The 54,964-nt window shown below is 60.0% G+C and carries 60 protein-coding genes, 1 tRNA gene and 2 pseudogenes (1 of these 63 cut by a window edge); 38 read left to right on the plus strand and 25 right to left on the minus strand.

Annotation, left to right across the window (positions count from 1 at the left end):
- The 4 genes from DP106_RS08830 to DP106_RS08840 all read right to left on the minus strand — a co-directional run.
- Positions 1-325, minus strand: a 325-nt coding sequence (locus DP106_RS08830; RefSeq protein ID WP_133305121.1) for a type II toxin-antitoxin system VapC family toxin, incomplete at its 3' end; no start/stop codon positions are given.
- Complete coding sequence (locus DP106_RS15840) at positions 322-474, minus strand: hypothetical protein (protein WP_165857858.1); 153 nt, start codon at positions 472-474, stop codon at positions 322-324. The genes DP106_RS15840 and DP106_RS08830, both read right to left, overlap by 4 nt.
- Positions 475-568: 94 nt before the next feature.
- Positions 569-862, minus strand: coding sequence for a chorismate mutase (locus DP106_RS08835; RefSeq protein WP_120084773.1), 294 nt, complete (start codon positions 860-862; stop codon positions 569-571).
- Positions 859-1,752 carry a shikimate kinase gene (locus tag DP106_RS08840; RefSeq protein ID WP_120084774.1) on the minus strand — a complete coding sequence of 298 codons (894 nt, stop codon included), beginning with the start codon at positions 1,750-1,752 and terminating at the stop codon, positions 859-861. The genes DP106_RS08835 and DP106_RS08840 overlap by 4 nt, the downstream gene beginning before the upstream one ends.
- A 96-nt stretch (positions 1,753-1,848) precedes the next feature.
- Here DP106_RS08840 and DP106_RS08845 point away from each other — a divergent pair, with 96 nt between their 5' ends.
- Positions 1,849-3,198, plus strand: coding sequence for an Ig-like domain repeat protein (locus DP106_RS08845; RefSeq protein ID WP_133305122.1), 1,350 nt, complete (start codon positions 1,849-1,851; stop codon positions 3,196-3,198).
- Between the two features lie 39 nt (positions 3,199-3,237).
- Here the strand turns inward: DP106_RS08845 and DP106_RS16550 are convergent, their stop codons facing one another.
- The 4 genes from DP106_RS16550 to DP106_RS08865 form a co-directional block, all read right to left on the minus strand.
- Positions 3,238-3,567, minus strand: coding sequence for a zinc-ribbon domain-containing protein (locus DP106_RS16550; RefSeq protein ID WP_120084777.1), 330 nt, complete (start codon positions 3,565-3,567; stop codon positions 3,238-3,240).
- Between the two features lie 118 nt (positions 3,568-3,685).
- A complete protein-coding gene (locus DP106_RS08855) occupies positions 3,686-4,669 on the minus strand; it encodes a cohesin domain-containing protein (RefSeq protein WP_120084892.1) in 984 nt (327 codons plus the stop codon).
- 61 nt (positions 4,670-4,730) lie between these two features.
- Entirely contained in the window at positions 4,731-5,564 is an 834-nt protein-coding gene (locus tag DP106_RS08860) for a hypothetical protein (RefSeq protein WP_120084778.1), read from the minus strand.
- Positions 5,565-5,586: 22 nt separating this feature from the next.
- On the minus strand, positions 5,587-7,863 hold the full coding sequence (locus DP106_RS08865; RefSeq protein WP_133305123.1) for a hypothetical protein: 2,277 nt from the start codon (positions 7,861-7,863) through the stop codon (positions 5,587-5,589).
- A 111-nt stretch (positions 7,864-7,974) separates the two neighbouring features.
- Between DP106_RS08865 and DP106_RS08870 the strand changes: the two genes are divergently transcribed.
- Genes DP106_RS08870 through DP106_RS08880 form a run of 3 tightly spaced genes read left to right on the plus strand, consistent with a single transcriptional unit; the run spans position 7,975 to position 11,957 of the window.
- Positions 7,975-11,178 carry a carboxypeptidase regulatory-like domain-containing protein gene (locus tag DP106_RS08870; protein ID WP_120084781.1) on the plus strand — a complete coding sequence of 1,068 codons (3,204 nt, stop codon included), beginning with the start codon at positions 7,975-7,977 and terminating at the stop codon, positions 11,176-11,178.
- A gap of 51 nt (positions 11,179-11,229) precedes the next feature.
- A complete protein-coding gene (locus DP106_RS08875; RefSeq protein WP_120084782.1) occupies positions 11,230-11,670 on the plus strand; it encodes a DUF5796 family protein in 441 nt (146 codons plus the stop codon).
- Positions 11,671-11,672: 2 nt separating this feature from the next.
- Positions 11,673-11,957, plus strand: coding sequence for a DUF7508 domain-containing protein (locus DP106_RS08880; protein WP_120084784.1), 285 nt, complete (start codon positions 11,673-11,675; stop codon positions 11,955-11,957).
- 10 nt (positions 11,958-11,967) lie between these two features.
- Here DP106_RS08880 and DP106_RS08885 read toward each other — a convergent pair whose 3' ends face one another.
- Both DP106_RS08885 and DP106_RS08890 read right to left on the minus strand, forming a co-directional pair.
- Positions 11,968-12,903 (minus strand): alpha/beta fold hydrolase, encoded by a 936-nt coding sequence (locus tag DP106_RS08885; protein WP_120084785.1) that lies wholly within the window; start codon positions 12,901-12,903, stop codon positions 11,968-11,970.
- A gap of 137 nt (positions 12,904-13,040) precedes the next feature.
- A tRNA-Leu gene (locus DP106_RS08890) sits at positions 13,041-13,124 on the minus strand.
- An 89-nt stretch (positions 13,125-13,213) separates the two neighbouring features.
- On the opposite strand from DP106_RS08890, the gene DP106_RS08895 reads away from it, so the two are divergent.
- A complete protein-coding gene (locus DP106_RS08895) occupies positions 13,214-13,696 on the plus strand; it encodes a DUF309 domain-containing protein (protein ID WP_120084786.1) in 483 nt (160 codons plus the stop codon).
- A gap of 61 nt (positions 13,697-13,757) precedes the next feature.
- Positions 13,758-14,576 (plus strand): M14 family metallopeptidase, encoded by an 819-nt coding sequence (locus tag DP106_RS08900; RefSeq protein ID WP_120084787.1) that lies wholly within the window; start codon positions 13,758-13,760, stop codon positions 14,574-14,576.
- On the opposite strand, the gene DP106_RS08905 is transcribed toward DP106_RS08900, so the two are convergent.
- From DP106_RS08905 to DP106_RS08915, 3 genes are all read right to left on the minus strand, one after another.
- Positions 14,573-15,019, minus strand: coding sequence for a UPF0179 family protein (locus DP106_RS08905; RefSeq protein ID WP_120084788.1), 447 nt, complete (start codon positions 15,017-15,019; stop codon positions 14,573-14,575). The two genes, DP106_RS08900 and DP106_RS08905, sit on opposite strands and share 4 nt — an antisense overlap.
- Positions 15,020-15,068: 49 nt before the next feature.
- Positions 15,069-15,449 (minus strand): DUF5820 family protein, encoded by a 381-nt coding sequence (locus tag DP106_RS08910; RefSeq protein ID WP_120084789.1) that lies wholly within the window; start codon positions 15,447-15,449, stop codon positions 15,069-15,071.
- Between the two features lie 73 nt (positions 15,450-15,522).
- Positions 15,523-16,227 carry a phosphoribosyltransferase gene (locus DP106_RS08915; protein WP_120084893.1) on the minus strand — a complete coding sequence of 235 codons (705 nt, stop codon included), beginning with the start codon at positions 16,225-16,227 and terminating at the stop codon, positions 15,523-15,525.
- Positions 16,228-16,331: 104 nt separating this feature from the next.
- Here DP106_RS08915 and DP106_RS08920 point away from each other — a divergent pair, with 104 nt between their 5' ends.
- The 10 genes and pseudogenes from DP106_RS08920 (at position 16,332) to DP106_RS08960 (ending at position 24,275) form a co-directional block, all read left to right on the plus strand.
- The gene (locus tag DP106_RS08920) at positions 16,332-16,841 is read left to right on the plus strand and encodes a nucleoside deaminase (RefSeq protein ID WP_120084791.1); all 510 of its coding nucleotides are present in this window, start codon (positions 16,332-16,334) and stop codon (positions 16,839-16,841) included.
- 53 nt (positions 16,842-16,894) lie between these two features.
- Entirely contained in the window at positions 16,895-17,812 is a 918-nt protein-coding gene (locus DP106_RS08925; RefSeq protein ID WP_120084793.1) for a PhzF family phenazine biosynthesis protein, read from the plus strand.
- An 86-nt stretch (positions 17,813-17,898) separates the two neighbouring features.
- Positions 17,899-18,984: a tyrosine decarboxylase MfnA gene (gene mfnA, locus DP106_RS08930; protein WP_120084794.1), complete on the plus strand. Its 1,086-nt coding sequence runs from the start codon at positions 17,899-17,901 to the stop codon at positions 18,982-18,984.
- A gap of 100 nt (positions 18,985-19,084) precedes the next feature.
- On the plus strand, positions 19,085-19,369 hold the full coding sequence (locus DP106_RS08935; protein WP_120084795.1) for a type II toxin-antitoxin system HicB family antitoxin: 285 nt from the start codon (positions 19,085-19,087) through the stop codon (positions 19,367-19,369).
- Positions 19,370-19,372: 3 nt separating this feature from the next.
- Positions 19,373-19,618, plus strand: coding sequence for a type II toxin-antitoxin system HicA family toxin (locus DP106_RS08940; protein ID WP_120084797.1), 246 nt, complete (start codon positions 19,373-19,375; stop codon positions 19,616-19,618).
- A 68-nt stretch (positions 19,619-19,686) separates the two neighbouring features.
- Positions 19,687-19,812: pseudogene (locus tag DP106_RS16235) on the plus strand (hypothetical protein); the annotation flags it as partial.
- A 68-nt stretch (positions 19,813-19,880) separates the two neighbouring features.
- On the plus strand, positions 19,881-20,117 hold the full coding sequence (locus tag DP106_RS16240) for a hypothetical protein (RefSeq protein ID WP_240625386.1): 237 nt from the start codon (positions 19,881-19,883) through the stop codon (positions 20,115-20,117).
- A gap of 69 nt (positions 20,118-20,186) precedes the next feature.
- On the plus strand, positions 20,187-22,319 hold the full coding sequence (gene metG, locus DP106_RS08950; protein ID WP_120084798.1) for a methionine--tRNA ligase: 2,133 nt from the start codon (positions 20,187-20,189) through the stop codon (positions 22,317-22,319).
- 78 nt (positions 22,320-22,397) lie between these two features.
- Positions 22,398-23,852, plus strand: a complete 1,455-nt coding sequence (locus tag DP106_RS08955) for a sulfatase (RefSeq protein ID WP_120084799.1) — start codon at positions 22,398-22,400, stop codon at positions 23,850-23,852.
- A complete protein-coding gene (locus tag DP106_RS08960) occupies positions 23,853-24,275 on the plus strand; it encodes a GtrA family protein (RefSeq protein WP_120084800.1) in 423 nt (140 codons plus the stop codon). It abuts the gene before it with no gap.
- 9 nt (positions 24,276-24,284) lie between these two features.
- On the opposite strand, the gene DP106_RS08965 is transcribed toward DP106_RS08960, so the two are convergent.
- The gene (locus tag DP106_RS08965; RefSeq protein ID WP_120084801.1) at positions 24,285-24,986 is read right to left on the minus strand and encodes a TVP38/TMEM64 family protein; all 702 of its coding nucleotides are present in this window, start codon (positions 24,984-24,986) and stop codon (positions 24,285-24,287) included.
- 162 nt (positions 24,987-25,148) lie between these two features.
- On the opposite strand from DP106_RS08965, the gene DP106_RS08970 reads away from it, so the two are divergent.
- The 7 genes from DP106_RS08970 to DP106_RS09000 all read left to right on the plus strand — a co-directional run bounded on the left by DP106_RS08970 (position 25,149) and on the right by DP106_RS09000 (position 30,284).
- Complete coding sequence (locus tag DP106_RS08970) at positions 25,149-25,523, plus strand: response regulator (protein WP_120084894.1); 375 nt, start codon at positions 25,149-25,151, stop codon at positions 25,521-25,523.
- Positions 25,524-25,609: 86 nt separating this feature from the next.
- Positions 25,610-27,361 (plus strand): pyruvate kinase, encoded by a 1,752-nt coding sequence (pyk, locus tag DP106_RS08975; protein ID WP_120084802.1) that lies wholly within the window; start codon positions 25,610-25,612, stop codon positions 27,359-27,361.
- Positions 27,362-27,433: 72 nt separating this feature from the next.
- On the plus strand, positions 27,434-27,637 hold the full coding sequence (locus tag DP106_RS08980; protein ID WP_120084804.1) for a DUF7312 domain-containing protein: 204 nt from the start codon (positions 27,434-27,436) through the stop codon (positions 27,635-27,637).
- 81 nt (positions 27,638-27,718) lie between these two features.
- Positions 27,719-28,327: an NfeD family protein gene (locus DP106_RS08985; protein ID WP_120084895.1), complete on the plus strand. Its 609-nt coding sequence runs from the start codon at positions 27,719-27,721 to the stop codon at positions 28,325-28,327.
- A 57-nt stretch (positions 28,328-28,384) separates the two neighbouring features.
- Complete coding sequence (locus DP106_RS08990) at positions 28,385-29,542, plus strand: SPFH domain-containing protein (protein ID WP_120084805.1); 1,158 nt, start codon at positions 28,385-28,387, stop codon at positions 29,540-29,542.
- 92 nt (positions 29,543-29,634) lie between these two features.
- On the plus strand, positions 29,635-29,952 hold the full coding sequence (locus DP106_RS08995; RefSeq protein ID WP_120084806.1) for a MarR family transcriptional regulator: 318 nt from the start codon (positions 29,635-29,637) through the stop codon (positions 29,950-29,952).
- A gap of 2 nt (positions 29,953-29,954) precedes the next feature.
- The gene (locus DP106_RS09000) at positions 29,955-30,284 is read left to right on the plus strand and encodes a hypothetical protein (protein ID WP_120084807.1); all 330 of its coding nucleotides are present in this window, start codon (positions 29,955-29,957) and stop codon (positions 30,282-30,284) included.
- 6 nt (positions 30,285-30,290) lie between these two features.
- Here DP106_RS09000 and DP106_RS09005 read toward each other — a convergent pair whose 3' ends face one another.
- A complete protein-coding gene (locus DP106_RS09005) occupies positions 30,291-31,025 on the minus strand; it encodes a helical backbone metal receptor (RefSeq protein WP_120084808.1) in 735 nt (244 codons plus the stop codon).
- 225 nt (positions 31,026-31,250) lie between these two features.
- On the opposite strand from DP106_RS09005, the gene DP106_RS09010 reads away from it, so the two are divergent.
- Positions 31,251-32,246: a transcription initiation factor IIB gene (locus DP106_RS09010; RefSeq protein WP_120084810.1), complete on the plus strand. Its 996-nt coding sequence runs from the start codon at positions 31,251-31,253 to the stop codon at positions 32,244-32,246.
- Between the two features lie 234 nt (positions 32,247-32,480).
- Here DP106_RS09010 and coxB read toward each other — a convergent pair whose 3' ends face one another.
- Positions 32,481-33,203 carry a cytochrome c oxidase subunit II gene (gene coxB / locus DP106_RS09015; protein ID WP_120084811.1) on the minus strand — a complete coding sequence of 241 codons (723 nt, stop codon included), beginning with the start codon at positions 33,201-33,203 and terminating at the stop codon, positions 32,481-32,483.
- 180 nt (positions 33,204-33,383) lie between these two features.
- Here coxB and DP106_RS09020 point away from each other — a divergent pair, with 180 nt between their 5' ends.
- From DP106_RS09020 to DP106_RS09035, 4 genes are all read left to right on the plus strand, one after another.
- Positions 33,384-34,730: a heme o synthase gene (locus DP106_RS09020; RefSeq protein WP_120084812.1), complete on the plus strand. Its 1,347-nt coding sequence runs from the start codon at positions 33,384-33,386 to the stop codon at positions 34,728-34,730.
- Positions 34,731-34,733: 3 nt separating this feature from the next.
- Positions 34,734-35,423 (plus strand): DUF7546 family protein, encoded by a 690-nt coding sequence (locus tag DP106_RS09025; protein ID WP_120084814.1) that lies wholly within the window; start codon positions 34,734-34,736, stop codon positions 35,421-35,423.
- Between the two features lie 110 nt (positions 35,424-35,533).
- Positions 35,534-36,106 carry a response regulator gene (locus DP106_RS09030; RefSeq protein ID WP_165857859.1) on the plus strand — a complete coding sequence of 191 codons (573 nt, stop codon included), beginning with the start codon at positions 35,534-35,536 and terminating at the stop codon, positions 36,104-36,106.
- A gap of 72 nt (positions 36,107-36,178) precedes the next feature.
- Entirely contained in the window at positions 36,179-36,418 is a 240-nt protein-coding gene (locus DP106_RS09035; protein ID WP_120084896.1) for a SelT/SelW/SelH family protein, read from the plus strand.
- A 43-nt stretch (positions 36,419-36,461) separates the two neighbouring features.
- Here the strand turns inward: DP106_RS09035 and DP106_RS15845 are convergent.
- Positions 36,462-36,587, minus strand: a pseudogene (locus tag DP106_RS15845) (aldo/keto reductase); the annotation flags it as partial.
- Positions 36,588-36,860: 273 nt separating this feature from the next.
- Between DP106_RS15845 and DP106_RS09040 the strand changes: the two are divergent.
- Both DP106_RS09040 and DP106_RS09045 read left to right on the plus strand, forming a co-directional pair.
- Entirely contained in the window at positions 36,861-37,844 is a 984-nt protein-coding gene (locus DP106_RS09040) for an ABC transporter ATP-binding protein (protein ID WP_120084816.1), read from the plus strand.
- Complete coding sequence (locus DP106_RS09045) at positions 37,841-38,605, plus strand: ABC transporter permease (RefSeq protein ID WP_120084818.1); 765 nt, start codon at positions 37,841-37,843, stop codon at positions 38,603-38,605. The genes DP106_RS09040 and DP106_RS09045 overlap by 4 nt, the downstream gene beginning before the upstream one ends.
- A gap of 78 nt (positions 38,606-38,683) precedes the next feature.
- Here DP106_RS09045 and DP106_RS09050 read toward each other — a convergent pair whose 3' ends face one another.
- Positions 38,684-40,261, minus strand: a complete 1,578-nt coding sequence (locus tag DP106_RS09050; protein ID WP_133305124.1) for a winged helix-turn-helix domain-containing protein — start codon at positions 40,259-40,261, stop codon at positions 38,684-38,686.
- Between the two features lie 481 nt (positions 40,262-40,742).
- Between DP106_RS09050 and DP106_RS09055 the strand changes: the two genes are divergently transcribed.
- Positions 40,743-41,393: a bifunctional 4-hydroxy-2-oxoglutarate aldolase/2-dehydro-3-deoxy-phosphogluconate aldolase gene (locus DP106_RS09055; protein WP_120084820.1), complete on the plus strand. Its 651-nt coding sequence runs from the start codon at positions 40,743-40,745 to the stop codon at positions 41,391-41,393.
- A gap of 9 nt (positions 41,394-41,402) precedes the next feature.
- Here the strand turns inward: DP106_RS09055 and DP106_RS09060 are convergent, their stop codons facing one another.
- The 4 genes from DP106_RS09060 to DP106_RS09075 form a co-directional block, all read right to left on the minus strand.
- Positions 41,403-43,097 (minus strand): PH domain-containing protein, encoded by a 1,695-nt coding sequence (locus DP106_RS09060; RefSeq protein ID WP_120084822.1) that lies wholly within the window; start codon positions 43,095-43,097, stop codon positions 41,403-41,405.
- Positions 43,094-43,552 carry a PH domain-containing protein gene (locus tag DP106_RS09065; protein WP_120084823.1) on the minus strand — a complete coding sequence of 153 codons (459 nt, stop codon included), beginning with the start codon at positions 43,550-43,552 and terminating at the stop codon, positions 43,094-43,096. The genes DP106_RS09060 and DP106_RS09065 overlap by 4 nt, the downstream gene beginning before the upstream one ends.
- Positions 43,553-43,679: 127 nt before the next feature.
- Positions 43,680-44,243: a hypothetical protein gene (locus DP106_RS16075; protein ID WP_205738913.1), complete on the minus strand. Its 564-nt coding sequence runs from the start codon at positions 44,241-44,243 to the stop codon at positions 43,680-43,682.
- Between the two features lie 55 nt (positions 44,244-44,298).
- Positions 44,299-45,120 carry an inositol monophosphatase family protein gene (locus DP106_RS09075; RefSeq protein ID WP_120084824.1) on the minus strand — a complete coding sequence of 274 codons (822 nt, stop codon included), beginning with the start codon at positions 45,118-45,120 and terminating at the stop codon, positions 44,299-44,301.
- A 363-nt stretch (positions 45,121-45,483) separates the two neighbouring features.
- On the opposite strand from DP106_RS09075, the gene dapA reads away from it, so the two are divergent.
- The 4 genes from dapA (at position 45,484) to DP106_RS09095 (ending at position 48,255) form a co-directional block, all read left to right on the plus strand.
- Positions 45,484-46,413: a 4-hydroxy-tetrahydrodipicolinate synthase gene (gene dapA / locus DP106_RS09080; RefSeq protein ID WP_120084826.1), complete on the plus strand. Its 930-nt coding sequence runs from the start codon at positions 45,484-45,486 to the stop codon at positions 46,411-46,413.
- The gene (gene dapB, locus DP106_RS09085) at positions 46,410-47,180 is read left to right on the plus strand and encodes a 4-hydroxy-tetrahydrodipicolinate reductase (RefSeq protein ID WP_120084827.1); all 771 of its coding nucleotides are present in this window, start codon (positions 46,410-46,412) and stop codon (positions 47,178-47,180) included. Before dapA ends, dapB begins: the two co-directional genes overlap by 4 nt.
- Before the next feature lie 75 nt (positions 47,181-47,255).
- Positions 47,256-47,825 (plus strand): DUF7342 family protein, encoded by a 570-nt coding sequence (locus DP106_RS09090; protein ID WP_120084828.1) that lies wholly within the window; start codon positions 47,256-47,258, stop codon positions 47,823-47,825.
- Entirely contained in the window at positions 47,818-48,255 is a 438-nt protein-coding gene (locus tag DP106_RS09095; RefSeq protein ID WP_120084830.1) for a hypothetical protein, read from the plus strand. The genes DP106_RS09090 and DP106_RS09095 overlap by 8 nt, the downstream gene beginning before the upstream one ends.
- Positions 48,256-48,294: 39 nt before the next feature.
- Here the strand turns inward: DP106_RS09095 and DP106_RS09100 are convergent, their stop codons facing one another.
- On the minus strand, positions 48,295-48,888 hold the full coding sequence (locus DP106_RS09100) for a hypothetical protein (protein WP_120084831.1): 594 nt from the start codon (positions 48,886-48,888) through the stop codon (positions 48,295-48,297).
- Entirely contained in the window at positions 48,885-49,565 is a 681-nt protein-coding gene (locus tag DP106_RS09105) for a DsbA family protein (RefSeq protein WP_120084833.1), read from the minus strand. The genes DP106_RS09100 and DP106_RS09105 overlap by 4 nt, the downstream gene beginning before the upstream one ends.
- A gap of 250 nt (positions 49,566-49,815) precedes the next feature.
- On the opposite strand from DP106_RS09105, the gene DP106_RS09110 reads away from it, so the two are divergent.
- Positions 49,816-50,655, plus strand: a complete 840-nt coding sequence (locus tag DP106_RS09110) for a 2,3,4,5-tetrahydropyridine-2,6-dicarboxylate N-succinyltransferase (RefSeq protein WP_120084835.1) — start codon at positions 49,816-49,818, stop codon at positions 50,653-50,655.
- 55 nt (positions 50,656-50,710) lie between these two features.
- Positions 50,711-52,363 (plus strand): hypothetical protein, encoded by a 1,653-nt coding sequence (locus DP106_RS09115; protein ID WP_120084836.1) that lies wholly within the window; start codon positions 50,711-50,713, stop codon positions 52,361-52,363.
- 325 nt (positions 52,364-52,688) lie between these two features.
- Here DP106_RS09115 and DP106_RS09120 read toward each other — a convergent pair whose 3' ends face one another.
- The gene (locus DP106_RS09120) at positions 52,689-53,945 is read right to left on the minus strand and encodes an RNA-guided endonuclease InsQ/TnpB family protein (protein WP_120084838.1); all 1,257 of its coding nucleotides are present in this window, start codon (positions 53,943-53,945) and stop codon (positions 52,689-52,691) included.
- A gap of 206 nt (positions 53,946-54,151) precedes the next feature.
- On the opposite strand from DP106_RS09120, the gene lysA reads away from it, so the two are divergent.
- On the plus strand, positions 54,152-54,964 hold the 5' portion of the coding sequence (gene lysA / locus DP106_RS09125; RefSeq protein ID WP_120084839.1) for a diaminopimelate decarboxylase. Its footprint extends 423 nt past the window's final position; the window shows 813 of its 1,236 coding nt (coding positions 1-813); its start codon is at positions 54,152-54,154; its stop codon lies beyond the right edge, outside the window.

Raw genomic sequence — 54,964 nt, forward strand, 5'->3', positions numbered from 1 at the left:
GGTTCTGGTGACGACGACTAACTGGTATTCCCCATGCGTGGGAAGCCGCGCCGTTTAGGGCGCGGAGGATGTCACACGCCGAAACCTGGTCGCTGATCTCCGGCGCGTAGATATCGACGCCTCCGTAGATGTCAGCCAGTACCTCTTCGACCCGTTCCTGTTCTACGCGCTTCTTTTTCGTCAACACCGACCGAATTTCCATGAGATTGAGAATCGACGTACAAAAGTCGTGATTCCCATTCAGCAGTTCAGTCGCTACGTCGCCGCGACCCGGTTCGTCAGTGATGCTAGCGATGAAAACGTTCGTATCGACGAATACCTTCATCGACGTTCTCGCGCTTCGCGTATCGCCTCCACGGAGTCGATGTCGACATCAGCCAGCCGTCCCGACAGCAGGTCACCAAGTTTGACTGCCGACTTGTCGTCCCCATCGGCCGGCTTCGACCAATCCGGTGGCGTTGCGTAACTTCCCATATGGCTGGATAGAGGTGGTGATAATAAATCAATTTGGCCGGTTGCGCTCTCTGACCGATTCGATAGCGAGGCGAATCTCCGTGAGGGTGGTGTCCTACCGACTCTCCCGCTGCTCGACTTTGTTCAACTCGATCAGTAGCCGAAAAACCGTCTTCACGAGGTTGGCGTCGAGATCGAACGTGGCGGCGTTGTCACCAGCGCGCTCCATCACCGCGTCCTCCTGACTTTCGTCGGTTGTCGGCAGATCGCGTTCGGCCTTGACATCGGCGATCGTCTCGGCGACGTAGGTGCGGCGGGCGATCAGCTCAACGATCTCTCGATCTATCGATTCGATCTCCTCGCGCAGTTCCTCAAGACTCATCTCGTCTGGTTCGGGGTTCGTGCTCATTGGATGGATGCTCCAGTGGTTCGGGTCGTTGTCTCGATCAGCGTGCCATCACGTTCGGCCCACAACTCGCTGACGGGTGCCAGCGACGTCTCATCGCCGACCGCGACAACGCTCGGGCCGGTGCCGGACAGCGAGACGCCGTGGCAGTGCGGCATGGCCTCGACGGTCGGGTCGGTATCGAAATCCAGCGCGGCCACATACGCCAACCCGTTGACCGTCATCGCCTCACCGAACCGACCATCGAGGGCTAACTCGGCGACGAGGTCGGCCATCTTAGCGACGTTCTCACAGCGGTCGACATCGGCGTCGGCGCTGTAGGCGCGTTCCGGCGGCGTCCAGACCAGCACATCCCACTCGCGGGGTTCGTGAGCCAGCAGTTCGTCGGCGGTATTGTCGGTGACAACGACGCCACCGAGCATGCTCGCCGAGGCATCATCGAACGCGCCGGTGATCGTGACGCCAACGTCACGGGCGGCCTCGACGCCGATCCGGCAGGCACCGAGCTTCGTGATCGCGTCGCCAACAGCTGCCGTATCAGTGTCGTCGTCGGAAACGACGGTAACACCGAGCGCGTCAAGCGTCGCTAACACGGTCGCGTTGGCGGCGGCACTTGAACTCTTCAGTCCGGCGGCCATCGGCACCTCGCTGTCGGTGGTGACGACGCCGCCCTCGCCGTTGCCGAAGCGATCGACGACGCGTTCGACACAGCGTTCGATCAGGCGGGTGTCGGCGTCGGTCGCGTCTGTGATCTCGCCGGTCACCGCGTCGGCGTCGGCTGCAAGCTTGACGGTCGCGGTTGTCTCAACATCGATCGCGAACGCCGAGCCCTGCCCGGTCGCTAAGGCGTTGAGGATGGTACTGGCACCGGGTGCGGTTGCGACGCCGTTCATACCAACAGGGGTGGCGGCGGCGATCAAAGGTGTGGCGGTTCGGCCCTGCTTGGCAGGACAGCGGTTATATACGATCAGACTCGAAATAATAGGCATGTGCAACGTTCGTCGAACCGCTGTTGTCACCGTCTCGGTGCGACACTCTGGTCGGTGAGTTCGATGGCCCGAACGCTGCGGCTGGCGGTGTTGGTGGTCGCTCTCCTCGTCGTGGGGAGTGTCACCGCCGGCACAGCGGCTGCCGCAGCTGGTGATGCGACGACTGCGGTCTACGATGTTGACGATGTTGAGAGCGATATCCCTGATGCCACGCTAACTGACGGCGGCGTCTACTGGCAGGGCCAACAGCTCGGTCTCGGCAATGTTAGCGGCGACCTCGCCACCACGACGAACCGAACCGATGTTGAGACGCTGCACCTGCGGGCGTACGACTCGGATGATAACGAACTCGGACGACTCGTCCGAGAGATTGACCTCGTCAAGGGCAACGAAACCTTACAAACGACCGATCTCAACGGGACGTACCTCCTCTTGCCGGCCGATCAGCGCGATGTCGCGATAACGTTCCAAGACGGGCGTGTCAATGGAACAGTTCCGACCGAATCAGCGCCCGCGTTTGAGGTGCTCGTCCAAACGCTGACCGTCGAGTGGGCACCGAGTCCACCGAGCGCGGTTGGCTCCGATCGAGAACTGCAGGTGCGATCAAATCGCCTTCGCTACAACGTCAACGTGAGTAGTCCGGATCTCAACTACACACAGTTAGAGAGCGCGTTCATGGATGACCGGTTTCTCCGGAATCAAAACGGCCCGTTCGATACCCGCCGGCCGTTCACCCGTGGGGCCGAGAGCTACGAGGTCTATGCTGACGATGACACGGTTGTTCTTCGAGGGTTTGCTGATGGATCGCTTCGCCCCGATCTCGGTGGGTTGCCGCGACTCCCGGAGGCGGTCATGGTTGAGGTGACTGATACCGGTGTTCGAGACACCGCCTCGCTGTCGACCGGGGCTGTCGAAACAGGGCCGTTCAACGTCACCCAGCTACGGCTCCCCGAGCGTGTCGATCCCGGCCAGTCGGTGACGATGTCGGCGACGATCGCCAACGAGTGGCCCGGAGCTGATACCCAAACTGTCACGTTTGACTTCGCTGGCCGACAACAGACAGTCAGAACCCAGTTGGCCGGTGGGGCAGCAACAGAGATCACAGCGACGTTTACCGCTCCTGAAGAACCAGGCGACAAACCCTATGCTGTCGGTGCCGGCGGCGAATCGGCGACTGGGACGCTCACCGTTGTTGCTCCTGAGCCAGAAACAGGTTCGGAGTCCGTCTCTGGTGATGACGGTAGCACATCTGATAGCGGCGGGGGAACCGGATTGATCGGCCCAATCGGCGTAGGCGGGATCATGTCGACATTCTCGTTGTTGACCGTGCTGTTGTTCCGTCGTCGGTGACAGTCGTCGCAGAGGTCAGTTGCCTGTCTTGCCGACTAATTATAACAAATAGATAAGGAGCCCACCAGCTAAAACAAACAAGAGTGCAAACGCAGCGTTTGCCCAAACCTTCGGGGGGCGACCGAATACACGACCGAGCAGTTGGCGGCTTGGCGGGAACAACTGAACCCCGCCGTACACAACCGGAATGCCACCGAGATTATTCGGGAGCACTGAGAGGCCGCCGACGATGATGAGGAAGCCAACCGCGTAGCTCAGCCGACCGATGATTACCTTTCGTTTAGTGTCTGAATCCTGTGGCTCACCACAGTTCGGGCAGAACGTGGCTGTGTCGTCGACTTCGGTGCCACAGTTATTACACGTAGGCATTTGCTACTAGGTGGCGATTGCTCGTTTGACATATCAACGCTTTCATTTCTGAACGAAACGTATCAGTGGCCGATGTACCTGATAACTGTTTGTCTATCTATACTATGGTGTGTTTCTGTCAGGATGATTTTCGGCCGATAATATAACTTGCTGCCAGAACTGCGATCAGTGTTAGTGTGACTCCAAACCCAGGAACCGCACTGTCGGTGTCGCCTTCGGATGTTGTACCATTTCCTGTAGAGCTATCATTAGCTGGTTGTGTAGATGGGGTTGAATCACTTGGTTCAGTGTTTGTTTCGTTCAACTCTGCTTCTGCTCTGGTTTCACTTTCCGCGGTTGAACTGTTCACGTCCTCGGTTCTATTGCTGTCAGCCTCTGTGTTGTCCGTAGCTTCTTCAGCATCTGTGTCCGCTGTAGTTTCGTCACTATCTATGTTCTCGTCTGTCGTCGCTTCACTATCAGACTCATCACTTGTCGTCGCTTCGCTATTTGTGTCTTCTTCGGTTGTCTCCCCACCGTCAGACTCGTCGTCTGTGTTCTCCTCACTATCGGAATCGTTGTCTGTAGGATCGTCAGCCTGGCTTGGAACCTCCGCGTCAACTGTTCCATCGGTAGTTGTTATTGCAAATTCAGTTGACCCCTCAGACGCTTTTGCGGTAGTGAATTCGAGCGGTGTTGTTGCCCCGTCATCAGCATCACCCGCGGCCTCGACAGTAATTGTGGCGACTGTTCCGTTGGCTGTTTCGACGCCTCCGCCATCAAAAATAGCCTCTAAGTATTCTACCTCTCCGGGTGTCGAGATATTGTTTACAAGTGCTCTCCCGCCGAGATACGACCCTTGCTCCTGATCGGTTACTGTGATCACATCCGAGTCGTATCTAAGTGTGTATTCAATACCTTGAGGAGTTGCATCCGACAGCCTCTCATATGTGACTGCAATTGTTTTGGATTCCCCCTGTTCAAGCGATACGTCGGTTGGTGAGACTGCGACCTCTCCATCTGGTGACTGCGCACTGACACTCGGTGCGCCGACGATCAACCCGAGTATTAGTACCTTGACAAACACCACGGTAACTAACTGCTGAAGAGTGTTTCTTTCCATGATCAATGTCGTTGAGTATGGTGTGCTTGTTTTGATAGCATGCAGTAGATAACTAGACTCTTCAGCTTGCCGGTGATAATCTCATGTTAAGTTTAATATTCATATCTGTTGATTCAATATCACTACTTTCCGGATCAATCTTGAAACTAATTGTGTTTTCGGGGGATGGATCGTTTGCTGGATCCTCGTTGGCTAATGGAACCTCTGTATCTGTACCCTGTTCAGTGACTGTCGTTTTTGTAATATCCCTAACTTCTACATCACTGGGTAATGTAATTGTAAACTCATCATCTTTCCCATCAGCACTGACATCGCTTACTGCCAGATCTAGAGTGTGAATCACCTCTGAATCATTGATCTCTGACGGCGACAGTGCTGCATTTGTAATCTCGACTGTCTCTGGTGTTCCCTCCACAGCTTTAATGCTCCCTCCGGTGATTTCTATTTCTTGTGTCCCAGCAGTCACCTCACTGAATGTGAGATCAGTCTTGTCACCCTGATCAACACCATCTGCGAGTTCAACAGTAATGGTTGCAACTGTAAATTCGTCTGATTCGATCTGGTCTTGATTGATCAGATAGCCGAACCTGAATGCGCCTGGATCGATTATATCACTGCCTCCCCGACTGTCAACGTGTTCTCCAAGCTTGGAGTTGGTCACTTTTATTACCTCAGGATCATGCTCAAGCCGAAATTCTAGGCTGCTTGGACTCTCCCCAGATTGGGTATCATAAATAACATCTATTTTTTGCGATTCTCCATCCTCAAGCGAGGTTTCGGTGGGCGTTAGTCTCATCTCTCCGGTCGACTCTCCAGCGACACCAAGAGATCCGATCATCACGCTGATGACGGCTGCGACAACTACTACAGTTGCAATGGTAGCTTTATCGTACATAATGTGTCAATACTGTCTGTGATCAGGGTGGCTCGTACTCTTGGGCAACGATGGTCACATCCACAAGGTCGACAACGCCATCATTATTCACATCATGTTGGGAATCTTCATTAGTATCTATGGTCTCAATTCCACGCTTATCAAGTATTGACTCTACATCACCATCTAGAGTCACATTCCCTCTATCGTTTGGAACGTCATCTAAGGTTACATCTCCTCGCTTATATATCTCTTCGCCATTTCCACCGCGTGGATCGCTTACGGTTTTGTTGTCACCGATCACGCCTCGGCTTGCATCGTTAACCGGCACCACTGTTATATCGTAAACGCTCTTGGTAGCGTAGCTACCGTTATCGATGAAGGTGTCATCTTGTGGAACATGTGCGAGCGTTCCATCACATGTTGAGAGGCCCTCACAGTCTATGAACTGCGACTCATCACTTGATTCGTCGGGAACTTCTCCATTGCGCGTATTATTTAATACAATTTTAGAGATTTCCCCCTCATTACTTTCTGCTTCAACCTCAAATCGCACCGGGGCACCAACCATGTCGCCACTGCTCGTAAGGTGATCTACATCAGCCTGTTCAAACTCGATGACAGTCTTAGGATTAAATACGTCCACCTCTGTAGTGTCTGTCTCAAACTTTAATTCCTTAACATCTTTCTCATTAAGATCTGTACTTATTTTACTGTCAGTCGAATTTATTAGTCGACTACCTTCAATATCTGCAGTGTCAGTGACTGTCTCTAATTCGACGATTTCAGAGTTTTCAGTGTTAGCACTATCTGATTGATCAGGTTCAAACTCACTCTCGAATCTAAATGACATGTTGAATAGTGTTACATCCTCCGATCCCTCGCTGATGACCGGCCCACCGCTTGCATTTACTATGACCGTTTCAATTTGACCCGCTTCACTTTCTCTGATATCAGTCCTGTTTCCAATAAGACTAATTTGATATTCGGTATCCTGGTAAACTATCTGATCTGGATTAAATTCAAGAACATGTTTGACAGCATCTACTCTGTCGTCTCCGGCAGCAGATGCATTCACAGTTAGATTGAATCGACTAGTATCCGATATATTTGCTTCCGAAATATTTGTTTTTATATTTATCCGCTCGGTTGGTGGCTGGATATCGAACTCATTCGCTTCGTTGACGATATCACTTGGATTATATCGATCAACACGATCAATGGCTTGTGACTGTGGAGATATCGAATTTAAACTTGTTTCATCATCCAAACTGGCCTCAACTTCGCCACCATCAACAAGCTTTGTAGCATTGACCCCAGAGAAATTGTATGAGTCTTCATTAAATACCGCCTCTGCATCGATTGTATTACCATCATTGTCTCTGAGTTCAACAGTGTAATCTTCGTTCTCACCTGTTACTTCATCAGATACTTCTATAAGCCTATGTGGCTCAAAAATAACCTTTTTTGTGTTTCCTTCAGTGACTTCTACGGCTTCCGTGTTATCAAGTGTATAGTTTTCTCCATTTATTTCTGCGGTAACATCACCATCACCACTAAAATCTGATTCATCGACAGTGAACTCAGCACTTATGTTGTTATTTCCATCTACTTCGATATCTTCCTGATTCTGTTCTTGTCCATCACTCGTCGAAATCACAATCTCAGCATCACCATCAACCGGCGCATCACTGACGTTGATTGTTGCGTTAATTACCCCTGTGTTAACCGTCTCACCTTCCTCTAAGTTCCGTCTTAATGAACTATCGGGGGCCCATGTGTAGCTACTCTCATCTTCAATCCCACCCCCATCGATATAGGCGAATTTATAATCAATCGTATCCGGCGCACCAATATCCGCCTCGTCAACTCGCACAACAACATAGCTGTCTTTCTGTTCTACGACCTCAATCTCTGCACTACTACTCCCGTCGAACTGTGATGTTTCTTCATCCCACGGTTCGACTACATTTGTCCCATCACCGATTGCAATACGGTAATCGGCGTCGAGATCGCCTAAGTTTTCCCAGAATTTTGCAGTCTCACCACCAGAATCTGCAAACGTCTCGTCATTGATGCCTTCTGGATTACCAGTGTCAACATAAATGTCTGTTATATTACTGGACAAGTCATTGTTTTTTGTGAATGTTATGTTGAATTTTATATCTCCACTATCCTCCTCAATAGTTGCACTATCGAATGGCTCCTTGTCTCCGTCAAAATCGATTGTATCTGCTGCCACGGCAGCTGATGGAACCAGCGTAGCCACGATGACCAAGGCCACGAGAAGTATTAATGATCTTCGCAGGACTGTCGACATAACATAATAAATATCATGTGCAATTATAACTCTTTTCCAACATTATCATGATTGATACGATCCCCGCTAGCCTTATTACGCTGCTATTAAAATATAACTGTACTATCACCGATGCTTCCCAAAATAAAAGCCCCGTCATACACGGCAGCAATGCTTGCCGGATGTATGATGATAGGGTTATTATTACTGCTGCCCGGTGCGGCGACTGCCCAGGCAGCGAATGGGACGCTTGAGCTGAAGGTTATTAACGCAGACGGCGAGCCAATTGACGGAGCAGAAGTCCGAGTCAACGACGAATCAATCGATAAAACTGAGTTCAATAATGATCTGATTGAGGGTGAGGCTACTGTTGAGACCGATAGCGACGGTCGTTTCAGGAATGCTAGCGTTCCTGTTGGGGTGAAAAATATCACTGTCGGTAACCCTGGAGACTCCGAGTTTAAATATGAGAGCCAATATCATGAGTCGGTAGCTATCTTAATTGGTGAGACAACTACAGAACAATTCACTCTTGAAAGGAAAACAAGAACAGTTACTGGTCAAGTGTTTAGCAATGGTCGGGATCCTGCGCCAATCTCTGATGCCACAGTTGAGGTTACGAATATTACCAAGCAGCAGCGGGATCTGATTAGGAACTCTGATAGCTTGCGTCAAACGGCGACAACTAATGATGTCGGTGAATACCGCATCGATATTCCCACATCGACCGGTCTTAATCTTAGCTTTAGTCGTGACGGATACAAATCTACCGAGGTGGTGATTGGTAGTGATGACTCCGGTGAGGTAATAAATAACTTGCTTCACGTGCTTGAAAATCAAGACGGAGTGGTGTTTGGAACTGTTACTGTTGACAACAACGGTGAAGTACCTGTCTCCGGAGCGGTTATTAAAGCTGATGTTAATCCTGCCAATTGGGCTCAGATCGACGAAGCTGACATCTCCGATACAACTGGTTCAGACGGTGCGTATCGTATCAGAGCGCCAAGCGGTAGACACACTGTTATTGTAGAATCAGAAACATTTAATAATAAGAAAAAAGAGGTTACAGTTCGCCCTAACGAAGCTAATGAAACGAACTTCTCGCTTGGGATTCGACAACTCCAAATTGATTCTGTGACTCCACAAACAGTGCAGTCGGGCGACACTGTTAGCATCGACTACACATACTCAGGGCAGTTTGAGACGCTCAATTTCACCGTGGGACCTGAGAATCAACCTATTATTTCTCAAGAGGTTGACGATGCTGTCTCATCGGGAAAGATCACATTCGAAACCCCTGATCGAAGTGAAATCGAAGACGGAAATTACACGATCACACTTTCGACACCACGCAGGACAGCCACCGACACAATCCGCGTTTTGAACCCAGTTGACCCTGAGGCAGTCGGCGTCGGCGAGTTGGGCGAAGAGTCTTATCGGGCACCGGCTGGTGATTTCGTGGAAATAACCACCGGTGGTGAATACATGCTTATTGGCGGCGACAGGCCATCTGACAACAGTGATACGATTACGCAGTATCTTGACGTGCTATACGTTGAGGAGGGTTCAACGACAATTAACACACGGCTTGTGGGTACAGCTGTCTCCTCGGATCGGGCGTACGGTGAGGGGGTGAAGAGCTACGCCCATTCCATCGGTGCTGATTCCGAACCACGTGGTGATTTTGCTGATGTCTCGTTTACCGGTGCGTCTACCTTGGCTGAATTCCGCCGGAATCTGGGTATCGATAGCCGAGCTACCCCCTTACAAACCGGCCGTTACCGGTTGCTAGCCGGCGAAAATGGCCGTATAACCGTCGATAGTGGTGTCCCGCGGTTCCGCAAGCCTGTCGGCCGCTCAAACCTGATTTTGACCCAACCACAGTTGGAGGCTGTAAACACGTATGTCCTCCCACCTGAGTCGGCAAATGCCGAAGATGTTGCTGGCCCTTCGGATGACGCTACCGAATCAAACACGATTGCGGAGGGCGAACGACTCCTGATCGAGATTCAAGCTACCGGAATGTATGGTGCTACAACCGACGATCCGACCGTTGAATCAATCCCACCTGCTGCCATTGCAGATCTGTTAGCAAAACCCGAGGGTGTCGATATGGATCTTTCAACATGGTACTATGATGGCTCCGAAAACACTGAAGCAGATCTACAATTTTCTGCTGTGAGCCCCAGCGACGTATACGTGATCCCGGACACCACAACAGATCAATGGGAGGATGAAACAGTCATCGGCGAAGATAGCCTGATTAGTGGCTTATATATCGTTGTTGACACCCGCGGTGAAGCATTTTCGGCACCTGCATATGGCGACGTTATGCAGTTTACAACGGCGTATGAATCTCCCGATGGTAGCCGATATTTGTATCAGGACACCGATGCTGGTACGCAGCCACGACCATTTGATCCGGCCATTGAGTCTGCCGATGGCGTTGAGCATTATCCCTACTTTGGTGCGACTGATACAACCGTCGCGGTAAACAGCACAGTTGAATTCATGGAACCATCAATTCAATACGGACGAACCACAGTTGACGGCAGTCTTGTGGTGCCAGCCGAAACCGGTGGGCAGATCCTTGGCTCAACAACATTGGCGCCAGGCACTCAAGCCACGATCCAGCTTATCGATCAGAGCCGATCTGATCCTGAACTTGTAACGATCGACGAGGTTACGATCGAAGACGATCGAACGTTTACTGCATCCGCAGATTTCTCTGAGCTTGCGTCGGGTGATCAGGTCACTGTTGAGTTCTATACTGCTGGTCGACTTCCCGGTAACCGTGTTATCGACAGACGGGGTGCGCGTGTTGTTGAGGATATAAACAATATCGCAAACTACCAGATAACTAATTTTTCTGGCACAGTTGCGGTTCAACAACGATCTTCGCTTTCTGAGGTTGAAGCCACTATCAATAATACGGGTGAACTCACCGGTCAACAGGTGGTACGGTTTAGCATTGACGGGAAACCGATTCGCAACGAATCACTCCGTTTGAGTGGAAACGGGAACGCGACACTCGATCTCTCTGATCAGTTTGTTACACTCCCGGTCGGTACCTATGAGTACACTGTCCGAACTGACAACGATGAGCAAACAGGTGAGCTCAGAGTCGCATCGCCAGAGAGTGGAACAACGATCACCAGCGAGGACACCAATACGACGACCACCAGTAGCCCACTTGATGAAAACGAGCTGCCTGGGGAGAACGATGACGAGTCGGATCCCAACGGCCTCTTTGGCATAGTGGGCGTCAGTGGTCGGGATGTTGCCCTTGGTGCCGCGCTCACCGGAACCGCACACGTGCTTGGCTACTGGACGTAATACCGGTATATACCGGCGGTCTTTTTCGACTCCCACGTGTATGCTAGTACAATGCCCGTCCACAGCGACGTTGCTCCCCGAACACTCGGTGTCGAACTCCGTCCCGAAGGCGTCGTCGTCACCTACGCTGACGATCGAACGACGATGTACCGCGGAGCCCCAACAAAGGTCAATGACTCGCTCACGACAAATCCAGGCAAAGAAACCCACCTGCTTGTCACCGATCCGACCGAAACAGAGGGCGTCATGCTCTATGTCAACGATCTGAAAACACACGATGACATTCTCAAAGACACCGGTGTCGGTCGTATTTTGTTAGACGACGGCGACGAGGAGGAGGTCTTCCCGGGTGTCACGGTACGCCGGAGCGGCGATCATCGAACAACGATCGACGCCGATCCTGAGACCGCCCGCGGCCGTGTCTTTGTTTTCGTTGAGGACGATTGGGGCGAAGAGAGCTATGAGTTTGTCCCGGAATCGGAGCTAGAGTAACGATGAGCCTCCGGAAACAGTGGCGTGAGCTTGATCGATCGCTTGTTCCGCAGGTGCCGGATCGGTACGCGTTGTATGAGCTTGGCGATGCTGCGGGCACCACAATCGGCTTTGGGATCGGGCCGCTGCCGGACGAGCTACGAGAGTTACTGGCCTACGGCGAGGGAACGGAGTTCCACTATACGACCGACACAGCCGATGTCGGCGACCCGGGACAAATTCGCTGGGAGCTGGCGAACAACAAACCACATGCCGAGCAACTGCTGGCCGAACAGCTTGATAGCTAACCGCCCGAGATCAGTGATCGCTAAACTGTTTATCGAGGAGTGCGACGAAGTCCTCAGGGAACTCGACGTGCGGTAGTAGCTTGCTCTCATCGAAGACGACAAGCGGTACGTCCGCCTCAGCTGCTAGCTCCCGACCCTGTGACAGCGGTGTGATCTCGGCGTCACGACCCCACAGGATCGTTGTTGGAATCGCAAGCTCGGACAGTGTCTCTCCGAGGTCGATGTTCGCGTTGAGATAGCCACTGATAAATGACGATGGCGCGAAGCGAGCGTTCGGCTGGTGGGCTGTCTGCCACTCGTAGTCCAGCCAGTCCTCGGTGACAGTGGCCATATCGTAGTAGCCGTGATCGGCGTTGAAATGGCGAATCGAGGGTTTCGAGGCGACGAGATTGAACAGCCCGGTGCCGACCACCGGGAGCCGAAACAGCTCCCGGAGCAACTGATTTGGGGGTTCCGGGCCAGCGATGGCTGCCGGACAGATGAGGAGTAGTTCGGATATCGTTGTCTCGGTTGTTGTCAGTGCGTCTAGCGTGTACGCCGCCGACAGCGACGAGGCAACGACAGCGGGGTCGTCGTACTCGGCGAGGAAGTCGGCGACGAACTCCTCGTACAGGGTCGCGGAGTATCGCAGCGGTGGCCGGTCGGAACACCCAAACCCGGGGAGATCCGGCGCAACGACGTGATACTTCTCGGCAAGGTCGTTAAATACCGCGCGGAACTCACCGCTTGAGCCGGCGGCGTTGATCCCGTGGAGGAGGAGTAACGTCTGGTCTTCCGGGTCGCCAGCCTCGGTGGAGGTGATATCCATCCCACGCCAGTCCTCGGTGTGGTGGGTGCCGTTGAGTGGCGGTTGGAGGTCGGTCGCGGTCGCCTGCAGCCACCGGTTGAGTGCCGTGATGGCTCCCCCACCGACTGCAGCGGACGCGAGGAGTTTACGGATCGACATACCAGTGGTTGGGCGGCGAGATAGTTATATCCGCCACTTCGCTGATGCTGTGGCTTGGGGTATGGGTGTAGTGAGAAGTTTTGCGAGGGAAGAACGCTCAAGAGCGGTCTTCCGCATCACGGGTGTGACCCCGGCGATGCGAGGGGAGGGATTTGAACCCACGGACCTCTACAGGAGCGGATCTTGAGTCCGCCGCCGTTTCCGGGCTTGGCTACCCTCGCATGCGACCGAAGCTATCGCGGCGATCCTGTTTAACGCGTCGGTTTTCTCCAGCAGCCACACCTTTGTCCAGCGGCTTCGAAACAGCAGTATGGACGATCACACCCGCGATCCAGGCGTTGCCCCGCCGCTCGGGAATCCCACGGGCTGGCGACAACCGGATCGGCAGTGGGAACACGCCACCCTCCGCCGGGCAGTCGAACACGGGATTCGGCTGTTCAACGACGGTGCGTACCACGAATCCCATGACTGTTTTGAGGATGAGTGGTACAACTACGGGGGCGGCACCACCGAGAGCGCGTTTCTCCACGGGATGGTACAGGTCGCCGCTGGCGTCTACAAACACGTCGACTTCGAGGATGATGATGGGATGCGGTCGCTGTTCCGCACAGCTAATCAGTATCTCTGTGGTATCCCCGACGATTTCTACGGCGTTGCCCTCCCTGACATTCGGACAACAATCCGGTCGGCCCAAACGGAGCCAACGCTCATAGAGGGCTGGCAGCTCACCGTCGACGGCGAGAGCCCAGCAGCCTACCCGGCGGATTACGCTTACGCGGAAAAACTGGAATAGCCCCGACCGCCGGCTCTCGGATATCGGGGAGATAAAATAGCCCGGTGGCGTGAAACCGACAATGAAGGTCTACGAGCTCGGTGAGGGAACTCCCGAGGTCGCGGTCATCGGCGGAATCCACGGCGACGAGCCCTGTGGCCCGCTGGCGATCAAACGATTGCTTGCCGAGGAACCGACCGTCGAGCGACCGGTCAAGCTGATTATCGCCAACGAGGACGCGCTTGAAGCCGGCCAGCGGTATCTTGAGGCCGATCTCAACCGCGTCTTCCCCGGCGATCCGGCTGCTGACGCCCACGAACGCCGACTCGCCGCCGACCTGCTGGCTGAGATCGAAGACTGCACCACGCTCGCGCTACACTCCACGCAGTCGTATGCCGAGCCGATCGGTGCGGTGAAGGCCGTTGACACGGTCGCCCGCGAGATCGTCCCGCAGCTTCCGGTGTCGGTGATCACTGAAACTGACGACAACACCGATGGCCGCCTGATCAAGTATCCAAACGTCATCGAGGTCGAATGTGGGCTCCAGGGCACCGATGACGCCGCAAAAAACGGCTATGAACTCGTCAGAGCATTCTTAGCAGCAACCGGGGTACTCCCGCTTGACGATGCGATGGATCGGCTTTCAATCCCGGATCCCGAAACCATCCCTGTCTTTCGGGTCGAGGGCCCGATCCCGAAAGCCGAGGGGACGGAGTATGAGGTGTTTGTTGAGAACTTCGAACGAGTGGCCGCCGGCACCGCCTTCGCCGCTGTCGATGGTGAGCCGATCCACGCCAAAGCGGATTTCTACCCGGTGTTGCTCTCACCGTACGGCTACGCCAACATCTTTGGCTACCGCTCCGAGCGCGTTGGAACGGTTGCCGAGTGGAACGGCGATTAATCCTCGGCTTCAAACTCGACGAGCGTGAGATCGCGGTCGAGTTCACAGTAGTCGTGTGGTGGCTCCCCGACGACCTCGGCGATGCGGTACTCCGTCTCGAAGCCGGCACCGTCCGGGACGCAGAACTCGTGGCTCGGACACTCGGTGTGCGGACAGGGGCCCTCCAGTTCGGCTTTGCTGCCCGCATACGCCCCCCGAGAGGCGACGTTGGCGCGTACCGGTGCGGGTTCGACCTCAACGGCGCGCACCCCGTTGTCGTGGAGCGCGCAGTCAAGCAGTTGTGCGTTGTCGCGGATCGCGGTCACGCGATAGCGACGCCCCTCGGTGAGATTGAGACATTGGCTTCGGTAGGGACAGCCCTCACAGCCCCCTGCCTCGCCACCGTAGACGAACTCCTGACCCTTCTCGGCGAGGCGGTCGCCAATCAGCGTGACGGTTGTCATAGCTGTCCCTATAGTATCCAGCCAGATTACCGTTCCCCTCGATTGACCGCTACCCGCTTTCGCCGACCAACTCGTCAAGTCGGTCGAAGTAGGCCTCTCGCGGCACCTGATACAGGCTTCTGTAATCGATCTCGCCGGCAGCAAACCGCTCGGCGTGGTCGATCGCGCCGTCGATCGCGGCTGCTCGATCCTCGTAGCGCTCGTTGACAGCCTCAATCTCGGGTTCCAAGAAGAGTGTTACCTGCCATGTGCCGGTGGTGCTGCTGCCGGGGCGTCGCCGCGGAGTGCCACTGGTCACGTAGATCGTCGGCAGACAGGGTGCGGGAAACGCCTTCGAGTCGAAGACATCGGGCCGGTAGGCGAGGATCACCCGGCCGTCGCGTTCCTCGTGCCAACACTGCCAGCCGGCCGGGAGCGATGACGCGTCCATGGGTGTGGGTTGGCTCCGACCCACTAAGCGGTCGCGGTTGTCGGCGACGTTCTCGTTATCCTCTCGTTGTCGGTCACGCCTCGTCGTCGACAAGCACCCACTCGTCGTCGCCAACTGACTCGATGACCTCGCGGCGATTCATCTCGTCGAGTACCTCATCGAGACGGTCAGGCTGGGCGATCTCCATTTCGATTCTATCGATCCCGTGGACGGCGGCGAGTTCCGCCCGGATCGCCTCCCGCGAAAACGTCTCGCCGCCGGCGTCGGCCATCACGCCGCTGATCAGATCGACCATATCCTCGATGAAGTTCCAGGGGTAGACGACCCACGTCCACTCGGCGAGGCGTTCGCCGACGAAATCGGGTTCAAACTCGCTGGTATCCAGCAGCTGGAGGGTTGCGGTGCGTACCTCGCCGACATCGCGGTCGGTCACATACTCGTTGGCGCGGCTGATCGAGCCGCCGGTGTCGGCGATGTCGTCGATGATGAGCACATCCTTGTCGGCGACGCTGCCGTCCGGCAGCGGGTAGCGGATCTCCGCGTCCGCGCCCGTCTCAGCCGCGCCGACGTAGTGTTCCATCTTCAGGCTTGTCAGATCGTCGAGCCCGAGGAAATCACAGAGGCACCGGCCGGCGAACCAGCCGCCGCGGGCGAGGGCGACGACGACATCCGGCTCAAAGTCGGCGGCCTTCACCGCGGTACTTACGTCTCGACACAGCCCGTAGATGTACTCCCAGTTCGTGATCGTACAATCGAAGTCCGCTGGGGGGCCGCTCATCGTATCTCGGCGTCGACCGCCATGGTACATAAAAGCCTCGTGAGCCCACAGCGGTGTTCAGCGGTTCCCAAACGTCTATTGTCGTCGTCGCCGTCTCTTTGGGTATGTCTGTCATCCGCGTTGCCGATCCAACTGATCTCGATGCGACGACCCCAGGGCCACCGTTCGCCGACTTCGATCACGAGAGCCATCTCCGCCGCGCGCTGACGCTGGCCCGCGAGGCGGCCGACCGCGGCGACGAGCCGTTTGGCTCAGTCCTCGTCGAAGCTGACACCCTTGTCGCCGAAGCGAGAAACGCCGTTGTCACCGAAAACGACGTGGCTGAACATCCAGAACTCACGCTCGCTCGCCGGGCGGCCGCCGAGTTCGACGAGCCTACCGATCTCGTGTTGTACACCTCAACCGAGCCCTGTCCGATGTGTGCCGGCGGGCTGTATCACGCTGGCGTGCGCGCGGTCGTCTATGCAACGAGTGCCGAACGGCTCGGCGAACTCCGGGACGCCGACATGGTCTGTCCGTCGCCGACGGTCTTCGAGCGCGGCAGCGACCCGGTCGTTGTTGCTGGCCCGGTGTTGCCTGACGACGGCGACGCCGTCCACCGGGAGTGTTGGTAACCGTTCGCCGGCTGGAACCCGGGGTTTGAACCCGTTGGTTCCGTAGGGTGGATATGGACACGCGCCGCACGCTGCTCGTCGATGCCTTCACCGACGATCCCCTCGCCGGCAACGCCGCGGGGGTCGTCCCCGAGGCTGATGGGCTCTCGGCGACACAGATGCAAGCGATCGCCCGCGAGTTGGGCGCAAGCGAAACTGCCTTTCTCTCAACGACCGACGACGCCGACCGCCGGATACGGTATTTCACGCCGACCCAAGAGGTCGACCTCTGTGGGCATGCGACGATCGCCAGTCACGCGCTGTTGGCGGCCGATGGGGCCATCGAGCCCGGCACCCACACGTTGGCGACGAACGTCGGCATCCTCGATATCGAACTCCAAGACGATGGTATCGTCTGGATGACTCAATCCCGCCCTGAAGTCGAGACCGTCGCGGTCGACTACGATCGGGTGGCCGACGCGCTCAGGATCGACGCCGCGAGGCTCAAGGATGTCGGTGCCGACCTGCCGATCGCGCGGGCGACGACCGGCCTGCCGTTTCTCATCGTCCCGGTCAATTTCCTCGAAGGGCTCAGCGGCGTCCAGCCGGATCTGGAGGCGATCGAAGCGCTCACCGACGAGCACGACGCGACCGGGATCTACGCCTTCACGTTCGACACCCTCGACGCGGAATCGACGCTGCACGCCCGAATGTTCGCCCCCGGTGCTGGCGTCGACGAAGACCCCGTTACGGGTACCGCAAGCGGGGCCTGCGGCGCGTATCTTGACGCGTACGAGGCCTTCGACGAGTTGCCGGACGAGCTCAGATTCGAACAGGGTCATTTCGTCGATCGCGGCGGGATCGTCAGAGTCGATGTGGGCGTCAACGACCGCGGTCGCAAGGAGGTTCGGGTCGGCGGCGAGGCCGCTGTCGCGCTTGATGGGACACTCACCGTTCCGCCCGCTGACGACGACGAGATCATCGAAGTCTGATTCTATTACTGTGGAACTGTATGGATGATCCTGAACTACCGGATCGAACACAACGGCTAAACCTCTTTCGCCGTTATAAGATGGTAATGCAGCGCGTACGGCAGCGACAACCACAGGACTTCGACCGGGTACTCTCCTCGATGTGTACCAAGCCGCATCCTCGTGCCCACGAGGCTGCCGTCGAGTTCTTGGCGACAAACCCCGGCGACCCCGCGACATATCAGACAGTCGCCGACCTCGAAGCGGACGCTATCGATCAGTTAGGCGACATCGCCGGCCTTGACACCGCCTTTGGCTACATCGCCAGCGGCGGCACCGAGGCCAACATTCAGGCCGTTCACGCCGCCCGCAATCTCGCCGACGGCACAGATACGGCTGGCAGCGGCATGCCGAACATTGTCGCCCCGACGAGCGTCCATTTCAGCGTGACCAAAGCAGCCGAAATGCTTGGTGTGGAGCTTCGCACTGTCCCCGTTGACGACGACTACCGTGCCGACCTCGACGCGGTCTCGGCGGCCGTCGACGACGAAACGCAGTTAGTGATCGGCGTCGCCGGCTCAACCGAGTACGGCCGTGTCGATCCGATCCCCGCGATGACCGAGCTCGCTCACGACGCTGACGCGAACATGCACGTTGACGCCTCCTGGGGCGGCTTTATACTGCCATTTACCGACTATGAGTGGTCGTTCGCTGACGCACCTATCGACTCAATGGCGATCGACCCCCACAAGTTCGGGCAGGCCCCGGTGCCGGCCGGTGGCCTGCTCGCCCGCGAGCGCGAGACAGTCGACGCCCTTGCTGTCGACACGCCGTATCTGGAGACGACATCGCAGGCCACACTCACCGGTACCCGTAGCGGCGCTGGCGTCGCCGGCGCGGTCGCCGCGATGGACGAACTCTGGCCGGCGGGCTACCGCCAGCAGTACCGCGACCAGCAGGCCAACGCCGACTTTCTGGCCGAGGAGTTTGCTGATCGCGGGATCGATGTCGCTGAACCGACGCTCCCGCTGGTGACGGCGTCGCTGTCACCGGCGACGTTTGAAGCGTTGCGCGACGAGGAGTGGCGGATCGCCCGTACCGCCGACGGCGACCTCCGGATCGTCTGTATGCCCCACGTGCGTCGGGCGTCGCTGGAGGCGTTCCTCGCTGATCTGGATCGCGTTCGTGCGTAGGTTGCTGACGTGACTCTTCTCTTGGCGGATGCAACGGCCAGCAGCATCGACATTTCCGCCCGAACGCTTATTCGGCGTTCGTCCGTAGGAATCGTCACCAATGGCCAGCACGACGAAAGACGGTTCCGAGAAATCCGGTGGGGTAGAGTTCACCCGTGAGCCGGACGGATCGATCACGGCGCGGGATACGGAAACCGGACTGGCTCGTGGCGGCGAGACGCGGGCCGAAGCACTGTCGCAGCTCGCGGAGGTGCTGGCCCTCGAAAACGGCGAGGGCGAGCGGATCGACGACGAGGACGCGTTTCTCGAAGCGTTGGGAATCGATCCCGACGAGGTCGCGGCAGCGCGTGAAGACCACGACGAACTTCCTGAGTTCATGCAGTGATCGATGGTTCGAACGACGTTTTCGGGCCGTGAGATAATCGGCGTGCTGACCGACTTCGGCTACGTTCCCCAACAACGGCACGGGAGCCACGTCCGGCTTCGATACGAGAACGAGGACACCGGCGAGGTTCGCCTCGTCGACGTGCCGATGCACGACGAGGTCCGGATCGGGACGCTCCACTCGATTGCTGACCAGTGCGGCGCGGCGGAGTTTCAGGCGTGGTGCGAGTGGATCGACCGGCACTGTTGAACTCGTCTCGATGTGAATACTACCTTGGCGGCGGAATTCTTTTGTGACGAAACGGCGTCAATTCATCTATGGAATCGGGAGCCGAAGACTCACAGGTAGATGCCGTTCTCGACACGTCGGTCTGTGCCGATCCGGCTGTCGAGTTCGTCGCCGTCTTCGGTTCTCGGCCTGCGGGCGAGGCGACGCCCGCGTCCGATCTCGATGTCGCCGTCAAGTTCGCCGACGACCTCTCGGCGGGCGAGCGATTCGACAAACGCTGTTTTTGTCGGGCGATCCCCAGCAAGCCGACGCCCCGTTCATCGATCTCTCGGATATCGAAACGCTGCCGCTCGGTGTCGCCTATGATACCGTCAACGGGACGTTCGTGTGTGGCGACAAACACGCCTTCGAGCAGTTCAAAACGGCTATCGAAGCGGCGTTCGACGACCAGCGCGATACGCTTCGCCGCCAGCAGCGCGACGTGATCGACCGGATCGCAGCGGAAGGGTTGCGTGGTTGACGAGCGGATCCTCACTCATGACGCCGACGAATCAGCGGCTTTTAGGCTCCCATCACCAACGAATAGCCAATGAGTCACGACGAGTTCCCAACCGACCGTCCCGCGGTGGTGACCTGTGGGCTGCCCTATGCCAACGGCGACCTGCACGTCGGCCATCTGCGAACGTACGTCGGCGGCGACGTGTACGCTCGCGCACTTGAAACGCTCGGCCAAGAGACCGCCTTCGTCTGCGGCTCGGACATGCACGGGACGCCGGTCGCCGTCAACGCCGACAAGGAGGGTGTCTCCCCCGAGGAATTCGCCTTGGAGTGGCATGAAACCTACAAGCAGACGTTCCCGCAGTTCGACATCGGGTTCGACAACTACGGCCACACCCACGACGAGACGAACACCGAACTCACCCAGGAGATCGTCCGCGATCTCGCCGCGGCGGGCCATATCTACGAAAAGGAGATCATGGTCGCCTACGATCCAATCGAGGATCAACACCTCCCGGATCGCTACGTCGAGGGCACCTGTCCGTACTGCGGCGAGACGGCCCGCGGCGACGAGTGTGACGACGGCTGCCAGCGCCATCTCGAACCCGGCGAGATCGAAGATCCCGTCTCCTCGATCACCGGCAATCCCGCCGAGTACCACGAACGCACCCACAAGTTCTTCGAGGTCTCAGAGTTCGAAGACTATCTCACCGACTTCCTTGACCGATTGGACGGCACATCAAACGCCCAAAACCAGCCGCGGGAGTGGATCGAATCCGGCCTGCAGGACTGGTGTATCACCCGTGATCTCGATTGGGGGATCGACTACCCTGACGACGCAGCCGACGCTGACGACGACGATGCCGACGACCTCGTGCTCTACGTCTGGGTTGACGCACCGATCGAGTACATCTCCTCGACCAAACAGTACACCGACCGCGTCGGTAGCGATGTCTACGATTGGGAACAGCCCTGGAAGGAAGACGGTGAGATCGTCCATGTGATCGGCCGCGACATCATCCAACACCACGCCATCTTCTGGCCGGCGATGCTCAACGGCGCGGGCTACGTCGAGCCCCGGGCGATCATGGCCTCCGGCTTCGTCACACTCGGCGGTAAGGGCTTCTCAACGAGCCGCGACCGCGCGGTTTGGGCCGACGAGTATCTCGATGAGGGGTTCCATCCCGATCTGTTGCGCTACTACCTCGCCACCAACGGCGGCTTCCAGCAGGACGTTGACTTCTCATGGGAGAAGTTCCGCGACCGCGTCAACACCGAACTGGTGGGGACACTCGGCAACTTCGTTTACCGATCGCTGCTGTTTGCCGCCCGCAACTACGGCGGCGCGCCTGATGCGACCGTCTCCGAGGCGGTCGACGATCGAATCAGCGAGGCTGTCGCTGACTTCGAGAGCGCTATCAACGACTACTCGATCCGAAAGGCCGGCAACGCCGCCATCGACCTCGCGGGGTTCGGCAACGAGTACATCCAGCGCAACGAGCCCTGGAAGCTCACCGACGACGATCCCGAACAGGCCGAACAGGTCATCTACGACTGCGTCCAACTCTCGAAGGCGCTGGCCGTGCTCTTCCAGCCGGCTGCCCCCGAGACCTGCGACCGGCTCTGGAGCCAACTCGGGGAGGACGGCACTGTTGCCGATGCGACGGTCGACGATGCCAGCGCAGCTCCGCAGGGCGAGTTCGACGAACCCGACGAACTGTTCGAGAAGATCGAAGCCGAGCGCGTCGAAGAGCTCAATGAAAAACTCGACCAGCGGGTTGCCGACGCAACCGACGATGAACCGGAGGCCGACGCGGCCGACGTAGACGACACTGACGAGACCATGACTGACGATACGACCGACGACACCGACACACAGGCCGCCAGCCTCGAAACCCTCACCGAGGAGCGAATCAGCTTCGAGGACTTCCAGGAGCTCGACATTCGCGTCGGCGAGATCATCGACGCCGAGGGCGTCGAAGACGCCGACAAACTCGCCACGCTCCAGGTCGATATCGGCCTCGAGGAACGCCAACTCGTTGCGGGCATCAAACAGCTGCATGATCTCGATTCACTGCCAGGCACCCGCGTCATCATCGTCGCCAACCTCGAAAAAGCCGAGTTGTTTGGCGTCGAATCCAACGGGATGCTGCTGGCCGCCGGCGAGGAGGCCGACCTGCTGACGACTCACGGCGACGCCGCCGTCGGCACGCGAATCCAGTAACAGTCCGGCGACAGCGACACAATAGCAGGCTTTTCATAGCGGTGGCCCGTCTGACAGCTATATAGCCGCTGTCTTCCCATGGATTCCGATACCGACGTGTCGAACACCGTCCTTATCACAGTTGATTCGCTGCGCGCAGACGCCATCAGCCCATACAGCGAGGCCGGTCAGACGCCCACGCTGGCGTCGCTGGCCGACCGGGGGACGGTCTTCGAGAACGCGTTTGCGACCGGCAACTGGACGCCGTTTTCGTTTCCCGCGATGCTTGCCTCACGGCCGGTGTTCGCTGACACCGGCCGAATCGGCGTCGACAGCTCGCCGACGCTGCCGCGCGTTCTCGCCGACAGCGGGGTCGCCACCGGCGGCTTCAACGCCGCCAATGGCTTTCTGACCTCCCATTGGGGGTACGACGATGGGTTCGATGCGTTCGAGCCCTTTGTCGCCAGCGTCGGATCGAGTATCTACAGCCGGTATCTTGCGACCCACCCGACACTTGAGGCGTGGGTGCAGTTGGCGACCTCGCCGATCCGTCGCGTCAAATCGTGGCTCAGCGGCGACGCCGACGACCGTCCTTTCCTCGATACCTCCCGGATGTTCGATATCGAGCAGGGCGCAACTGAGTTCATCGAGGCCCGCGAGGACGACGACCAGCCGTTTTTTCTCTGGATCCACTACATGGATCCCCACACGCCGTACGTCCCCGCCCCCCGATACATCCGTGCGGTCTCCGACGACACGGTTGGTACCCATCGCATGCTGCGAGCCCACGCCCGCACCGCGTTCGGCTTAGAGGTCGGCCCACAGACGCTTGCTGACCTCCGGATGCTATACCAGGCTGCCGTCACCCAAGTCGACGCCAGCATCGGCCGCCTGTTGGAGACACTGTCGGCGACCGGCCACGACGACGACACTGCCGTTATCGTTGCCGGCGACCACGGCGAGGAGTTTCAGGAACACGGCCATCTCGCCCACTATCCGAAGCTCTACGACGAACTGATACGCGTGCCACTCATCGTCGACCTCCCCGGCAGCGACGCCCGCCGAATCGACCAGCCTGTCGGGTTGGACGCGCTTCCGCCGACGATCGCCGACTGCTTCGGGGTTGACGCCCCTGAGGTGTGGACCGGCGAGTCGTTGGTAGCAACCGTTCGGGAGGGGGCGGCTCCGACCGACACGCCGATCGTCTCGGTTGCGGTTCGCGGTGAGGAGGTCACCACCCAGCCGATCCCACGATCGCTTGCCGACGGCGACCTCCTTGTCAGCGTCCGCGATGAGCAGTGGCTCTACACCGAGAACACCGAAACCGGTGCGATTGAGCTTTATGACCGCCAGCAGGATCCGACCCAGCAGGATGAGCTATGCGCCAAACAGGGTGGATTGTCAGCCGACGCTCAGCAGGCCCATGATCGATTCAGCGAGATCGCCGCCGAACACGCCGCCATGCTATCGGCCGCAGCCGACAACGATACCGCTGGCGACGACGCTGTCGACGAGGAACTCGAAACACGACTCGCCGCGCTGGGGTACAGATAGGTGCTTCGGTCGTTTCTTCGATCCCTCCTGTATGGTCCGCTGGCCGTCCAGCTCAGGCGATTTGTCGCCGTCGGCGCGTTCACTGCCGGCATCCAGATGGCGTTGCTGTGGCTCTTTGTCGATCTTGCTGGGCTAAACTATCTGGTGGGGGCGACGATCGCTATCGAGATCACGATCATTCTCTCGTATATTCTCAACAACGCGTGGACGTTTCAGGCATCCCAGAACACCGGCCGTGTCGACTACCTCGTCGGGTTGCTGAAAACGAACGTCGTCCGGGGGACGGCGATCCCGCTGCAGTTGGCCATCCTCTACGCGCTTGTTGAGTGGCTTGGGCTGTTGTATCTCGTCGGCAACGCTGTCGCCATCCTCATCAGCGGGCTGTATCGGTACGTTCTTGATGCGAAATGGACATGGGGCTGAGATGGCTACTCAAAACGGCAGTCGTGGCTCCAGTCGTGTTACCAGATCACGCACGGCATCCTGTTTGTAGTAGCCGACCGCCGAGGCCGTGATGATGAGCCCGACAAGTGCGATCCCTTCGATGAACCGTCCGCTGGCGAACTCACCGCCCGCATAGACGGTGATGACGTACGCTGGGAGCCGCCCGATCGCGATAACCCCAAGAAACGTGCGGAGTCGCCAGGTTGTCAGCCCGCTCAGGAAGCAGATCGCATCATCAGGCAATCCAGGGATGATAACGAACGCGAACAGGCCAGGGGCACCGACCCGCTCAACAAAGGCGTCGAAGCGGTCGATCACGTCATCGGCGATAACACCCTCAACGAACGACCGGCCGTACCGCTTGGCGAGGCTGAAGGCGACCGCGCTGCCGATGAGCACCCCTGTTAGGCTGTAGACTGTTCCATACACCGGCCCAAAGAGGTAGCCGGCGACAAGGGCGACGACCTGTCCGGGGATCGGCGCGAGGACAACCTGGGCGGCCTGCAGGAACACAAACACCAACGGCGCGAAAACCCCGAACCCGGCGATCCACGTCCGGAGTGCTTGGGCGTTGAACACGAAGGGAGCATATCGGCGGGCACCAACGTAGAGGCCGACAAACGCGGCACAGATGGCGACGACAAGCAGGAGCGTCCGCCATCGATCCGCCCGGGATGCAAACACCTTCATCTGCCTACCGGTGGCGCCGGGAGACCCTTGAAGCTACCAGTTTTGTTGTTGACGCTGAAACTGCATGCGACGATTTTTATCCGGTCGAACAGTGATTGTATCAGTATCACCGCCGCGGTAGCCGAGATTAACTATTATACGCTCGTCGCACATACAGCGGGTATGCCACCCCGAGCAGTCGTCGTTGATGACTCCGCGTTTCAGCGGACGGTCGTCTCCGAGGCGATCGATGACCATGTTGAGATCGTTGGCACCGCCGAAAACGGTCGTGAGGCGATCAAGGTCTTTGCTGAAACCGAGCCGGATCTGGTGACGATGGATATCATGATGCCGAAGCTCAACGGGATCGAGGCACTCTCGGCGATCAAAGACCGCTCGCCGTCGACGACAGTTGTGATGGTCACCAGCGTCTCCCAGACCGAGAAGATGCGAGCGGCCGCAAAAGCCGGCGCGGACGGCTACGTGACAAAACCCTTCGAGGGCCCGGAGCTAACCGACGAACTTGACGACGCACTCGATGGGTCACTGGTCGGCTGAGTTACGACCGGCCACACCGTTGTCGGCAGGTGTCGCTGACAGGCGGATCGTGGGGCTTTTTTAAGTTGCCTGTCGTACGCCAAGCCATGCGAAACGCGAAAATCGTCTGTACGCTCGGGCCAGCCTCCAGCGACACGGAGACCATTCGTGCGCTGAACGAGGCGGGAATGTCCGTCGCCCGGCTCAACGCGAGCCACGGGTCGACGGAGCACCGAGCGACCGTTATCGACCGCGTCCGGGAGGTCGACGCCGAGGGCGACCGCTCGCTCGCGCTGATGGTTGACCTCAAAGGGCCGGAGGTGCGAACCGCCGAGATCGACGGCCACGTCGAGCTTGAATCGGGTTCTGAGGTTGTCTTCGCGCCGGGCGATACCGCGACCCCCGAGCGGGTCGGCCTCTCGGTGTCGATCAAAGGTGTCGGCGACGGTGATCGGATCCTGCTTGACGACGGCCGGATCGAAGCCACCGTCACCGATGTCGACGGCGAGGAAGTCACCGCCGAGATCGCCAACGGCGGCAAGCTTCAAAGCCGAAAGGGTGTCAACATCCCGGGTGTCGACCTCGATATCAATCTCATCACCCCCGGTGACAAACAGGAGCTCAAACTCGCCGCCGACAAGGAGGCCGACTTTGTCGCCGCGAGCTTCGTCCGCGACGGCGAGGACGTGTATGCCATCGCCGACAAGCTCGAAGAGCTTGGGGCAAATATCCCTGTCGTTGCCAAGATCGAACGCGCTGGCGCGGTCGAGAACCTCGATTCGATCATCAGCGCGGCCGACGGTGTCATGGTCGCCCGCGGCGATCTTGGGGTTGAGTGTCCGCTCGAAGATATCCCGATGATCCAAAAGCGGATCATCAAGCAGTGCGTCGACAACGGTGTGCCGGTCATCACGGCAACCGAGATGTTGGACTCGATGATCGGTAACCGGCGGCCAACACGGGCGGAGGCCTCCGACGTTGCCAACGCCGTGCTTGACGGCACTGACGCGGTCATGCTCTCCGGGGAAACCGCCGTCGGCGACCATCCGGTTCAAGTCGTCGAGACGATGGCCAACATCGTCAGCCGCGTCGAATCGACCGACGAGTACGCCGAAACCGTCGAACAACGCGTTCCCGCCGCCAGCGATCGTTCCCGTACCGAGCCGCTGGCGCGGTCGGCCCGCTATCTCGCCCGTGATATCGGTGCGGCCGCCATCGTCGCCGCCAGCGAATCCGGCTACACCGCCCGCAAGGCCGCAAAGTTTCGGCCGCCGGTACCTGTTGTCGCCACCACGCCGAACGACCGGGTGCGCCGCCAACTCGCCTTGGTCTGGGGTGTCACCCCGCAGTATCACCAGTACGAAGCGGACGCCGACACCATCCTCGAGAGCAGCGTCCAGGCGGCGATCAGTGCTGGGGCGGCGAAAAGTGGTGAGACCGTTGTCGCCATCTCCGGGCTGTTCTCGGAGGTCGACGGCGCGAACACAACCAACATGCTGAAAGTCCATATCGCCGCTGAGAAGGTCGCCAGCGGCAAATCTGTCACCGGTGGCCGGGCGTCGGGGTCGCTGACACGGATCACCGACGGCGACCTTTCGACCCTCCCCGAGGGTGCGATCCTCTCGCTTGCGGCTGATTTCGACGGTGAGTTTACCGGCGATGTCACACAGATCGCCGGCATCATCGACAACGGCGGTGGGCTTACCGGCTATCCAGCCGTCGTCGCCCGTGAGCTGGGGATTCCGATGCTCAGCGACGCCACCGTTCCGGACTCGATCGCCGACGGCGAGACGGTCAGCATCGACGCCGAACGCGGAATCGTCTTCGACGGCGACGTGCTGCAGTCGACACCACGCTAATACCGCCGACCACCCCACCGGTGCTGTCACCGCTGAGACAAGGGTTATTATTCTCCCACCCATTCTCATAGTATGGCCGATTCCGCCGACAGCGATGTTGATACCCAAGCCGACGGCGATAGCGAGTGGCGATTTTCAATTGATGCTGTCGGCCCTGATGCTGCGGACGATCCCGACGACACCGTCATCGAGCCCGAATCGATCTCACTGGAGCATGCCAGTTTCGTTGTGCTTGGGGTGCTGTTGACGCTCGGCGTCGTTGTCACCGGCCTGTGAGACTGTTATCGCCCCTTTTGGGTGTGTGTACTGGTAGCCTCCACATTCAAGGATTATATCCGTTGAACACGTATGACGTGTATGGTCGTGTTGCTCACGGAGTTTATTAGCCCGGAGGCGGTGCCGTTACTGCTGGTGACCGCCGGACTGTTGCTCTCGCTGGCGGAAGCTCTCGCGCCGGGTGCGAACTTCGTTGTCGTCGGTATCGGGCTTCTCGGTGCAGGGCTCGTCGGGCTGCTGTTCCCGTTTCTCGGCCCGTTTGCGCTCGGCCTGTTCGTGCTGTTGTTCGGGATTCTCGCCTTCTACGTCTACCATGAGTTCGATCTCTACGGCGGGAAGGGCCAAGCCCAGACGAGTGACTCCGAGACGCTGCAGGGAATGACCGGCCGGGTGACCGAACGGGTAACGCCGACCGGCGGTGAGGTCAAACTCCAGGGCGGCGGCTTCAACCCGTTTTACTCGGCGCGGTCGATGGACGGCGCAATCCCTGAGGGTGCTGATGTGATGGTGATTGATCCCGGCGGCGGCAACGTCGTCACGGTTGAATCACTCGAAACCATCGAGGACGACATTGACCGGCAGTTGGCTGCCGGCCGCGAGGAGGGTGTGCAGGATGAGTCTGCCGCGGCGGCGTTTGCGGCTGAACACGCCGACAGCACGGCTGCCACAGAGACCGACACTGAGCGATAATCTCCCCAGAGCCCTGCGAAGCCAACCCTTATTGGGGTCTCAACCTAACATCATGTTATGGATCCACTTGTCCTCCAGTTGGGGTTGACGACGCTCGCCGTCGGGCTGTTGTTCCTGACAGTCGTCGCTGTGACGATCTGGCAGACCGTCGAGATCGTCGACGCCTACGAGAAGGAGGCGCTCACGGTCTTCGGCGAGTACCGGAAGCTGCTTGAACCGGGCTTTAATCTCATTCCGCCGTTCGTCTCCCGCACCTACGCCTTCGATATGCGTACCCAAACACTGGACGTGCCGCGACAGGAGGCGATCACCCGTGACAACTCGCCGGTCACCGCCGACGCCGTCGTGTATATCAAGGTCATGGATGCCAAGAAGGCGTTCCTCGAAGTGGACAACTACAAAAAGGCTGTCTCCAACCTCGCTCAGACGACGCTGCGGGCTGTGCTGGGCGATATGGAGCTTGACGACACGCTCAACAAACGCCAAGAGATCAACTCGAAGATCCGCAAAGAACTCGACGAACCCACCGACGAGTGGGGGATTCGTGTCGAGAGCGTCGAGGTGCGAGAGGTCAACCCATCGAAGGATGTCCAGCAGGCGATGGAACAACAGACCTCCGCCGAGCGTCGCCGCCGGGCGATGATCCTCGAAGCCCAAGGTGAACGCCGCAGCGCGGTCGAAACCGCCGAGGGTGACAAACAGAGCGACATCATCCGCGCACAAGGTGAGAAGCAAAGCCAGATCCTCGAAGCACAGGGTGATGCGATCTCAACCGTCCTGCGTGCGAAATCCGCCGAGTCGATGGGTGAACGCGCGATCATCGAACGCGGGATGGAGAGTCTCGAACGCATCGGCCAAGGCGAGTCCTCGACGTTCATCCTGCCGCAGGAGCTCACTTCGCTGGTCGGTCGCTACGGCAAGACGCTCACCGGCAGCGACGTTCAGGAAACTGAAGGCCTCGAAGGCAAGGAGTTCGACGCCGAGACACGCAAGATGCTCGGCCTCGACGACATCGACGAGATCCTAGGCGAGATCGATCAGGCCGCCGAGATGGATATCGAACAGCTCGAACAGGAGGCCGAACAGATCAAATCCGGCGAGGCCGACATCGCCGGCGGTGAAGCCGATGTTGACGAGCCGGATATCCCGGAGCCGGATCTCGAGGAAACTGACGTTGACGACGAGGAACTCATCACCGAAAAAGAGACCGAGTAGCGCGGGTCGCCGCTGACTGTTTTGATTTTGCGTTATATTGCGAGCGACGGTTCGCCCGCAGATTTATTACGATATCTTACATTCTATTATACATGCCGATCAGCATCGATCAGTTTGATGAGAAGCCCACGGACGTACTCGACATACAGGACGGCACCCAACCGCATCAGGTTCTTCGCTTCCTTGCGACGAACAGCGAACAGGCGTTTACGCAGACGGAGATTCACGAGGCGACGGGGATCAAACGCGGCAGCGTCGGCGCGGTGTTGTCCCGGCTGGACGACCGCGGGCTTGTTCGCCATCGCGGTCGGTACTGGGCTCTCGGCGAGGACGACCGGCTTGCCTCCTACGCGGCCCAGACACAGGCGAGTTCGGCGTCAACGACTGACGACTACTACCGCGAGGAGTAACCATGAGTTACGAGCGTGGCGTCGTACTGAAAGGCCCAGATCTGTTTGGCGACGCCGACTACCGTCCCTACGTTTGTCTGAGCGACGATAGCCATCCATTCAGTGCTGAGGAAGCCCTCTACGCAGCGATCACGACGACCCAGCGTGAGGCTGCGGTGCGGCTCACTGACCATGATTTCGCCACTGGCGGCCTCCCCAGAGCCAGCTACGTCAATCCGTGGACGGTCGTCTCGATCCGGCACGCTGCTATCGACCGAGCAGAAGGCCGCCTCATCGATACAGTGACTGAGCAGGTCGCCACCGAAGCGGGTGGTTATCTCGGCGTTCGGTAGACTGTGTCAGACGCACTCGGGATATAATCGCACAGCGAGCAGTTCGATCCCATCGATCAGTTTGGGGCTCGGCTGATTCAGCAGCGAGTCGTCGACAACGTGGACTTCAGCATCCAGCGACCAGCCGCGCTCTCGCAGTCGATCAGCTGACACGTTGTCGCCGGTGCCACAGATATGCAACACAGCGTGGTCAGGGTCGGCATCGACGACGGTTTCCTGACCGACTTCCTGTGAGCGATCACCCGGATCGACGAAGGGGTAGTGACCACCCGCGGCGTCGACCGCATCGGGCACCCAGTTGCCGGCGGCCATCGGCGGGTCTGACCACTCCTCGCAGTAGACGACCGGGTCGTCGCCGCCACCGACGGTTTCGGCAACAGCATCGAGTCGCTGTCGACAGTCAGCCACCAACTGCTTGCCAGCGTCGTCGACACCGGCAGCCGCGGCCAGCGATTTGAACCCCGCCAGCACCGCATCGAGCCGGCTTGGCTCGTGGTGGTGGACGCGATAGCCGCGTTTCTGGAGCCCATCGCGGATCTCGCCTTGGAGGTCGTCGCTGGTGCAGACGAGATCCGGGTCGAGGTCGGCGACCATCTCGTAGTCTGGGTTCAGCCAGCCGCCGACTGTTGGTCGATCGAGCTCGCAGTGGGTGGTGACACCGACAACTCGGTCGGCGACGCCGAGGGCTGTGAGCGTGGCCGTCGCGCTCGGTGCCAGCGAGACGATCCGCGGCTGTTCCATACCCTCGTTGGGAGTGGTGGTTTCAAAACATGCTCGCTTTGTGAGCCGCTGACACCCGTCGGACTCATCTTGTGTTTCTACCACCAAACTATCAGGGTCATTCACCCAAATTCGGCCGGTAGCGGTGCTGTCGCAAAACAATACCACACTGCTTAAGTATTGGTCTGTCGTTGTGTAGGAAACGATAGCTCCCCCGTTCGTCATCTCGTAGGGGGCCCTTAGACAATGAGTGATCAAACCTTTACCAAGACGACCGACCGATCGCCCTCCAGAGAGCGGCAGCGTGGTACCGAGTCGACAACCGAAACCGAAGAGGAACACGCCGGCCTACAGTGTCCCGAATGCAGCGGCAACGTCATCACCGACGACGAACACGGTGAAACCGTCTGTGACGACTGCGGGCTCGTAATCACCGAAGACTCTGTCGACCGCGGCCCCGAGTGGCGGGCCTTCGATAGTGCCGAAAAAGACCAGAAGTCCCGTGTCGGCGCGCCGACGACGAACACGATGCACGACAAGGGCCTGTCGACCAATATCGACTGGCGGAACAAGGACGCCTACGGCCGCTCGCTCGGGGCGCGACAACGCCAGAAGATGCAGCGGCTCCGCAAATGGAACGAGCGGTTCCGCACCCGCGACAGCAAGGAGCGCAATCTCAAACAGGCCCTCGGCGAGATCGACCGGATGGCGTCGGCGGTCGGCCTCCCCGACAATGTCCGTGAAACGGCGTCGGTCATCTACCGCCGCGCACTCGATGAGGATCTGTTGCCGGGGCGCTCGATCGAGGGCGTCTCCACTTCATGTGTGTACGCCGCCGCTCGGATGGCCGGCGTTCCCCGGAGCCTCGATGAGATCGCCGACGTATCGCGAGTTGAAAAAAGTGAGATCGCCCGCACCTACCGCTACGTCGTCCGCGAGCTCTCACTTGAGGTGCGACCAGCCGATCCTGAGCAGTACGTCCCGCGGTTTGCCTCCTCGCTGGAGCTCTCAGAGGAGTCCGAAATGCGCGCAAAACAGCTGTTGAAAAACGCCAAAGAGCAGGGCGTCCACAGCGGGAAATCGCCGGTCGGGCTGGCTGCCGCCGCGGTGTATGCGGCCGCGCTCCTGACGAACGAAAAGACAACCCAAGCCGCGGTTTCGGAGGTCGCCGACATCTCCGAGGTGACGATCCGCAACCGCTACCACGAGCTACTGGAAGCCGAAGAGGAGATGCTGGTCTGAGCGGTCGGTCATCGATTCTGTAATCGTCGGTATGAGGATTTCTGCGCTAACGATAGCACTGAGTAATCTCGCTGCAGTGTAACTGCAAGCTACGTTCTGTCGATGTGTTTGTCGGTGGGATCGACGATGTCGGAATCGCTATCGCAGAAAGATAGTATCTGTATGGTTCGTCTTCGGTCACCAACAACGTCGCTCTGTACAGATCACGTCGGTCAGCGTTGACGGTGCCGGTCGTTAGCTCGCCTGTTGTTCGTCAAGCCACGCCTCGTACTCGGCTTGGTCGACGACCTCAACTGTGAAGTACATCTGTGAGTGGGCGACCCCGCAGTATTCACTACAGTATCCTTGGTATGTGCCAGTTTCGCTGACATTTGTTTTGATGTAGTTGGTCTGATCCGGGATGGCGTCGGATTTCATCCCCAGTTCTGGCACGTGGAAGCCATGGATCACATCCCGGGAACTCACGTTGACATACACATCCTGATCGGCTGGGATGACGACCGTTGGCCCTGAGCCGGCCCCGCTAACTGTCATATTCTGGTTCGGGTAACTCATATCCCAGCCCCACTGGTAGGCTTGCGCCTGAATCAGCACATCATTCTCCTCGGGGGCAACCTCCTCTTCGCCGCCGGTGAACTCGACGTTTTCGTCGGCCATCACGCCGTAGGAGGCAACACCGACAAACAGGAGGATGACGGCTGTGGCAACTGTCCACGTGATCTCAAGCCGTCGGTTCTCCTGGGTCGGCTTTGGCTCGTCGTTGCCCTTGAACTTGATAACAGCATACAGCAGGATCCCTTCGACTAACAGCGTGATCGGGATCGCAACGATCAGGAGCTGTTCGTTGAGCCCATAGATCAACTCCGCCGAGGTCGATTGGGCGGCGACCGGGTCGGCAAACAGTGTCGCCAACACTGCTGCGACCGCCGAGACCGCCACGAGACGCCTTGCGTTCATGCTTGTTCGCTGTTGGACTGGCGTGTGTAAATACCTGCTGACTCCACCGTATCGGCCCGTAATTAAAATGCTGAATAGCGAGAATCCGGACGCATATATACGTCGATGCCTAATCGCCGTACAGTGAGTTTCAGCGTTCGCCTTCCGGATCGGGTGCCGCTCCTCTTGGCGGCGACAACGATGGGCGTGTATCTGCTCCTTGTTGTCGGCGTGGCGACGGCGTTGACCGACGCCGCCGCAGCCTGTACGGCCTGGCCAGCCTGTGGCTCCGGCTGGTCGCTGCCAACGACCTTCGACGGCTGGGTTGCCTTCGGTCACCGGCTTGTCGCCGTCGTCGTCGGGGTTGGTGTTCTCGCGTCAGCGGTGGCGGTCATCCGCACCGAGGCCGCCCGCCGCGTCAAACTCGCGGTTGCTGTTGCGATCGTCGCCTATCCAGCCCAGGCTGGACTGGGCGCGGTTGTAGCAACGACCGGCGGTACCGACCGCCTCTCGGCGATCCACCTGCTGGCTGGCGTGACAATTTTCGGTGGCCTGTTGGCTGCCCTCACGTGGTGGCTGGAGGCCGAAACCGGCGACCCAGACGATGTGCCTGAGGGGCCACTGGAGCCATCCGAGCCGCTCGATCCTGAGAGTCGTCCACCGATCCCGACCGACCGGATCGAGCGGACGAAAGCGACGCTGTTTGCGTACTTTCGGCTCATGAAGCCGCGGTTGATGTGGCTGCTGTGTCTTGTTGCGGCGGCGGCGATGGCCTTGGCCGGCGGCCCGGGGCTGACGCCCTACACGGTCGGGGCGACTCTCGGTGGCGGCGCGCTATCGATCGGTGCCTCGGGGACGTTCAACCATATTCTCGAACGCGACGTGGATCGACGGATGGCCCGCACCAGCGACCGCCCGCTGGCGACGGATCTGGTACCGCTCCGCAACGCTGTCACGTTCGGGCTGGCGTTGACGACGCTGTCGATCGCCCTCTTTGCGACGGTGAATCTGTTGACGGCTGCCCTCGGCGTTGTCGCCATTCTGTTTTACAGCGTGATCTACACGCTGATCCTGAAACCAAACACCGTCCAAAACACCGTCCTCGGCGGCGCGGCCGGCGCGCTGCCGGCGTTGATCGGCTGGGCGGCGGTCACCGGTTCGATCGGCGTTGGTGGCCTCCTGCTTGCGGCGTTCATCTTCTGTTGGACGCCAGCGCACTTCTACAGTCTCGCCTTGGCCTACAAGGACGACTACGAGCGCGGCGGGTTCCCGATGCTGCCGGTTGTCTACGGTGAAACTGCAACACGGCGACACATCCTGTGGTATCTCGGGGCGACACTGGTCGCCGGTGCGGCGCTGGCCGCTGCTGACGTGCTTGGCTGGATCTACGTTGCTGTCGCCGTCGGCTTCGGCGCGTTATTCCTCTGGTTTGTCATCCGCCTGCACTACGAGCAGACCGAGGCGGCGGCGTTCCGGTCGTTCCACGCCTCGAATGCCTATCTTGGCACCGTCCTGCTCGCTATCGTCGTTGAGGGGTTGGTGTTGTAGCCGATGGCTACGACGACCGGCGGGCTCTCGATCCCCGTGCCGACCGGTCGCCGGCTCTACTGGGCGTTGTTTCTGAATAGCCAACTGCTGGCTGCCGTTCTCTACGTGCTGTTAACGACCGCGAGCTTTGCCTCATTCCGCCTGATCGTGTACGCTGCCATCTGGATCAACGTGAGCGTGTGGGTCGTTCTCAACAGCCGGCCAGCGGCGACGGCGGCCACTCGGGTTCGTCGCCGCGCGCTGGCGATCGGTGGCGGTTACTTCGCGCTGTTGGCCGTCGCTGGCGGCCTCATTACGGTCGGTGTCGGCGAGGCGGCGACCGGGCTGCGGATCGCGCCGTTGCCGCCGGGGTATGGCCCGGCGCTGCTGTACAGCGGCCAGCAGGTGACGGTTACGCTGATGCCGAACTATCTCGTTGGCTACGCCGCGCTCGCGTATCTAGTCTACGTGACAGTCATCGACGCTGCTGGCTCGGCGGCCGCCGGGCTGATCGGGCTGTTTTCGTGTGTCTCCTGTTCGTGGCCGATTCTCGCCTCGCTCATCTCAGCGATCACAGGCGGTGGCTCCTTGCTTGTCACCTCGGCGCTGCAGGTTTCCTACGGGCTGTCGACGGCCGTGTTTCTGGTGACGGCGGGGCTGCTGTATTGGCGGCCAACTGTGGTGCCGTGGCTGCAGCGACGGCGGTCGGCGTAACTCTGGTAGGCCGGTTGCGGTGACGCGGGAGGCGGGCGCGCTTGGTGATAAGCGGCACCGATCGTTTCGTGTGCGAAATAGTTTTTATGGGTGCTGTTAAAGCACCGACAATGGATTCCGAGCGTGAGCGAACGATCCTCATCGTCGAGGACGAACAATCCCTCGCTGCACTGCATGCCCATCATCTGCAGGATGACTACGAGGCGCGGGTGGCGTTCACCGGCGGCGAGGCGTTGGTTGAACTTACCTCGGATATCGATCTCGTCTTGCTTGACCGCCGGATGCCAGGGATGTCGGGTGACGAGCTCCTCGACCATATCGACGACTGGGAATCCGACTGTCAGGTGATCATGGTTACCGCTGTCGACCCGGATCTCGACATCATCGACATGCCGCTGGCAGGCTATCTCACCAAACCCGTCTCCAAGGAGGAGCTGTTGACCGCGGTCGAACAGGCGTTCCTCATCGACGACTACGAGGAGCTGGTCTCCGAGTATTATGAAACACGCAAAAAATACGCCACGCTGACCGCGGAGTTCTCGCCGACCGAGATCGACGACGAGCGATTCGACGAACTCGAAGGGCGGATCGACGAGCTGGAAGCCGCGATGAACGAGATTCTCGATCAGTTCCCCGACGACGAGCTGCGGGAGGCGTTCCGTGGGATCCACGAAAGCGACTAACGCAATTCACGCACGGTCTGGCGCACTACGCATTAGCGGACTGTTTTTCGGGGTGCCGGGGCTATGGGCTGTATGTCGACAATTGAAATCGAATACTGTGTTCCGTGTGGGTTTCTCGATCGCGCACTCGCGGTTGAGGAAGCGATCTGCCGGCAGTTCGCCGACCACCTCAATCGGATCTCTCTGGTGATGGGCGACCACGGCGTGTTCATCGTCCGTGTCGACGGCGAGGTCGTCTTCGACAAGGCCGACGACGACTTCGATGTCGACGATATCGTTCGCCGCGTTCGCCCGCACGTCGCTGGTCGCTAACCGCTCGTGGTCGCCACGTCGCTCAGTGACCCCACCGCATGCCGTCCTCGTCGGTTTCCAGCACCCCGTTGGTTCGGCGACCAAACCGCCACGTCCCAAAACAGAGTTCCGAGACGCGCGTTCCTGTCGCACCGAGTTGCCGATAGTCCGTGCAGGCAGGTGATTCTATCGCGTCAAAAGCGCATCCACCCACGGCGATAAAACTGTTATAAGAAGACAGCCATTCCTGTTGTCAGACTGATCGCCACACAGATGACGAACATCATGACGAGTGCAACCGTCGATAGGTAGCCCCTGTCACCGCGACAGGCGTTGCCACTACTCCCCCATAGCCCCCCGGCCATACGCATATATTTGTGACTCCCCCATCTTAGCTCTTGGGCTCGACAACTCGGGAGCGGTGAAACGGAATCCTTAGGCCGAAACCGCGCCGAGTGCGGATATGAACGAGGCTGTTGTCGCCGCCGGTGTCAGCAAACGCTACGGCGAGACGGTCGCCGTCGACGATGTCGATCTCTCGGTCGCCGACAGCGAGGTCTTCGGGCTGATCGGCCCCAACGGCGCGGGGAAAACAACGCTCGTCCGCGCGCTTACCGGCACGACGCCGGTCGACGGCGAGATCACCGTCCACGGCGAGGCCCCAACCGCGGTCGACGCCGATCGGGTCGGACTGCTCCCACAGTCGTTTTCGCCTCCCGCTCGGCTGACCGCCCGTGAACTGATCGACTACTACGGCGGGCTCTATGCGACGGCTCGCGACACAGACGACGTGCTTTCGGCCGTCGGGATGGCTGCGGCCGCCGACAGCTGGTATGAGACGCTTTCCGGTGGCCAGCAACGACGGGTCTGCGTTGGGATCGCGCTGGTCAACGACCCCGACCTCCTCTTTCTTGATGAGCCGACGACCGGCATCGACCCCGCCGGCCGCCAATCGCTGTGGTCGCTGCTGGAGGAACTGGCCGACGGCGGTACCACGATCGTCCTCACAAGTCACTCGATGACGGAGATTCAGCGACTTGCTGATCGGGTTGGGCTCCTGCAGGACGGTCGGTTGGTCGCCGTCGGAACGCCAGCCGAGTTGATCGACTCACACGGCGGCGAGAGCCAACTCGTTATCGACACCGACCAAGCGGCGGCCGCTGTCGACGCACTCACCGACGCCGACTTTGCGGCCACCCCGGGATCGACTGAGGTCGTCGTCGACGGCGTCTCACCGGTTGAGATCGGCGATGCGGCCGCGGTGCTGTCGACAGCCGGCATCGAGTATGGCTCGTTGGCCTGGAGTGAGCCCAGCTTAGACGATGTGTATCTCCAGTTGACCGGCGAGGCCTTCGCCGCCGGCGACGCTGACAGCACCGCGGTCGCCACACCACCAGACACGCCTTCACCGACCGGAACTGAATCCCGACAGGAGGGTGCACAATGAGTCGCCTCCGGCGGATTCGTGCGGAGGCCGTCGCCGCGTGGCACTCCTTTCTCCGCCGTCGGACGGCAGTCTTCTTTACCTTCTTTTTCCCTGTCCTTCTGGTCGTGATCTTCGGCGCGCTTGTCCGCACCCAACCAACCGGCGGCGGGCTGTTCGCCGAGCCGGCAGCCTACTACATCCCGGGCTATCTGGCGACGGTGGTGTTGTTCACCCCGCTGTCCCGCGTCGGCAGTGAGATCGCCCGCCACCGCGACGACAACCGATTCGAAAAGCTGGCGACGACACCGCTGGGGCGCGGCGAGTGGCTGCTCGCCCACACGCTCGTCAACGTCGCCATCATCGGCCTCGCAAGTCTGTTGATCCTTGGGTTGGTCGTCGTCTTAACCGGTGCTGCGGTACCGATCACTCCCCGGCTCGCACTGTTGGGGCCGTTTATTGTGGGTGCGGTCGTGTTGTTTTGTGGCTTCGGGGCGATCCTCGGGCGACTCTCCTCGACGCAGGACGGCGTTATCGCCGCCAGCAACACGATCGCGTTTCCCCTGCTTTTTCTGTCGGATACCTTTGTCACGCTCGAACTCCTCCCCGGCTGGTTTGCGCCGCTTGTCGACCTCTCGCCGCTGACCTACTTCGCCCGCGGCGTTCGCGCACTCACCTACGGGCCGGCCATCGAGGCACCATATGGGCGTGAACTGGCTGTGGTCGCGGTGCTAGCGGTTGGGTTCTTCGTCGCCGGTGCGTATGCGATCCCGCGAACTGACTGATCGATCTCACCCAGTTTCAGCTGTTACACTGACCGCAACTGATCCAACTGCGACCGCAAAATAGCCACCCGACCGTCGTCAGTTGAAGCTGAGTACGACGACGATAATTAGGATCACCAGTATCGCCAGGGCAACGAGTCGCCCCATCGAGACGCCGGCCTCGGGTTCGGCGGCTGTCTCGGCTGCACTGTCAGCAGCCGCGTCGGCTGTATCAGTGTCAGTCTCGCGTGCGCTGTCGCTACCGCCTGCGTCGTCGGCGTCGTAGGTTTGTCGTGTGTCTCGAACAAGTGTGACTCGCACGTCGAGGTCGGCGGCGACCTCGGCGTTGGTTGCATCCGGATTCTCGGCGACGGCATCCAGAATCAACTCCTGGACGGCCGTCGGCTCGCCGGGGGCGGTGTCGACCGACGACTCAGCCGTCTTCTCGCCGGTCTCGTCGTCGAGATCCGAGCGCTCGAGATCGGCGTAATCGTCGCGGGTGTCTCTGACGATCGGGATTCGAGCCCCTGTTTCGGCGGCGATCTCGGCGTTGGTCAACTCGGGATCTTCGAAGGCGAGCCGGAGGATTTCGGTCTGGCGATCGCTTGGCTCGCCGGGCTCCCACTCCCTGTCGTCATCCGCGCTGGCACTGACTGTCCCGGCATCGTCGTCATCCTCGTCGTCCTCCTCGATGGTGCCTTGGCCACCGTAGTCGGCCGATTTACCGGGCTCGTGTTCGACCCGAGTGTCCCGGACGATCGCCACGTGAGTGCCGGTTTTCGCGGCGATCTCGGCGTTGGTCAACTCGGGATCCTCTTGGGCGAGTTCGAGGATCGCCTGCTCGGTATCGGACAACATACTTGCGTCGACGCCGGGCGGCAACTCGCCGTCGTCGGCGGTTTCGATCCCGCCGCCGCTGCTGTAGTCGTAGTCGGCAAGCGTATCCCGAACGAGCGGGACGCGTGCGCCGACCGTCTCGGCGATCTCGCCGTACGTCCACTCGGGGTTGTCGGCGGCGACCTGCTGGATCTGCTCTTGGAGGTCGCTGCTGGCCGATCCATCATCGCTGTCGGCCGACCCGTTGTCGTCGGCTGTTTCGCCGCCGAATTCAAAGCCGCCGTCGGCGTGTTCACTACGGGTATCTCGAACGAGTGTGACCCGCGCGTCGGTCTGTTCGGCGATCTCAGCGTTGGTCAACGCAGGATCCTCCTCGGCAAGCGCGAGGATCTCCTGTTGGCGGTCGCTGAGCTCGACCTCGTCGCTGCTGTCTGTGGCCTCATCGTCTTCGTCGTCGACCGGTTCAACACCGACATCGACCTGCTCTTCGTACTCGGTGCGGGTATCACGGACGAAGGTGACTCGGTTGTCGGTTTCCTCGGCGATGTCGGCGTTTGTCGCCGATGGGTCGCGGGCGGCCGCTTCCAGCACCGCGAGCTGTGGGTCGCTGAGATCCGCGGTGTCGACATCGACATCAACCGTGTCGCCCCCGTCAGCAGCGTCGTCCGGGAGTTCGACCTGATCCTCGTACTCGTCGCGGATATCCCGGACGAGAGCAACCCGCGTGTCGGTTTGCTCGGCGATCTCGGCGTTTGTCGCCGCCGGATCCCGTAGCGCGGCTTCGAGTACTGCCGATTCGGTACCGCTAAACGACGCTGAGTCGATCGGTTTCTTCATCATTGGTCGACCCGTCGCATTGTAGATATGGTAGTTAGCTGGCTGGTACGTCCGTCGCTGGCGGCCCCCACTCCGCCGACTCTACTGTTCATACGGGTTGTCAACTCGAAGCAATAGTAATCAATCTAACGCCGTTATACACAATTATTGCGTATTGATCCCGATTTATCGCCGAGTTTGTGGCTTCGATAGCAGCGGGATTGTGTACTCATTAGCTGTCGCTCATCCCCACCTTGGAAAGCAAAAGCGACGACAAGAGCGCGCGATTGGTGACACCCTTGCACTCTGTCGTGATACACGGGGCCTGTGTACGGCCGGTAAACACAGGCTCTACCCCGTTGAAGATAGGGATCACTGTTAAAGATATGCTTCAAACTATCAGGGCTGATATCTGTCAGGGGGTTCGGTCGAGCGTGATTTTCCCAGCCGATCGCCTCTCGCCGTGAACCCGGTTTTTACTACCGTGGGTGACGCTACACCAACCATGCGCACCAAACACGACGTGTTCCAACAGCTCCGGGACAGCGGTGTCGTCGCTGTCCTCCGCGGGGTTGACGCCGACACGCTGATCGAGATCACCGACGCACTCCTCGCCGGCGGCGTCCGCGGGATCGAACTCACCGCCGACACGCCGGGCATCGCCGACATGGTCGCCGAACTTGACGCCTCCTTCGGCGACGAGGAGATCGCTATCGGCGTCGGCACCGTTCTCGACAGCGAAACCGCCCGCACCGTTATGCTCGGTGGCGCGGAGTTCGTCGTCAGCCCAAGCTTGCATGCGGATGTGATCGACACCTGCAACCGCTATGGGACGCTTGTCGCGCCTGGGATCATGACGCCGACCGAGGCGATCACAGGGTATGAGGCCGGCGCGGATCTGCTGAAGGTGTTTCCGGCTTCCTCGCTTGGCCCGGCGCATCTCGGCGCGATCAAGGGCCCACTCGACCAGATCCCGCTGATGCCGACCGGCGGCGTTAGCCCTGATAACGCCGGCGACTACATCGAGGCCGGCGCGGAATGCGTCGGCGCGGGCGGCGCGCTCGTCGATTACGAGGCCGCCGAACGCGGCGACTTTGAGAGCATCACGGAGACTGCCACGGAGTTCCGGGCCGTGATCGACGACGCTCGAAGCTAACTGTCCACATCACCGTCGTCTGTCGTCCTGTTTGGTATCGGCTGTTGATCTCTCGGTTTCGGCAGTTGTTGTCTCGACTGACTCCTCTCTTGACGTATCATCCCCGGTTGCCCCCGTGTCTCGTGTCGCCGCCGATCTGTCTGTCCGCCGGCGTCGCCGATCAGCCAGCGACGCTCGCAGGCGATCCCGAAGCTCCGATCGGAGGGTGACGGCGTCATCGACCTCGATGTCGACAGCGGCGGCGTCGTCGCCGAGCACCGACAGCGAGCCTGCTGTATCGCCGATGACGGTGGCGACGCGCCACCGGCGTTGGAACAGCGTGCGGCTGTCGATGACAGTCTGTAGCCGGTGATAGGGAACCCGTTTTGTTTCGCGGTTCCAGACGCCGTTTCGGGTGACAAGGTGGTTGGTTCCCCGCCGGTAGCCGCGATGGAGCCATTTGTAGTGAGCGGCGATCGGCGCGAAGAGTACACCCACAAGTGGGAGATACCACGGAAGGGCGGCCAGCCGTGTAACGCTCACGCTGGCCGCATACAGCAGCCCTGTCACCCCAGCCAGTGCGATGAGATACCGCGCCAAGTACCGCCGCCGGATTCGCTTTGGCGGCTGATTAAACCCGCCTGTCTCACAGCCGTCGATCTCCGCGGCCAACCGCCGGATCCGATCGTGACCGGCGATCGGCACGGCGGCCTCGCTGCCGCGGTCGTTCGCCTGTCCCGGTGCGTAGCCGGCGGTTTCGACCGCCAGCGTTGCGTACCCTGCCCGCCGCTTCAGGGGGTTGTCGCTGATCGTCACCGTCTGGATCTTCTCGAAGGGGATCGTCCCGCTGTATCGCTGAAGCAGCCCCCGCTCATACCGAAGCTCGGTTTCCGACCGCGTCAGTCGGAACCCCCAGTAGTTGACGACCGCCGAGATCGCGCCGACGACCCACGAGAGAACGACCAACCCGACGAGCAACACCACACCCATGACGAACAACACGAGCGTCGGGTCGAGCCCGGTGGTTGCGACGGCCGCCGGTTCGGGAACGACCGGCGAGACAAACGGAATCAACCCGGTAAACACCGCAAACAACAGCCCCGGGACGCGTGGATCAAACGAAAGGATCCCGGCCAGCGCCAGCTCGCTCGGCGAGATCTCAAACAGCAACTCCTCGTTGGGTTCGTCGACCTCTCGCGTCGTCGCGCTGTCGGTCGCTTCGCTGTCACCGTCAGTGCTGTCTCTTTCGGCACTGTCGGCTGCTTCGGCCCCTGTTCGCCGACGTTGGTCATCCCCGCGCTTCCGTCGGCGGAGCTCATCTTGGATCGTTGTCGCCGCATCAGCGGTTACGTATCTGATCGCCGCCTCCGTCGAGCCGCCGCCGGCGGTTTCGAGGTTGATCGCCGACAGCCCGAGTAGCCGCTGAATGACGTTTCGGCTGATGTCGACGTTCTGTACCCGGCCGTAGGGGATCTCCCGTTCTCGACGATTCAGGACGCCGGATTCGATATCGAAGGTATCGTCGGTAAAGGTGTACTGATACCGGCGGTAGTAGGCGAACTCATAGGCGAGGGCCAGCGCGATGGCACCACCGATCCCGGCGGCCACCAACGCGCTACTAAAGCCGACTTCGGTGCCGACAGAGCCAACAAAAACAAGCGTGATCGCCAGCCGGCTGGCCTTCTGGAGGGCCCGATACGGCACCGACAGCGGGGCTAACTTCACACCGCATCCTCCCCGTCGGCGTCGATGGCCAACCCCTTGAGTCGCTCCCGAAGATCGCTTGCGTCGTCGGGTGTTAACCCTGGAATCGTCACATCCGCCCCACGGGAGCCGGCGGTGTAGACGACGGTGCTGGCGAGGCCGACGAGCCGCTCGAAGGCCGACCGCCGGGAGTCGACGTGTTGGATTCTGACAAGAGGTACCTCAGTACGAACCTGTGTGAAAACGCCCCGCTCGAGATAGAGGGCGTCATCGTTGACGACATACCGCCAGTTCCGATACCGCAAGATTGCGTGGACGACGCCGAGACTGACAAACAGCGCGGTGAGGCCGGCGGGAATCGACAGCGACGCCGAGCGGTAGACGGTGATCCCGGTGGCGGCACCGCCGAGGATGAGTGCGCCGACCAGCGAGCGAAGCACCCAGATGATCCGGATCCGTGAGTTGAGCGCGTTCATCACCAGCCCTCCTGTCGGCGACGCCCAGTATACATGAGTATAGATATGGGTGGCGGGCGTATAAGTGCCAATATCATCTGCCCGCTGTCTCAGGAAGCCATCCGTCCATGGATCGATATGTTGAGGATCAGGAACCTGCTTGTCCGTGGGTTGCTTTGCTGGCGTCGTAGCGCACGTACCACCCATCGTCTTCGACGGTGTAATCGACCGTATTGGCCTCGTATGCTCGCTCTTCGTCCGGCTTTTTGACGTAGAACGTCGTGTGAACGTACTGTGCGCTATCAGCCGCCATCGCCTCCTTCCAGTCGCCCAACTGTGTCGGGTTCCCGAGCCGCTGGACAACCAGATCCTGGACTGAGACCTCTTCGACGTTGGCGATCTGTACGTCCTCAAATTCGCTGAACGCCGCTGGTGGGACATACTCAGGCTCCACCGGGTAGGTTGGCGACTCGGGGTGGATGATTACCCCGTTGAGCGCGTCGACGTTCTCGGCGAGCAGCGCGCGGTAGAACTGCCGCACCGTCCCGGTTGGCCCGCGTCTCGGGTCGACGCTGTGTTGCTCGTCGCCTGCCGTCGACTGGTCTGTCGTTTCGTTGGACGGTGTTGACGCCGGTTGGTTGCGCCCAGCGGTACACCCGGCGAGTGTGGCGATGCCACCGACCGCAGCAAGAAACGCACGACGACTCGGCATACCTGTTCGGTTGTCTTGATCGTACTAAACCGTTTCTAACGGCGTTGTGGTTCTTCTAAGACTCACGCTGGTCGTCGATGCTGTCGCTTTCGAGCGTGAGCACGTCGTCGACAACCGCTCGCAGTACCGCGGTCACCGCACCATCCGGGCTCCCTACATAGCGACCAGTTTCGCTGACTGTGTCGTCGGCGATGATGTCGCTTTCGGCGGCCAGCAGGCCCCCGGCGTGTTGTTCGTAGATGTCTGGTTGGACACAGACAAGCGCTTCAATCGATCCGCGGGCGAGCAGGCCCCAGTCGACACAGGGGGCCCAGGTGGTCACGACACGCTTGCACTGCCCGCGGAGGGCTGCTTCGAGTGCCCGTATCTGGGTGAGTCCGTCAGGATCGGTCACGACCGAGAGGCCGACGACGAGCGCGACCGTCCCGTATTCCAGCGGGAGCGACGTGGTTGCCGACAACGGCTCGCCGTTGAGCGTTGCTCCGGCGTCGCGCTTGGCGAGATACAAATCCTCGGTCAGGGGTTCGTAGATCGCGGCTGCCACCGGCGTCTCATTGTGGAGTGCCGCAACGGCGGTGGCGAACTTCGGGTAGCCGCTGGCGAAGTTGTTGGTGCCGTCGAGTGGGTCAACGACCCAACAGTAATCGCTGTTGCCGATGTGGCCCGCTTCCTCGCCGTGAAACGCGTGGTCGGGGTAGTGGGCGTCGATCGCCGCTTGGATCCGGGTCTCCGATTCGCGATCGGCGGCGGCCTTAACATCCGTACCGGTGAACTCGCCGTCGACCGATCCGTTTCTGAACGCCTCTCGGAGGTACTCGCCCCCAGTCGTCGCGGCCTCGGCGGCGACCGCAGCGAGGTCGTCGGTCGCGTGTTCCATACCAACCGCATGGCCGGCGGTTGTATCAGATCATCGGTCGTCGTCGACAGCGAGAGCCGGCTGCTGGCGGCGATGTTTGGAAACGAGCGGGCAAGCGGGTGAGTTGGCTTTCATGAGCCCTCTGTCCGGTGTTTCTCGCTGCCGGGATCGGAGACACAACGACTAAGTTCAGTTACGACACACATCTCGGTGTGAATCACACTGCTGTCATCCCGATCGGCCGTCCATCGATAGCAGTGCGACCCGCCCGTCCGAAGCAGCGCGCCATCTGATCGCTCGTTGCGGGCGTGGCACCCCGTTTCGGGCCTTTTTACCCACCTCGTACAGTCTCTAAATCATACGACCCACCTATCCACCACAATCATGACACAAATCGACTTCAGCGGGGTCTTCCCGGCGATGGTGACCCCCTTTACAGCGGACAACGAGATCGACACAGAAACGCTCCGCGGGGACGCCCAACGGCTTGAAAAAGCGGGCGTCGATGGCCTCGTCCCAATGGGCTCGACCGGCGAGTCGGCGACGCTGAGCCATGCCGAACACGTCGAGGCCATCGAAGCCGTCGTCGACGCCGTTGAGGACGTGCCCGTCATCGCGGGCACCGGCTCAAACAACACGGCTGAAGCCCTTGACCTCTCCCGACAGGCCGCCGACGCCGGGGCCGACGCGCTGTTGCTCATCTCGCCGTACTACAACAAACCCGAACCGCAGGGGATGTACAACCACTACGCGGAGATCGCCGACACGGTTGATCTCCCGCAGATTATCTACAACGTCCCGAGCCGGACGGGCCGCAACATCGCTGTCGACACGGCCGTCGACCTCGCCGACCACCCCAATATCGCGGGCTACAAAGCCGCCTCAGGTGACCTCAACCGCATCTCTGAGGTCATCGAGCGCACGCGCGGCAAAGAGTTTGCCGTGCTCTCCGGCGACGACGGGATGACACTGCCGATTCTCGCCGCGGGCGGGGATGGTGCGATCAGCGTCGTCGCCAACGTCGAACCGGAACGCGCCTGTGCGATGGTCGGCGCGGCCTTGGAGGGCGACTACGCGTTTGCCCGCGCGATCCATCACGAACTCGGGCCGCTCGTCCGCCAGCTGTTCGTCGAGACCAACCCGATCCCGGTCAAAGCTGCGATGGCGATGCGCGGCTACGCGTCCGAGCGCATCCGCTCGCCGCTGACTGAACTCTCCGAGGAACACCGCGAGGAGCTCCAAGCGCGGCTTGATGAACTCGACACCGATCTCACGAATCCCGCTGATGTCGACGCGGAGGCGACGGCCGAATGACCGAGATCGCCGTCACGGGTGCGGCCGGCCGGATGGGTCGAGAGGTGCTGGCGGCCGCCACCGACCGCGAGGGGATCGACGTTGCGTTCGCGGTCAACCGGAGTTCAGTCGACGAGCTGATTTCGGGCGTCGTCATCGAGTCCAGCGACAACTTCGCAGAACTCCTCGCGGAGTACGAACCCGATGTCGTCGTCGATTTTACCGGCCCAGAATCGGCCCGCACCTATGCCGACGCCTGTGCCAACCACGGCGTCGCGCTCGTCACCGGGACGACCGGGTTCGACGACGAGGGGGTCGACGCGCTCAGGACTGCCAGCGAGTCGGTGGGGGTGCTGAAAGCGTCGAACTTCTCCCGCGGGGTCGCCGCCCTCCGGCTCGCCGTCCAAGAGGCGACCGCTGCGCTGCCCGATGCTGATATCGAACTCACCGAAACACATCACAACGCCAAGCGTGATGCCCCCAGCGGCACGGCAAAAACGCTGCTCGACGACATCGAGGGTGTCCGCGACGACCTCGGCGACCGCGTTCATGGCCGCGAGGGCGAGGCACCGCGATCAGACGAGGAGATCGGGGTCCACGCGCGCCGCGCCGGCGATATCGCCGGCGAACACGAGGTGCTGGTCGCCGGCAGCAACGAGACGCTGTCGCTGACCCACCGCGCTGGCGACCGCAGCATTTTCGCCGAGGGGGCGCTGGATGCCGCCGAGTGGGTCGCGGGACGGGAGGCTGGCTGGTACGACTTCTTCGAGGTTATCGACGACGCATAATTGTTGCTGAAATAATTTGGTGGACAGTAGGTATATATCGCTTCGCGTCGTAGGTGACCCCACGGAGCCACAGGCATGGATCTCACAGACATCCCAGACGACGCATACGACGGCGAGGCGTCACCACCCGATCTCGATGCGTTCGAGTCGCCGGGATCGTTGCTCACCGGCGAGTCGACCCGCGAGCGACTCCTCGATACCGTCACCGCGATCCGGTCACCGACGAAGGTATCGGCTATCGCCGACCGGGCCGACTGCGACACCGAGACGGCGCGGGACTACCTCGAATGGTTCACCGAGATGGGAATGGTTCGCCGCTACGACGGGCGGCCGGTTCGCTATGAGCGCAACGACGCCTACTTCGAGTGGCGGCGTCTCAACCGTCTCCGCGAGAACTATTCCGAAGCCGAAATCGTTGAGATGCTCACGGAGACTATCGAGAAGATAGACGAATACAGGGCTCGATTCGATGCGGAGTCACCCGACGAGGTGTCACTCGTCGAGGCGAGCAAAACCACCGCCACGGAAGCCGCGTGGGAGGCGCTCTCGACGTGGGAGACGCTCGAACGCCGCGCGGCACTGCTCGATGCGGCACGTCGCGGCCACTCGGCCACCGTCGACACCGCCCGGTCGATCGATGTCTGAGGATCCGGCTGATACGCCGAGTCGCGGGCCTATCGATACGGAGCTACTCGATCGGATCGCCACGCGCCTCCGGGGCAGCACTCGCTTCGAGCGGGTCGAACGACAGCCCGGATACGCGCCGAACGCCGTCGTCGCCGACTACGATCTCGGGTACTTTCCGGGCGGCGTCGACCGCGCGTATCTCCGCATCAGGTGGTTCGAGACCGACGATTTCAGCATCCATTACGCCGAACAGTATCACAGCGGCGACTCGTGGGAATGTCGCTGGGATCGACACCCGAACGATCACAACAGCCGCGAGCACGTGCACCCGCCACCGGATGCAGCGACCCCCGGTATTGACGAAACCCACCCCGACGCGTGGCAGGATGTGCTCGCAACCGTACTCAATCGTCTCGACGAGCGGATCGACGCCTTCTGGATCGAGTAACCCGGGGAGAGTCTGAAGCGCCCGCTATCCCAGCCGGCCTCAATCAACTGTAATCGGACAGCCCCGTATCTCACCGCCGCGCATCCCATCGGCGACCCAGTAGGTCGACAGCAGCAGCGCGACGACCGCCAACAGCGAGAGTTCGAGGCCGCCCAGCGGCAACAGGACGACGAGCCCGCTGGCACCGAACAGCGAGAGCACGCCCAGCAGGATCGCCGAGCCACAGGCGGCACAGCCCGCGCCGAGAACGCCGAGGGCGACGCCGAGCAGGCTGCCGCCGCTGCCGGCCGCCGAGAGGTCGTGTTCGCGGAGATGGTACACGACAAGCGCGAGGTTGGCCCCGACGAGCGACACCACGAGAAGCAGTGCGGCCCCGTCGACCGGGCTGTAGTTCGTCCCGATGAAGGGATACTGTTCGACGACGAGCACGAGACGATCCGCAAGCGGCAGCGATCCACCGACGATCAGATCCGCTGTCAGCGTGAGGTTCTGTGAGAGACTAAACAGCGTCAGCGAGGTCGCTGCGGCGAGTACTGCGAACACAGCGTATGCTGGGATCGACAGCACCAGCCGCATCGTGCGCCCGATGAGTCGGAGATCCTCGCCCCGTGTCGGAAGCCGTTCAGTGATCATAGCTCAAGTGCGGTTGTGATACTCGCTGTGCTCTGGCTGCCGTTGAACGACGTTTTCAGCGTTCCATCAACGAACGCGAACGTCGCTGGTGTAATGTCGCCAGCACCGGCTTCTTCGCCGGCCGACAGCGTCGCGTTGATCCGGTCGGCAAAGGCCTCGGAGCGGGCGTCGTCGACGATAGCGGTCGCGTCGAGGTCGGTGTTGTCCCCGAGCCATGTTTCGGTTTTCGCAAATACGTTGTCGGTTCCGAAGGAACTCTGTTCGGCGAAATAGTGATCGAGGAGGTTCCAGAACGCCGCGTCGTCGCGTGACTGCGTCGCCTCCAGGGCGTGGGCTGCCGGCTCACCCCACGCGTAGACGACCGGGTACGGTCGCACGGCGATAGCGAGCTCGCCGCGTGCGACGTATTCGGATTCTAAGTCGGCGATAGTGTTCTGATGGAAGGCCGCACAGCGGGAACAGGAGGGGTCGTCCAGCACGACAAGCGTCGCCGGTGCATCGAATGGATCTGAACCGAGGTGAGGCCAGTCACTAAGATTTTCGCCGAGCGGGTGGTCGGCCAGCGCGACGGCATCGGCTTCGGTGCCACTGTCGCTACCACCCAGACAGCCAGCAAGCGTGAGACTAGCAGTCGCTCCGGCCGCGGCGATGATATCTCGTCGTGGTCGATCAGTCACTGTTCGCCTCCACGGACTGTTTGTCCGCGACTGACGGGCACCGTTGTACTGAGGGGCTACTCATCATGAACACGAGGCAATTAGCCACCACCACCTATGAGCGTTTTTCAAACTATGTCGGGAGTCCGTTCGAAGACTCTCTAGATTTCACCGCTGCTGCCCACCGCGGCTATATCGGCTGTCAACCGGCTATTCAGTTCGTGTTGCGGAAAACCACCGGATACAAGCCACTCAGCGACAGAGCGGATGTATGCCGATCAAATCGGAGATCACCGACCTGTGGCACCGCTACGACGACGGCCTCACCGCCGCCGACGCGACCGACGATGACCTCGCCACACTCGACGCGTTCCTCGAAGCCCTCGAAGCCGGCGAGGTGCGCGCCGCCGAGAAAACCGGCGACAGCGTGACCTCGTGGGAGGCCAACGCGTGGGTCAAAGAGGGCATCCTCCTGAATTTCACCCTCAGACACAACCAAACCCAAGAGTACGGCGGCGTCAGCTACAACGACGTGCTCCCGCTGCGTCGCACCGACGACCTCGCCGATCGTGGCACCCGAAACACGCCCGACGGAACGACGATCCGCCGCGGTGCCTACCTTGGCGAGGATTGCATCATGATGAGTCCCTCCTTCGTCAACATCGGCGCGTACGTCGGCGACGGCACGCTCGTCGACTCCTGTGACACGGTTGGGTCGTGCGCACAACTCGGCGAGAACGTGAAACTCGGCGCGAACACGCTGATCGGCGGCGTTCTTGAACCGGTCGAGGGCGCGCCCGTGATTATCGAGGATGGCGTCTCGCTGGGCGCTGGCTGCCGGGTCACCTCAGGCTTCAAGATCGGCGAAAACTCGATTGTCGGCGAGAACACGCTGCTGACGCCACGGATTCCGGTCTACGATCTCGTCGACGACGAGGTAATCTACGGCCACCTGCCCTCCGAGCGGCGGGCGTTCACCCGGTTCGTCGAATCCTCTGTCAGCGAGCACGATCTCTTCGACGGTGGTGCGTACAAGCCAGCCGTCGTCGCTACCGACCTGGAGGAAGAAACGCTGGAAGCAACCCAACAGGAAGACGCCCTGCGGGAGTGAGGTGTCGACCGGCCGAATAGAAAGGCCCAACACGCCGCTCACCGAACGCCGTAGTATGAGCGAAGACGCTGGTCACCCGTGGCTTGCCGATGTCGACCTCCCCCGACACCTCGCAGTTCGCGCAGTCGGGCTGTTGCTCGTGGTGGCTGTGCTCTACTCGATTCGTCCCCTCTTCCATGGGCTCGTCTATCAGGCACTCTACAGCCCCTCGGGGCTGCTTACCATCGGTATCACGACCCTCGCAGCACTCGTCTTGTGGTTTCTCCCCCCGTTTGCGGCCGCGCCGGTTTCGGGGTTCTCCGGCGACCTTTCGGCTGCCCTGCCGGAGTCAGCGAACCAGAAACTCGGAGTGCTCGTGGTCGTCTTTACCGCCTTGCTGATCGTGAGCTTCATCTACGGCATCCCGGCCGGGATGGTGACCGAACGCACGATGGCCCAAGACACGATGAGCGAGGCGACCGAGATTCAGGAACTACCACAGGTCAACCCGGATAATCCGCGGATCGCTCCGCGGGCGGTCTCCGATGTCCAGACACGTGGCTCGGTCTCCTACCGGACGCATCGGCTCGGCCCGAGTGATATCGCCCGCGCCGAGGATGGCTCGTTGGCGTGGTCGTATGCGATCGAACCGAATGGCTTTCGCAACAAGCTCTTGGACACCCAGCGTGGCGTGTTGCTCTCCGATATGACGCGGATGGAGGATCGCCAGATCACCGCCTTCGACGAGCAGGACTTTGCGGTCGGCGAGGGGATGTTCCTGCACCGCAGCTCCGACTGGAACCTGCGAGTGACCGACTACTTCTCGCAGTATTATGACGATGCCGTCGAGTTCACCCACGACGGCGAGGCCTACATGTACTATCCGAAGACGGGCCACGAGTGGCGGCTGACGCCGATCCCACATACCGTGCCGACCTGGGACGGCGGCGCGTTGCTCCGCACTGATGGTACTATCGAGCACCTGACCCCCGAGGAAGCACAGAACAGCGAGATCCTCGACGGCCAGCGACTCTATCCGCTCTACAATAGCCGACAGTTCATCGAGTCGCTTGGCTACCGTAACGGAATCGTCAACCAGCTGCCCACTATCGGTGCCCACCGCGGGGAGGTTGAGATTGCCTCGTTGCCGGCCGGCACCGGCAACAGCCAGCCGTTCGTGGTCGATCTGGAGGGCGAACAGATGAACTACGTAACGACAATGGAGCCCTACGGCAGTGACACCCGGGGGCTCGACGAGGTCTGGCTGATCGATGCTGCCACCGGCGAGTTTCGTTTTTTCGGCTCGGATAGAGAGACCCTGACCGGCCCCGAGCGGGCGATGGGGATCGTCCGCAGCGCGGACTCCCAGACCGGATGGGGCGATAACTTCCAGGTTGTTGAGCCGGTGCCGGTGTTCCTCAACGACCAGCTCTGGTGGCACAGCAAGGTGGTTCCGATCGACAACACCGACATCAGCCGGAGTGTGTTCGTCAGTGCGAGCACCGAGGAGGCGGTCGAACTCGGCGATACCGAAGCCGTCCGTGAGTTTATCGCCACCGGCGATGCGGAGGAGGTCGAGGGTGTCGACACCGAGCCTGCACCGAACGAGACCGGCGTCGACTACTACATCGTGATCAGCGACTCGGATGGGTCGGTTATCGAGCGTATTCCGGTTGAACCCAACCAGGAGCCATCGATCAGCTACGAGCCCGCAAACGCCTCCACGTAGGGCTGAGATCGGGCCAAGAGATTCTGAAGACTCTCGTATTGTGACCAGAACTGTTCTGATTTTGATTCCCTCCGCAGACCGATAATGGGGGTCTGATCATCGTTTGAAACCACCAGCATACACCGGTTGATCTGGCAGCCACGATCAACACGGTTGTTGATACCTACCGATCTCGCGAGTCGTTTCGGCAGAAACAGGAGTTTGTTGACGACTCGATTTGAATCGACGTATCCGAACCAAAGCAATCAACAGCCCCACCCTACTTCGCTCACCCGGAGGGGTTCGCTCGTGGAGGGTGTCGACAGAACTCAGAGAGTTCTGGCTTCTAACCAGAGGTCTGCGACGTCTGGTAACGGGGCTTGTCCGTGAACTCGGCCTCAAACCTATCAGGGTGGGCGGTAAATCCACCACTTAGCGTCACAGTTCCAGACTTCAGGGCAAGCTGACTGTTGCCCGTCCGCCGAGACGACTGTTGGCCCCGACGGACATACCGTAGACCGATGTTCTTCGCCGCATTGTAATCGGCGTTCGCTTCTGACTCACACTTCACGCACCGGAAGTTGTTTCGGGTCGTACGATTCTCGTCGGCAGTGAATCCACACTCGGCGCACCGTGTTGACGTATACGCTGAACCAACCTGCTTCACTGAGATGCCTTCCGCTTCGGCTTTGTATTCAACCTGCTCGTACAGCGTTCGGAATGCCCACTTGTGCCCCCACGACGCACCCGTTCGGTCGCGGATGTCAGTCAGATCCTCGAACGCAATCACATCACACTCGTACCTGAGTGCTTCGTCCACTATCGCGTTCGACGCTTGGTGAAGCACGTCGCGGATGTAGCGAAGTTCGCGTCCACTTGATTGTTCAAGCGTTCGGTGGGCACTTCGTGTTCCTGTCTGCTGGAGTCCAGCACGCACCTTCTCAAACTCGCGGAGGTTGTGGGTCAAATCCCGCCCGCTGCAAAACCGAGCGGTACTAGTGACAGCGAGGTTTTCGATACCGAGATCAACCCCGAGAACCGTTCCGTCCTCTGCGGTATCTCTCTCGGTGTCGTCTTTAGCTCGGCGGAAGCCGATGTGCAAGAAATAGTCGCCGTCACGGACGGTGAGCGTACTTTCGGTGATGCTCCATTTATCAGAATCAAGGTATTGATGTTGGTATCCATTATCGGCGTGAGGGAGTGCAAGTGGACACCGAACGCGACTCTCTGTGGTGGAAAGTGACACCGTATCGTCGTCAAACAGGGTCATAGTTCGGGTGTCATACTTCACCGTGGGTGCGGTGAAAGTTGGCTTACTGACTTTTTTGCCTTTAAACCGGCGTTCAATACAGCCGGTGATGGCTTGTGAAGCTTGGTGAGTGGCGAGAATCGCGTGTTGACTACCGAGGTCGGTGTGCTCGCGCACGTTGTCGTAGGCGAGGGGCTGTACGTCGCTTTTCGCGTTGCAATTACCCCACGCCATGTCTGTGGCAATTTGGCAACCGCGCTTCCACTCGGAGATGGTCTCTTCGAGGAGGTTTTGTTGCTCGTCTGAGACTTCAAGACGAGTGATTGCCGTCCGACGAATGTAGTCTTCTGCCACAGTTTCAATGTGGTAGTGTGGATATTTATACTTAGTGTTTGTAATGATGTGAACGCGCACCTCCCATCCCTACTTGTTCTCCGCTCGTTCCGTGGAGATCGTGTGGAACCGAAGGTTCCGCTGACCATGCAAACGGCGAATACGTGAGCAGAAGCGGACTCCGCTTTACCGTAAAGTTGAATCGCTGACCGTCCTCATAGTAGGTAATGGCTGTACCTGATCTCGCCGACTCCCCACCTGTCCGCCGGCTGGCTGACTGGAACGACCAGCGGCTTCGGTCGCTTGCGGCAACCCACGACACGCCGCTGTACGTTATCGATATCGACCGCGTGCAGGCAAATTACCAACGATTTTTGTCGGCGTTTCCTGACGCTCACGTCATGTACGCCGCGAAAGCCCACACCGGACAGTCTGTCCTCTCGGCCCTGCTTGACGTTGGTGCCGATATCGAGTGTGCGGCCGGCGGCGAGATCAAACGGGCAATCGAGGCCGGTGCCGATCCCAACACCCTCCAGTACACCGCGGTCAATCCGCCGGCCCACGATCTCGACTATGCCGTCGATCTCGCCGCCGACGCGCCGGGCCTGACGATCACGATCGGCGCGACCGACACCCTCGATCGGCTCGCCGAACGCGACTACGACGGCCGCGTTGCGATCCGGATCAACCCCGGAATCGGCACCGGCCACCACGAGAAGGTCGCCACCGGCAACGACGCCAAGTTCGGGATTCCCTACGAGCAAGTGCCGGCGGTCGCCGAGCGCGTCCGCGAGGAATTCGACCTCGTCGGCCTCCACTCCCACGCTGGCAGCGGTGTGCTGACCGACGATCTCGAAGATCACTGTGAGGCTATCGAACGCGTCGGCGAGATGGCCCGCCGCGTCGGCGACCTCGAGTTCGTCGACGTTGGCGGCGGGTTTGGCGTTCCATACCACGAGGACGAACCGCCGCTTGATCTTGTAAAAACAGGCGAGATGGTCAGAGACGCTGTCGGCGACATCGACGCGCAACTCAAATTA

Source organism: Halonotius pteroides, assembly GCF_003605635.1.
Classification (GTDB): domain Archaea; phylum Halobacteriota; class Halobacteria; order Halobacteriales; family Haloferacaceae; genus Halonotius; species Halonotius pteroides.

Excerpts from the sequence above, each read along its gene's own strand:
- DP106_RS09040 (WP_120084816.1), top strand. The coding sequence starts at position 36,861 with ATGAACGAGGCTGTTGTCGCCGCCGGTGTCAGCAAACGCTACGGCGAG.
- DP106_RS09055 (WP_120084820.1), top strand. The coding sequence starts at position 40,743 with ATGCGCACCAAACACGACGTGTTCCAACAGCTCCGGGACAGCGGTGTC.
- DP106_RS08860 (WP_120084778.1), bottom strand. The coding sequence starts at position 5,564 with ATGTACGATAAAGCTACCATTGCAACTGTAGTAGTTGTCGCAGCCGTC.
- DP106_RS08880 (WP_120084784.1), top strand. The coding sequence starts at position 11,673 with ATGAGCCTCCGGAAACAGTGGCGTGAGCTTGATCGATCGCTTGTTCCG.
- DP106_RS09005 (WP_120084808.1), bottom strand. The coding sequence starts at position 31,025 with ATGGAACAGCCGCGGATCGTCTCGCTGGCACCGAGCGCGACGGCCACG.
- DP106_RS08990 (WP_120084805.1), top strand. The coding sequence starts at position 28,385 with ATGGATCCACTTGTCCTCCAGTTGGGGTTGACGACGCTCGCCGTCGGG.
- DP106_RS08980 (WP_120084804.1), top strand. The coding sequence starts at position 27,434 with ATGGCCGATTCCGCCGACAGCGATGTTGATACCCAAGCCGACGGCGAT.
- DP106_RS09095 (WP_120084830.1), top strand. The coding sequence starts at position 47,818 with ATGTCTGAGGATCCGGCTGATACGCCGAGTCGCGGGCCTATCGATACG.
- DP106_RS09035 (WP_120084896.1), top strand. The coding sequence starts at position 36,179 with ATGTCGACAATTGAAATCGAATACTGTGTTCCGTGTGGGTTTCTCGAT.
- DP106_RS08865 (WP_133305123.1), bottom strand. The coding sequence starts at position 7,863 with ATGTCGACAGTCCTGCGAAGATCATTAATACTTCTCGTGGCCTTGGTC.
- DP106_RS08935 (WP_120084795.1), top strand. The coding sequence starts at position 19,085 with ATGGCCAGCACGACGAAAGACGGTTCCGAGAAATCCGGTGGGGTAGAG.
- DP106_RS08885 (WP_120084785.1), bottom strand. The coding sequence starts at position 12,903 with ATGTCGATCCGTAAACTCCTCGCGTCCGCTGCAGTCGGTGGGGGAGCC.
- DP106_RS08995 (WP_120084806.1), top strand. The coding sequence starts at position 29,635 with ATGCCGATCAGCATCGATCAGTTTGATGAGAAGCCCACGGACGTACTC.
- DP106_RS09045 (WP_120084818.1), top strand. The coding sequence starts at position 37,841 with ATGAGTCGCCTCCGGCGGATTCGTGCGGAGGCCGTCGCCGCGTGGCAC.
- DP106_RS08835 (WP_120084773.1), bottom strand. The coding sequence starts at position 862 with ATGAGCACGAACCCCGAACCAGACGAGATGAGTCTTGAGGAACTGCGC.
- DP106_RS08965 (WP_120084801.1), bottom strand. The coding sequence starts at position 24,986 with ATGAAGGTGTTTGCATCCCGGGCGGATCGATGGCGGACGCTCCTGCTT.
- DP106_RS09110 (WP_120084835.1), top strand. The coding sequence starts at position 49,816 with ATGCCGATCAAATCGGAGATCACCGACCTGTGGCACCGCTACGACGAC.
- DP106_RS09050 (WP_133305124.1), bottom strand. The coding sequence starts at position 40,261 with ATGATGAAGAAACCGATCGACTCAGCGTCGTTTAGCGGTACCGAATCG.
- DP106_RS08840 (WP_120084774.1), bottom strand. The coding sequence starts at position 1,752 with ATGAACGGCGTCGCAACCGCACCCGGTGCCAGTACCATCCTCAACGCC.
- DP106_RS08940 (WP_120084797.1), top strand. The coding sequence starts at position 19,373 with ATGGTTCGAACGACGTTTTCGGGCCGTGAGATAATCGGCGTGCTGACC.
- dapB (WP_120084827.1), top strand. The coding sequence starts at position 46,410 with ATGACCGAGATCGCCGTCACGGGTGCGGCCGGCCGGATGGGTCGAGAG.
- DP106_RS08905 (WP_120084788.1), bottom strand. The coding sequence starts at position 15,019 with ATGACAACCGTCACGCTGATTGGCGACCGCCTCGCCGAGAAGGGTCAG.
- metG (WP_120084798.1), top strand. The coding sequence starts at position 20,187 with ATGAGTCACGACGAGTTCCCAACCGACCGTCCCGCGGTGGTGACCTGT.
- DP106_RS08925 (WP_120084793.1), top strand. The coding sequence starts at position 16,895 with ATGGACACGCGCCGCACGCTGCTCGTCGATGCCTTCACCGACGATCCC.
- DP106_RS08870 (WP_120084781.1), top strand. The coding sequence starts at position 7,975 with ATGCTTCCCAAAATAAAAGCCCCGTCATACACGGCAGCAATGCTTGCC.
- DP106_RS08855 (WP_120084892.1), bottom strand. The coding sequence starts at position 4,669 with ATGGAAAGAAACACTCTTCAGCAGTTAGTTACCGTGGTGTTTGTCAAG.
- DP106_RS15840 (WP_165857858.1), bottom strand. The coding sequence starts at position 474 with ATGGGAAGTTACGCAACGCCACCGGATTGGTCGAAGCCGGCCGATGGG.
- DP106_RS09065 (WP_120084823.1), bottom strand. The coding sequence starts at position 43,552 with ATGAACGCGCTCAACTCACGGATCCGGATCATCTGGGTGCTTCGCTCG.
- coxB (WP_120084811.1), bottom strand. The coding sequence starts at position 33,203 with ATGAACGCAAGGCGTCTCGTGGCGGTCTCGGCGGTCGCAGCAGTGTTG.
- DP106_RS16075 (WP_205738913.1), bottom strand. The coding sequence starts at position 44,243 with ATGCCGAGTCGTCGTGCGTTTCTTGCTGCGGTCGGTGGCATCGCCACA.
- DP106_RS09020 (WP_120084812.1), top strand. The coding sequence starts at position 33,384 with ATGGGCGTGTATCTGCTCCTTGTTGTCGGCGTGGCGACGGCGTTGACC.
- DP106_RS09000 (WP_120084807.1), top strand. The coding sequence starts at position 29,955 with ATGAGTTACGAGCGTGGCGTCGTACTGAAAGGCCCAGATCTGTTTGGC.
- DP106_RS09030 (WP_165857859.1), top strand. The coding sequence starts at position 35,534 with ATGGATTCCGAGCGTGAGCGAACGATCCTCATCGTCGAGGACGAACAA.
- pyk (WP_120084802.1), top strand. The coding sequence starts at position 25,610 with ATGCGAAACGCGAAAATCGTCTGTACGCTCGGGCCAGCCTCCAGCGAC.
- DP106_RS08970 (WP_120084894.1), top strand. The coding sequence starts at position 25,149 with ATGCCACCCCGAGCAGTCGTCGTTGATGACTCCGCGTTTCAGCGGACG.
- DP106_RS09025 (WP_120084814.1), top strand. The coding sequence starts at position 34,734 with ATGGCTACGACGACCGGCGGGCTCTCGATCCCCGTGCCGACCGGTCGC.
- DP106_RS09090 (WP_120084828.1), top strand. The coding sequence starts at position 47,256 with ATGGATCTCACAGACATCCCAGACGACGCATACGACGGCGAGGCGTCA.
- DP106_RS08915 (WP_120084893.1), bottom strand. The coding sequence starts at position 16,227 with ATGAGCGGCCCCCCAGCGGACTTCGATTGTACGATCACGAACTGGGAG.
- DP106_RS08955 (WP_120084799.1), top strand. The coding sequence starts at position 22,398 with ATGGATTCCGATACCGACGTGTCGAACACCGTCCTTATCACAGTTGAT.
- mfnA (WP_120084794.1), top strand. The coding sequence starts at position 17,899 with ATGCAGCGCGTACGGCAGCGACAACCACAGGACTTCGACCGGGTACTC.
- DP106_RS08875 (WP_120084782.1), top strand. The coding sequence starts at position 11,230 with ATGCCCGTCCACAGCGACGTTGCTCCCCGAACACTCGGTGTCGAACTC.
- dapA (WP_120084826.1), top strand. The coding sequence starts at position 45,484 with ATGACACAAATCGACTTCAGCGGGGTCTTCCCGGCGATGGTGACCCCC.
- DP106_RS08920 (WP_120084791.1), top strand. The coding sequence starts at position 16,332 with ATGTCTGTCATCCGCGTTGCCGATCCAACTGATCTCGATGCGACGACC.
- DP106_RS08895 (WP_120084786.1), top strand. The coding sequence starts at position 13,214 with ATGGACGATCACACCCGCGATCCAGGCGTTGCCCCGCCGCTCGGGAAT.
- DP106_RS08900 (WP_120084787.1), top strand. The coding sequence starts at position 13,758 with ATGAAGGTCTACGAGCTCGGTGAGGGAACTCCCGAGGTCGCGGTCATC.
- DP106_RS08985 (WP_120084895.1), top strand. The coding sequence starts at position 27,719 with ATGGTCGTGTTGCTCACGGAGTTTATTAGCCCGGAGGCGGTGCCGTTA.
- DP106_RS09115 (WP_120084836.1), top strand. The coding sequence starts at position 50,711 with ATGAGCGAAGACGCTGGTCACCCGTGGCTTGCCGATGTCGACCTCCCC.
- DP106_RS09100 (WP_120084831.1), bottom strand. The coding sequence starts at position 48,888 with ATGATCACTGAACGGCTTCCGACACGGGGCGAGGATCTCCGACTCATC.
- DP106_RS09075 (WP_120084824.1), bottom strand. The coding sequence starts at position 45,120 with ATGGAACACGCGACCGACGACCTCGCTGCGGTCGCCGCCGAGGCCGCG.
- DP106_RS16550 (WP_120084777.1), bottom strand. The coding sequence starts at position 3,567 with ATGCCTACGTGTAATAACTGTGGCACCGAAGTCGACGACACAGCCACG.
- DP106_RS09010 (WP_120084810.1), top strand. The coding sequence starts at position 31,251 with ATGAGTGATCAAACCTTTACCAAGACGACCGACCGATCGCCCTCCAGA.
- DP106_RS08910 (WP_120084789.1), bottom strand. The coding sequence starts at position 15,449 with ATGGACGCGTCATCGCTCCCGGCCGGCTGGCAGTGTTGGCACGAGGAA.